This is a genomic window from Xanthomonas sp. F4, from assembly GCF_011761895.1.
Genome location: NZ_JAASQX010000008.1, coordinates 1 through 57,125, shown reverse-complemented (window position 1 = coordinate 57,125; position 57,125 = coordinate 1). Strand labels below are relative to the sequence as shown.

Sequence of the window (57,125 nt, the reverse complement as noted above, 5' to 3'; positions counted from 1 at the left end):
TGATCAGCCGCTTCTCCTCGGGGTCGACCGAGCGGATCCCGATCTGCCGCACCTGCTCCGGCCGCAGCGCCGGCGCGCTGCCGCCGAGTTCGGTCAGCGCCTGCGGCCCCAGCCCGCACAGGCAGGCCACCGGCATGCCGTGCACATTGCCCGACGGGGTGACCTCGCTGGTGTTGAAGTCCGAGTGCGCGTCCAGCCACAGCACCCGCAGCTTGCGGCCCTGCTCGCGGCAGTGCCGCGCCACCGCGGTGATCGAGCCGATGCCCAGGCAGTGATCGCCGCCGAGCACGATCGGCATGCGCCCGGCGCGCAGTTCGGCATAGCTGGCCTCCATCAGCGCGCGGTTCCAGGCCACCACCTCGTCGAGGTGGCGGTAGCCGTCGACCGGCGCCTGCCAGGGATTGCGCGGGCCGTCGATGTTGCCGACGTCGCGCACCTCCACGCCACGATTGGCCAGCGCCTCGTGCAAGCCGGCGATGCGCAGCGCCTCCGGCCCCATGCGCGCACCGCGATGGCCAGCACCGATGTCGGTAGGAACGCCGATCAGGGACACCGGCAGAAAAGACGACTTCATGCGCATACGCTCCAACCAAAAAAGTGGCCCAGTCTAGCGGGACCGGCATGTCACGACTCGCCGCGTCGCAGCAGGCGGAGGCGTGCGGTTGGACGTCGATGGCAGTGCCTGACTAAGCTGCTCCGCCGTTTTTGGAGATCGCCTTGGAAAAGCCCTTGATCGTGACCCTGGAAGCCGCGTTCGCCGGGTTCACGTTCCTTCTCTGGTTCGCGTGGGCGCACAACAGCCTCAACACCAAGCTGATCCTGCATGCGGACTACGTGGAATATCGGGGGACGTCGCTTGCAAAGAGTAGGATTACTATATGGACGTCATCTATCTAGACCAGAACCACTGGATATCCCTTGCCCGCGCCAAAGCAGGCAAAGGAGCAGAGGATATCCAAGGCCTGTATAGAAGGGGCCTTCGCGCGGTGGCGACAGGACGGGCAATATTTCCACTCTCACTGTCGCACATCCTAGAGACTTCAAAGAGAAACGATGCTGAGAGCAGGTGGAATCTGGCCTCTGCCCAGGCCGTACTGAGTAGAGGCTATGTCTACCGCAGTCGTACTGCGCGAATAGAAGCCGAGGTTAAAGATCTACTCTGCAACAGATTCGGCCTGGAGGCTTCAGTACGAGCCCCACGCTGGGCACTTGTGCCTAGCTTCTGGCAGGCATTTGCGCCACTTGACAGCCTCGTTGCGACACATGGAGGCAACGCACTGCCGGAGGCACCTCAATCCAGCCAAAGCCCAGCCGAAGCGTATCTGAACTTCATGACCGGCCAAGACGACGGCGAGAGACGGCACGCCCATGCAATGTTATCTGAACTAGCCGACAAGGCCGTTTCGGACATCGAAGAACGGCGCATTCGACTGCGGGGGATTCCAGTAGAGCTACGGGTTCGAGTGATGTCGGCCATGCTGTTCAATGAACAGCAAGAGCTATTTCAGCGCGTGCTGAGTGATCTGAATAAAAGCATCGCTGATCTGGTTGCACTTGGTGACTACGCAATCACAAGCCTGATCACTAATACTCCCACCCTAAGCATTGAGGCGGAACTCTCAGCCCGCCGTGAAGCTGAAACGGGGAAGATTAGCCCGAATGACCTGTTTGATATGCAGGCGATGTACACGTCTATACCCTATTCGACACACGTGATAGCCGAGAAGGCATCAATCTCAAGGGCACGCCAAGCAGGACTTGGCCGCAAGTACCGAGTGAACTTGTCGAGCTCGCTGGACACACTACTTGATTGCGAGAGCTTCGCGCAGTTTGATTGAGCCTCCCCCTAAGGCTCTGCATGCGGCTAGAACTCGAAGTCCTCACCCACTTGGTCCATCTCTCCCCCGTGGACATCTACAGATGCCAGTGGATCGGAAGATGGTGCCGCTTATCCGAATCGAACGGATGACCTACTGTTTACAAGACAGTTGCTCTACCGACTGAGCTAAAGCGGCAAGACGACGACACCCGCGGGCGGGCCCGGGGCAGTCTACCTGCTGGCGCGAGCCTCGACACGTCTTGCGGCGAGGCGCTGAACACCGGCAGGCGCGGCATTCTAGCGCAGCGTCGCGCAGTCCACGCTGCGCTGGCGCGCAGCGCCGAGCTGGCGGCGCAGGGCGGCGGCCTGCGCCGCGGAGCCGGCGCGCAGGTCCAGCCACCAACGCGACTGGCCGTCGCCGCCGCTGGGGATCAGGTCGGCGTTGAAGCCGGCACGGGCCAGCTCCGCGCGGCGGCGCTCGGCCCCCTCGCGGCTGCGGTACTGGCCCAGGGCGATGGCATTGCCGGCATCGCCCTGGCGCAACGGGTAATAGTCGCGGATGCCGGCGGCGACGATGCGCTCGGTGGCCTGCCTGAGGCCATCCTCGCCGCCGATGGTCGGCAGCAGCACGCGGAAGCTGGTGGCACCGCTGTCGGCGTCCTCGCGCAGGCGCGGACGCGGCGCTCCCGAAGCCAAGGTTGCGATGGCCGCCTGGGCGGCATCGCGGTCAGGGTACGGCCCCACGCTCAGGCACACCGCCGCGTCGGCGGCGGGCTTGGCCGCAGGATCGGCCTGGGCCTGGGTGGGGGCGGGCGCAGGGGCGGCAGCGGGTGGCGTTGGCGCGGCGGCCGGGGTGGCCGCCGGGGTACTGGCCGGTGCAGGGGCAGATTCGGTCGCATCGGCAGCGACGGCGGTGTCGTCCTGCGCATCGGCTGGCACGGCGACAGGCGCGGCCGCCGGCAGGGGCGGCGCCGCGGCCGGTGCCGGCGCCTCGTTGACCAGTTGCAGCGTCGCCACCCCGGCCGGCACAGCCGGCATCGGCACCGCCGGCGGGGTGGGCGGCTGCATCGCCCACCACACCGCGACGCCGAGGTTGAGGATGGTCAGGACGACGAGCAGGGCGCGAACGAGCATGGCCGGATTCTAGAGCGTGCGATGCACATTGGGAGAGACAGCGGCGTTCGTGTTGGACGTGACCGCCTGGACGCAGCGTCTGCGCTGCCCGCCGCCGCCAGCGCCGCCCCGCTCAGGCGTGATCAGCCACGGCGTGCGCCTGCGCCCACAGCGCCAGTCCGTCCAGGACCAAGGCCGGGCGCTGCTCGGCCACCGGCAGTGCGTGCAACAGCGGCGGCACGCCGCCGCCATGCAGCAGCAGCCGCGGCCGTCGTCCGAGTAAGGCGTCGCCCTGCTGCAGGCTACGTTCGATCAGCGCCACTGCGGCGCCATCGCAGCCAGAGGCCAGCGCGTCGGCGGTGTCGGCGGCGAACTCATGGTAATCGCCGCCCTCGGCCGGCAGTTGCGCTGCCTTCTGCTGCAGGGCCTGGCGCATGACGGTCGGCGACGGCGCGATGCGGCCGCCGCGGTGCAGGCCGTCGCGGTCGAGCAGGTCCACGGTCAGCGCCGTTCCCACGCCGACCACCAGCACGTCGCCACCGCCATGCGCGGCGAGCAGCGCGAGGAACCGGTCCACGCCGAACGCCTGCGGTCGCGCATAGGCGATCCGCACCCCGGCGCACGCAGCCTCGGTGCGCACCACCTGCACCTGCGCGAAGCGGCTGCGCAGCGCCTCCAGCACGGTCGCGGTCAGGGCCGGCGCGGCGACGCTGGCCACGTAGGCGGTACCGCCCTGCGGCAGCGCCGCGACCGCCGCCGCGTCCATGGCTTCGGCGCCATGCGGCCAGGCCTGCACCGCGCCCACCTGCCCGTGTTCCAGCGCGGCGAACTTGAAGCGCGAATTGCCCAGGTCGAACAGCCAGTCGCTCATGCCGCCCTCACGCTGACATCGCCCGCATGCACCGGCTGCTCGCCATCGGCGAAGGCCACCCGCAGCGCGCCGTCCTCGGCCAACCCGAGGGCCGTGCCTTCGCGCACCTGGCCGCCATCGTCGATGCGCACGGCACGTCCAGCAAGCAGATCCAGCGCGGCGTAGCGCGGCAGGAACGGCGCCAGCCCTTCGGCGTCGAACAGCGCCAGCGCCGGCAGCAGGTGCGACAGCACCACCGCGGCGACCGTGTTGCGCGACACAGGGCCACCGGCCAACCGCGTCAGGTCGGTCCACGGCTGGTCGATGTCTGCGGCACTGGCCGCCGGCATCGCCACGTTCAGGCCCAGGCCGATCACCGCCCGCGCCGGCCCGGCGAACTCGCCACCCCCTTCCACCAGCAGGCCGCCCAGCTTGCGCCCGTCGGCCAGCAGGTCGTTCGGCCACTTCAGCCCGACCGTGGCGAAGCCGGCCGCGCGCAGGGCTTCGGCCACGGCCACGCCGGCGGCCAGGCTCAGGCCGCCCAGCCGGCCCAGCCCACCCTGGAAGCTGCGCGCCACCGACAGGTACAGATGCGCCGCCAGCGGCGAGGCCCAGACACGGCCACGGCGGCCACGCCCGCCGGTCTGGCGCTCGGCCAGCAGGACCTCGCTGCCCTGCGCCGGCGCCGGCCGCTGCAGCAGCGTGGTGTTGCTGGAGACCAGGCTCCAGGCGATCTCCAGCCCGGCCAGCTCGGCGCGCGCCGGCCCGCTGAGTCCGTCGCGGATCGCCGCGGCGTCGAGCAACTCCAGCGGCCGCGCCAGGCCATAGCCCTCGCCGGCCCGGCCCTCGATCTCCACCCCGGCCGCGCGCAGCGCCTGAATGCGCTTCCACACCGCCGCCCGGGTCAACCCGCAGGCGCGCGCCAGGGCGTCGCCGGACAGGGGCCCCTTGCTGAGCCTGGCCAACAGTTCGCGCTCGTCCAACGCCGGTTCCATCGCCTCGTTTCGCCCCCGGGCGCGCCGCGGCGCACCCTCGTAAACCGAAAAGTATGCGGCAACGCCCCGCGGGCGCCCAGGGCCGAGGTCCTGCAGCCGGTGAAAACCGCGTTAGAATCGGGATTCACCGCCGCTCGCCCTGGATGCCGACGATGCGCCGTTCCCTGCCCTGCCTGCTCCTGTTGCTGCTGCCACTCGCCGCCGCCCACGCGTCCAATGTGCTGGCGGAGAAGCCGCATACCGACTGCGCCTACGGCGACACACCCGATGCCGACAGCGCGCCGACGCGTGCGCCGGCGACGCATGCGCCCTCCTCCACCAAGCCGGCCTCGACCACCACCGGTGGCGGCAGCGACAGCGACCTGGTGCCGCGCATGCGCATGCCGAAGTGGCACAGCTTCCTGCCAGGGATGTTCCGCTGATTCCACGCTGGCTGCGCGGGCTGTGGTCGACGCCCGCCGCCGCCATCGATGACCCTACTTGGCAGGCCGTGCGCCGCGACTGCGCCTGGGTCGCGGCCCTGGATGCGCCACGCGAGCAGCGCCTGCGTGCGCTGGCCAGCGAATTCCTGCACCGCAAGACCATCTCGCCGTTGGGCGGCCTGCAGCTGGATGCCCGGCAGTGCGGCCTGCTCGCCGCGCTGTGCTGCCTGCCGCTGCTGGAGTACGGCGTCGGCGGCATGAGCGGCTGGTCGCAACTGCTGGTCTACCCGGACGCGTTCCGCGTGCAACGCAGCCATGTCGATGCGGCCGGCGTCCTGCACGAGTGGGAAGACGAACTGATCGGCGAGTCCTGGGACAGCGGCCCGTTGATCCTGTCGTGGGCCGATGTGCAGGCCGACCTGGACGATCCACGCGCCGGTTACTGCGTGGCCGTGCACGAAATGGCACACAAGCTCGACGTACTCGACGGCGCCCTGGACGGCACGCCGCTGCTGCCGCGCGCGTGGCAGCGGCAATGGGCCGACGATTTCCAGCGCAGCTACGACGCCTTCTGCGCGCGCGTGGATCGCGGCCGCGCCAGCGAGATCGACGCCTACGCCGCCGAAGCGCCGGAAGAGTTCTTCGCCGTGGTCAGCGAATATCACTTCTCTGCGCCAGAGCGACTGCAACGCGCGATGCCGGAGGTAGCTGCACACTTGGCGCGGTTCTACGGTCGCTCTCCGTTTGCCGCGGACTGAGTGGCGATCGCGTCTTGATGCATTGCTTCAAGACTTCGCCGCGATGAACGCGACAAAGCATGCGTTATGAGGAGTCGAGCGCGTAACGCGTCGGGACTGAAGTCCCTCCCACGGTGCACCCGTAGGGCGCCAGGTCCAGATACAAGGAGCGGCTTCAGCCGCGACGGGGCGTTCCGGTACCTGTCGCGGCTGAAGCCGCTCCTACGGGACATTTCCCGCATCCCTTCATCGCGGAAAAGGCATCACACCAACTGCAAATCCCGCGCATGCGCCTGCGGGAATACCTTTTGCAGCTGCGTCGGCGACAGGCCCCACATGCGGCCGAGCAGGCCGGCGAACATGTCGCGGTAGTTGGTCAGCACCGGGTAATCGCGGTCCTGAAACAGCTTGTCCTTGCTCACCGCCACCTGCTCGCCGGCGATGCGCCCGCCATTGATCCCGCCGCCCAGCACCCAGTACGTGGTGCCGTGGCCGTGGTCGGTGCCCTTGTCGCCGTTCTCGCGGAAGGTGCGGCCGAATTCGGACAGCACCACCACCACGGTGTTGCGCCACTCCGGTCCCAGCGCCTCGGCATAGGCCGACAGCCCCTCGGACAGGTTGGCCAGGTTGTTGGCCAGCGCGCCGTCGGTGCTGCCCTGGTTGACGTGCGTGTCCCAGCCGCCGACATCGACGAACCCGAGCCGGTAGCGCTCGCGCATCAGCGTGGCGATGCGGCGGGTCTCGTCGGCGAAGGTGCGCGCACTGGCGGCGCCGCGGTTGGCCTGCTGCATCTCGTCGCGCAAGGCCTGCGAGACCTGCTGGCGCAGCGCCAGGCCGTCGTGCGCGGCGCTGGCCAGCTGCGTGCCGTGGTACATGCCTGCAAGGATGTCGGCCTGGCGCTGGTCGAAGGCCGGGGTCGGATTGCGCTTGAGCGAGAGATTGGGAATGTCGCCGCCTCCCTGGAAACTCAGCGGCAACGAATCGGTGAAGGCGATCGACGGCGTTCCGGTGGCCACCTGCGACAGCCGCGCCAGGAAGCCGGTGCGATAGTCGCTGCGCTGCCCGGCCGGCTGCCCGGCCTCGATGCTGTCCTGGGTCTCGAAGTGGCTGCGCGACAGGTCGTCGGTGCCGGCAAAGGGCACGAACGCCAGCTGCTTGTCGTTCCATAGCGGCATCAGCGTGTCGCGCAGCCGCGGATTCAGGCCCCACTGGGTGTCCAGCGCAATGGCGCTGTTGGGATTGGCCGGATCCGGCTTGGCGATCGCCAGGCTCGGCCGCGAGGCGTAGTAGAAATCGCTCGCGTACGGGACCAGCAGGTTGTTGCAGTCGTAGCCGCCGCGCAGGAACACCACCAACAGGCGCGGCGACGGCGCAGGCGCGGCGAACAGGCGCCCGGCGAACGGCAGGCTGGCCGCGGCGGCGGCGGACGCGAGCAGGAAGCGGCGACGGTGCATGGCGGATCTCCGTGCGGCGAAGGCCGCGGTCAGCGGTAATTGAAGTCGGGGGAGGCCAGCAGGTAGCCGTTCCACTCCTGCTGCGAGCGCGCCTGCGCCAGCGCCTGGCGCGTGGCGTCGCTCAGTTGCGGCTCGATCGCGTGGTAGTACAGCGGCGTGCTCAGTTGTGGGAAACCGCCGTGCTGCTGCCCGTCGACGGTGAACAGTTGGGTGTTGCCGTTGCCGATCGCACGCGCGATCTCGAAGCGCTGTGCCATCTGCCCCGAACTGTTCCAGGCACTGGACTGCAGCGACCAGCCATCGGGCGTGATCCGTCCGAAGCTCGGCTCGCCCATCTGATTCAACCAGCCCAGCAACGGTTGCGGATTGACGATGGTCTGCCCGTCGTAGGCCAGGCGCAGCGCCGAGACCAGGAAGCGGTACGGATCCTTGAACTTGTGCGGCGCGCCGGCCGCCATCTCCGGCGCAGTGAACATCACCTGCAGCACCGCGGCGATGTCGCCATCGCTGCGCTGGAACGTGCGCGCCATCTTCTCCACCAACGCCGGCGGCGGATCGTCGGCGACGAAGTATTCGGCCAGCTGCCGCGAGATGAAGTGCGCGCACGCCGGCTGGCGCACGATCAGTTGCACCGCGCGCTCGACCTCGTCGAAGCCGCCGCCGGCGATGCGCTGACCGAGCAAGGTCTTGTCGCCGGGCTGGTGCCGTGCCGGATTGAACTCGAACGCGCCGCGGCGCACATACTGGGCCTGCAGCGCCGGCGGCAGTTTCGGCGGCCCGTCGCGGTCGACCGGCGCGATGCCGACGCCGGTGAGGATCAGCGCCAGTTGCTGCACGTCCTTCTGCGTGTAGCCGGCGTTGACGCCGAGGGTATGCAGCTCCATCAGTTCGCGCGCGTAGTTCTCGTTGACCTTGCCCTTGGCGTTCTGCGCGTTGTCCAAGTACTCCAGCATCGCCGGGCTCTGCAGCGTCGCCATCACCAGGTCGGAGAACTTGCCCAGCGCATGCGGGCGGATCGCGTTGTCGGCGTAGTCGGCCACGGTCCAGTGCAGGCGGCCCTTGTCGGCGAACACGCTGAAATGGTTGAGCCAGAACCACACCATCTGCTCGCGCAATTGGTCCGGCGCGTAGATCGCACGCAGCAGCTGCGCCTGCCGTGCCTGGTTCAGCAGCAGATCGCCGCGCTGTTGCGCGGCCTTCTTCGCCGCGACCTTGGCATCGCCGTCCGGCATCGCCTTGATCGCCTGCTGTGCGGCAGCCTGCTGCTTGAGCAATTCCTGCACCGGCGTGTGCAGCGCCTCATAGCCATCCAGTTGCGCGCGCACCGGTGCCGGCAGCGCGGCATCGCCCGTATCGGCCTGCAGTTGCTCGCGCAGGAAACGCTTGCGGCCGTCGTGCTCGAACTGCGCCACGCTGGCGCTGTCCAGGCCAAGGGTCATCGACTGCAGCCAGCGCGCGTCGTCGCGCTTGATCACCTTGTCGCTGGCGGCGATGGCGCCGACGGTGAACAGCACCAGCAGCAACGACAGCAGCAGTCGCTGGGTGTTGCGCAACACCCGCCGGCCGCGCACGCGCAGACGCGTTGCTGCAGGACGATGCCGGGATACGGACATGCGAGGCTCCTGGACAAAAAGCGGCGTGAAGACCGGCGCAGTATCGCCAGCTGTGCGCCGGTCGCGTTAAGCCACTGTCGGAAACCTCCCGGTCATTTGCACGGGATTCACCTGCTGCTGCGGCGCAGCAGCGTCATGTGCGGTCTGTCAGTGCTCATGGCCGCTGCGCGGCGGGATGTCGGTCCCAACCCAGCGCGGGAACGCTGCTGGACTCAAAATCCCGGCGGCAGGGTGACCAGGAAACGTGCCCCGCCCAGTTCCTCGGAGCGGCTGACCTGCAATTCACCGCGGTAGCCCTTGACTAGGTCCTGCACGATCGCCAGGCCGATGCCGTGGCCGTGCACACGCTCGTCGCCGCGCACGCCGCGCTGCAGGATATGCGCGACCTCGTCCGGGGCGATGCCGGGGCCGTCATCCTCCACCGAGATAATCAGGCCGGCACGGCGGCTGCCGGCGGCCGGTTCCGGGCGCACGCTCAGCAGCACCCGCCGGCGCGCCCACTTGAACGCATTCTCCAGCAGGTTGCCGAGCAGTTCCTGCAGGTCGCCAGGCTCGCCATGGAAGCGCGCGCTCGGCTCGATGTCGAACTCGCACAGCACGCCCTTGGCCGCGTAGACCTTCTCCAGGCCGCGCACGATCTCCTCGGCATTGGGCTCGATCGGCAACGGCGCAGCGAACAGCTTGTGGCCGCTGGAGGCGGCGCGCGCCAACTGATACGACACCAGGTTGTTCATGCGCCGCAGCTGCACGTCCAGCTCTTCGCGCAGCTCCGGCCCCTGCGCGCCGCTGTCGAGTTGGGTCCGCAGTACCGCCAGCGGCGTCTTCAGGCTATGCGCCAGGTCGGCCAGGGTGTTGCGCTGGCGGTCCAGGTTCTCGCGCTCGCTCTCGATGAAGGCGTTGATGCTGTCGGTCAGCGGCTCCAGCTCGCGCGGATGGCGATCGCCCATGCGCATGGCTTCGCCGCGCTGCACCTTGGTCAGTTCGTTGATCACCCGGCGCAGCGGGCGCAGGCTCCATTGCAGGATGAAGGCCTGCAGCACCAGCAGGATCAGGCCGGCGCCGCCGAGGTTGAACCACACCCGGCCGCGGAACACGCGCAGCTGCGCGCCCAGCGCGCGGGTGTCCTCCATGATGTAGATGGTGACCGGGGTTTCCTTGTCGCGGCGCACGTAGGCCAGGCCGATGCCGTAGCGGTAGACCTCGCCCTCACTGCCGTCGATCTGGGTCATCGGCCAGGGTCCGTCGAAGGTTTCCTGGCGCGGCTCGAGCATGCCGCCGCGCGGTGGCAGCGGGCCCTCGCTGGACATCGAGATCCAGCCTTCTGTGGGCAACACGATCTGCGCGTACAGGCCGCTGCCGGGCCGGTCGAAATGCGGGTCCGGCGGCGGCTTGTCGTTGTTGATGTACAGCGACCCGTCGCGGGCGACGTCGATGTTGTTGGCGTACGCGGTGGCGTAGCTCTTCAGGCGCTCGCGCAGGTTGCTCAACGCGGTGTCGGCGAACGCCTGGTCCAGCGCGTAACCGGCCGCGGCCAGGAACGCCAGCAGGCTGAGGCTGGCGGCGAGCAGCTGGCGCGCCTGCAAGGAACGCGGGCGCCAGCGTTTGTACCACCTGGGTCGTGCCGCCACGCGGTCGCTTCCTCGGTGTGCTCGCCGGCGCCTGCGATCAGCCTTCGGTGCGCGGAATCGCGAACCGGTAGCCGCGGCCGCGCACGGTCTCGATCGGCTTCAGCTCGCCGTCCGGGTCCAGCTTCTTGCGCAGGCGGCCGATGAACACTTCCAGCACGTTGGAATCGCGGTCGAAATCCTGCTGATAGATGTGCTCGGTCAGGTCCGCCTTGGAGACCAGTTCGCCGGCATGCATCATCAAATACTCGAGTACCTTGTACTCATAGCTGGTCAGGTCGACGTTGCTGCCGCTGACGCTGACGGTCTGCGCCGCCAGGTCCAGCGCGACCGGACCGCATTCCAGGGTCGGCTTGCTCCAGCCGGCGGCGCGGCGCAGCAGCGCATTGACGCGCGCCAGCAGCTCTTCGACATGGAACGGCTTGACCAGGTAGTCGTCGGCGCCCTGCTTGAGGCCTTCGACCTTGTCCTGCCAGCTGGAGCGCGCGGTGAGGATCAACACCGGAAACTTCTTGCCTTCGTCGCGCAGCGCCTTGATCAGCTCCATGCCCGACATCTTCGGCAGGCCGAGATCGATGATGCCCACGTCGAAGGGCACTTCGCGGCCCATGTACAGGCCTTCCTCGCCGTCCTGCGCCGCATCCACCGCAAAGCCTTCGCGCTTCAGGCGAGCGGCCAGGGTCTCTCGCAGCGGAGCTTCGTCTTCGACCAGAAGGATACGCATGAACTCTCCCTAGTAACTTACAGGTGGCCGGTGGCCGGGGCGGTGTGTGGAACCTGAACCGAACTATCCGGACTCACGGGTGATCGTCGCGTGGTGGCTCGGGAGGCTCGCCCGACCGCGGCGCCCGCGGCGGTGCCGCACGGCCAGGCTGCGGATCGTCCATGTAGCGTACCCGCCCACGGCCGTCCATGTACTTGACGCGGTTGATGTCGCGTCCGTCGAACGGCACGCGCTCGGCGCCGAGGATCTGGCCGCCGGTGGACCGTTGCACCCGGCGCACCGCATCGGACAGGGAACTGCCGGCATAGTCACGGCTGCGTCCCGCGTCGCGCTCCGGCGGCGCCATCGCGCCCGGCATGGGCGGCTGCTGCGCACGGCCATGCCCAGCCGCGACCGACGCCAGCGCGAGCGCGAAGACGGCGGCGAAGCGGTAGTGGCGGGAAGCAGGAGAAGTCACGACGGGCATCCTAACGGACTGATCGGAAACGTTCAAAACTTGTGAAGCGCGACACCTCGTGGAAACGAAGACGACCTCGAGAAATCGAGGCAAATTCTTGATTTTTCGGGGTGAATCCGGTCTGAACTTTTCCGGCCGCCACGGGCGACATTCAGTCAAATGAACCTGTGAAGAGTCGATGCAAGGGCCGCGCCAGGGGTCTGGAGAGGCCCTACGGCAGGTGCTTCGCAGCGTCTCCGGGAACGCAGAGACTAGCCGGCCATACCTGAACGGAATCCCTGAACGAAAGGATAAAAGTGGGATGCGGACCCGTCGCCGACCGAGTCGCGACGCTGTCCTACGCTATCGAGAAGAGACGAGGTCGACCAGCCGATGAGCAAGGCCATGGCGCCTCCGCTGCGTTCCGATTGGCTCCCGCCGATCAGGCCGCCGCGCGTGTCGCCCCATCGGTGATCGCCAACGCCCGCTCCAGTAGCGCCCAATCCGCACCCGGCCGGTGCGCGCCCTCGCTGAGCACCTGGCGGAAGGCGCGGCCGCCGGGCTGGCCATGGAATAGGCCGAGCAGGTGCCGGGTGATGTGCTTGAGCGCCAGGCCCTCGGCCAGGCGTGCCTCGACGTAGGGACGCAGCGCACGCAGCAACTCCGCGCGCGGACGCGGCGCGGCGCCGGTCAGGGCCGCGTCCAGTCGGTGCAGGACGTAGGGGTCGTGATAGGCCGCGCGGCCCAGCATCACCCCGTCCACTGCCTGCAACTGCGCCTGCGCCGTCTCTACCGCGGCCAGGCCGCCGTTGAGCACTACCTGCAGCTGCGGCCGCTCGCGCTTGAGCCTGTGCGCCCAGTCGTAGCGCAGCGGCGGCACCTCGCGGTTCTCCTTCGGCGACAGGCCCTGCAGCCAGGCGTTGCGCGCGTGCACCACGAACAGCCCGCAGCCGGCCGCGGCAACCTGGTCGACGAAGGCCAGGAACACCGCATAGTCGTCGTCCTGGTCCACGCCCAGCCGGCACTTCACCGTCACCGGGATGTCCACCGCCGCGACCATCGCCGCCACGCACTCGGCGACCAGCGCCGGCTCGCGCATCAGGCAAGCACCGAAGCGCCCGGCCTGCACCCGGTCGGACGGGCAACCGCAATTGAGGTTGATCTCGTCGTAGCCCCAGTCCTGGCCGATCCGCGCCGCCTGCGCCAGCAGCGCCGGCTCGCTGCCGCCGAGCTGCAGCGCCAGCGGATGCTCGGACGCATCGAAATCCAGCAACCGCGCACGATCGCCCAGAACCACCGCATTGGCGTGCACCATTTCGGTGTAAAGCCGCGCCGACGGCGCCAGCAACCGGTGGAAGATCCTGCAATGCCGATCGGTCCAGTCCATCATCGGGGCGACGGACAGGCGCAGCGAGGCGGCGTAACGCGCGGGGAGATCGGCGGTGGGGAGCGGAAGCGTCATCGGCACGACGGACGGGCGCCGCCGGCTATCCGCCGCAGCGCCAAGTCATTGGCTTAGGGATCAATAGCTTACACGTTCGCGATGAACGTTGCCGGGACCTACCGACAAAAACGCACTGGCGCTTGACCCGCCGCCGCATCCGGCCTATCGTGCGCTCGCCGAAGGTATTCATCTCTTCATTCGGATGAAGGGATGGATTTAAACGGGAATCCGGTGACGGCCGGCGCCGCAAGCGCCTGCCCATTCCGGAGCTGCCCCGCAGCGGTGAATGGAAACGACCTCCGTCAATGGCACTGGGCCGGCGCATGCCGGCCTGGGAAGCGACGGACAGTAGGTGCGCAGCCGGCACGGTGCGCGTGTCCATCAGCCCGAATACCGGCCCCGGCCGGAGGACCGTGCGTCCTCCGATTCGACCTGGCGCCTCCGCGGGGAGGCGGCCGGACCGCGACCCGGCCTTGCGCCGCGCCGCGTCGTCCGCCTGCCCGCGCGGTACCGGTTCGCCCGCGGGGGCGAAGGTCGCTGGCGTGGCGGGCGGTCCGTGCGAACGGGACGCGCGGCGCGCGGTTCCTTCGTTCCTCAATGCCCTTGAACGCAATGAGGAAACGCAACATGACGATCGTGACCAACCTGGGCTTCCCGCGCATCGGTGCGCGACGCGAGCTCAAGCAGGCGCTGGAACGCTACTGGCGCCGCGACATCGATAGCGCGCAACTGCAGGACACCGCACGCGACCTGCGCCTGCGCCACTGGCAGCTGCAACGCGAGGCCGGGGTGGACGTGCCGCCCAGCAACGACTTCAGCCTGTACGACGCGATGCTCGACACCGCGTTCCTGTTCGATGCGATCCCGCAGCGCTACCGCGCGCTGGCCGATGCCGATCCGCTGGCCGGCTACTTCGCGATGGCGCGCGGCACCCAAGAAAACGGCCTGGACCTGCACGCGCTGGAAATGACCAAGTGGTTCGACACCAACTACCACTACCTGGTGCCGGAGCTGGCGCGGCGCCAGCACTTCCGCCTGCGCGGCGACAAGCCGGTGGTGGAGTTCCTGGAAGCCAAGGCGCAGGGCATCCAGACCCGGCCGGTGCTGATCGGGCCGGTGACCTTCCTGGCGCTGTCCAAGACGGTGGACGGCAGCGACCGCTGGGCACTGCTGGACAGTCTGCTGCCGGTGTACGCCGACCTGCTGCAGCGCCTGCATGCGGCCGGTGCCGGCTGGGTGCAGCTCGACGAGCCGGCGCTGGTGCTGGACCTGGACGACGCCGCGCGCGCCGCCTATCGCCGCGCCTACGACGTCCTGGCGCAGGCGCCGCGGCCGAAGCTGCTGCTGACCAGCTATTTCGGCGAGCTGGGCGACAACCTGGAGCTGGCGATGGCGCTGCCGGTGGACGGCGTGCACGTGGATCTGGTGCGCGGCGTGGCGCAACTGGACGCGGTGCTGCAAGCCTTGCCAGCCGGTCGCGTACTCTCGGCCGGCCTGGTCAACGGCCGCAACGTGTGGCGTACGCCGCTGGACAACGCGCTCACCCTGGCCCGTTACGCGGCCGGCCATGTCGGCCGCGAGCGGTTGTGGCTGGCGCCGTCGTGCTCGCTGCTGCATGTGCCGGTGGATCTGCAGCAGGAGACCAAGCTGGACCGTGAACTGGTCGGCTGGCTGGCCTTCGCCAGGCAGAAGCTGCAGGAACTGCGCACCCTGGCCGATGCGCTGGACGATCAGCCGCAGGCGCAGGCGGGACTGGATGCAGCGCGCGATGCGTTGGCCAGCCGCCGTGCCTCCGCCCGCGTGCACCGCGCCGAGGTGGCGCGACGGGTAGACGCACTGACCGACGATGCCGGCCGCCGGCAGTCGCCGTATGCGCAACGCCGCCAGGCGCAGCAGGCCGCGTTGCGGCTGCCGCTGTATCCGACCACCACGATCGGCTCGTTCCCGCAGACCGAGCAGGTGCGGCAGGCGCGCGCGCAGCACAAGGCCGGCAAGCTCGACGATGCCGCGTACGACGCGTTCCTGGCTGCCGAGACCGAACGCTGCGTGCGCGCGCAGGAGCAACTGGGCCTGGATGTGCTGGTGCACGGCGAGTTCGAGCGCAACGACATGGTCGAGTACTTCGGCGAGCAACTCGACGGCTTCGCCTTCACCCGGCACGGCTGGGTGCAGAGCTACGGCTCGCGCTGCGTGAAGCCGCCGATCATCTACGGCGACGTGCAGCGTCCGGCGCCGATGACGCTGCGCTGGACCCAGTACGCGCAGTCGCTGACCGAGCGGCCGATGAAGGGCATGCTGACCGGGCCGGTGACGGTGCTGCAGTGGTCGTTCGTGCGCGACGACCAGGAGCGCGCGCAGACCTGCCGGCAGATCGCGCTGGCGCTGCGCGATGAGGTGCGCGACCTGGAGGCGGCCGGCATCGGCGTGATCCAGATCGACGAGCCGGCGATCCGCGAAGGCCTGCCGCTGCGCCGCGCCGACTGGCAGGCGTACCTGGACTGGGCGGTGCAGTGCTTCCGCATCGCCGCGGCCGGCGTGCGCGACGCCACGCAGATCCACACCCACATGTGCTACTCGGAGTTCAACGACATCATCGAGGCGGTGGCGGCGATGGACGCGGACGTGATCTCGATCGAGACCTCGCGCTCGCGCATGGAACTGCTCGATGCCTTCGTGCGCTTCCGCTACCCGAATGCGATCGGGCCCGGCGTGTACGACATCCATTCGCCACGCGTGCCGAGCACGCAGGAAATGGTGGAGTTGCTGGAGAAGGCGCGGGCGGTGCTGGATCCGCAGCAATTGTGGGTCAACCCGGATTGCGGGCTGAAGACCCGCGGCTGGGCGGAAACGCGCAGCGCCCTGGAAGCGATGGTCGCCGCGGCGCGGCAATTGCGCAGTCAGCAGGCGCAGGCGGCGTGACCGGCGATGCCCGGCGCCACGTGCGCCGGGCATCTTCGTGCTCCAGGCATGTCCAGCATCCCAGTTCGGCGTGCTTTGCTGCATTGCGTCTTTGTCCGGCAATGTGCGCTGGCTATAACCGCAGGCGAACGCGTGGCGAGGGGGCGCTGCGTCCTCGCCGACGTGCTGCCGGCGGCGCATCGCGCCGCGAGGTCCGGTAGGTGCGTCTGCTACTCAGCACCGCCAGGGAGAGCGCGTCATGCCGAAGTTGTCGAAACTGTCCGCCGTCTGCGTCCTGTATCTCGTCGTCCCCACCGCCGCGCTGCACGCGGCCGAACTGATTCCCAAACAACTGGCCGGTCCGCCGGAGGAGTTCGCGCAGATGCGCGCGCCCGCCCCGGCGGAAGCGGCGATCCTGTCCAAGAGCGCGTTGCTGCCGGTGGAGTTCTCCGCCGCACGCAGCAGTGGGCCGGCGCAATGGCACACCACACTGCCGGTGGAGAACGGCAAGCTGCGCTTCGTGGTGCTGTCCGGCGAACACGATTGGCAGCCGCGCCTGAGCGCGCCGGCCACGGCCAGTGCGCGCGCCGGCACCGCCGCCGCGACGCCGATGCTCGCGCCCAGTGCCAAGGCCACCCAACTGGGCGCCGGCGGCGCCGCACTGCCAGCCCGCGAGTACCGCGTGGACACAGCCGCTAACGGTGAGTGGACCCTGACCCTGCAGGCCGACAGCAACAGCACGGCGCAGCGCGGTTATGTGCTGATGGAAGGCGATGCGCGCACGCAACTGGCGTCCTATCCCAGCGACCGCGCGCAACTGCAGCGCGGGCAGCGCATCGGCCTGACCGCCCTGCTCGGCGGCATCGATGCGCAGGGCAGCGTGTCGCTGGCGCGCAGCGCCGGCAGCGGCCGCATCGACACCGCCCAGTTGCGGGTGATCGCGCCGGACGGCTCCGTCAGCCAATGGCCGATGGCCGACGACGGCCGCCACGGCGACGGCGCCGCGGGCGACGGCGTGTATGCCGGCGACTTCCCGGCGACCGCCACCGGCACCTATATCGCGCAGGTGGTGGTGCACGGCCACGACGCCAGCGGCCAGCCCTTCGTGCGCACCAGCGAGCACGTGCTGCCGGTGCTGGACACCACCCTGCGCATCAACGCCGATGCGGTCGCCGCCAGCGCCCAGCCCGGCACCCGCCTCACCCTGCCGATTCCGGTACGCATCGGCGGCGGCCAGGCGCCGGCGCACTACCGCGTGCTCGGCGAACTGTGGGGCACCGGCCGCGACGGCAGCGCGGTGCCGGTGGCCTGGCTCGGCGGCATGCTCGCGCCGCAGGATGGACGCCTGCCGCTGAGCGTGGACGAACGCTGGATCGCCCGCGCCGGCGCGCGTGCACCGTTCACCCTGCGCAACCTGCGCGTGGAGGATCCGGACAACTTCGTGCCGCTGACCACGCGCGCGACACTGCCACTGACCCTGCCGGCGTTGCGCCGCAGCAGCGTGGCGCGCAGCACCGGCGCGATCGACGAGAGCATGCGCATGGGCGAGCGCCCGGCGCAGTTGAGCGCCGCCACCACCGACATGCAGGCGCAGGCCACCGGCAAGCGCCTGGTGCTGGTGCACGGCTACTGCTCGGGCGGGGTATGGCCGGTGGCGCAGTTCAGCAACGCCTCCGCGTTCCTGGACGTCAACCAGAACCGCAGCAACGACCAGTTCGCGCAGCGCCTGGCGCAGTTCGGCAGCCAGTGGAACTCGTTCGGCACGGTGGCGCACAGCCAGGGCGGAATGGCCGCGCTGCATCTGTACGTGTACTACTGGAGCGGCCTGGACAACGCCAGCGGCGGACGGGTGATGCAGTCGGTGGGCACTCCGTACCAGGGCACCAACCTGGCCGGCATCCTGGCCACGGTGGGCTCGTGGTTCGGTGTGGGCTGCGGCACCAACAACGACCTGACCTATGACGGCGCCAAGGCCTGGCTGGCCGGCATCCCCAACTCGGCGCGGGCGCTGGTGAACTACTACACCACCTCCTTCGCCAAGACCAACTGGTATACCAACGACTACTGCAATGCGGCCTCGGACCTGGTGCTGAGCGACCCGGAGGACGGCACCGTGGAGCAGGTCAACGGCCAACTGCCCGGCGGCGTCAACCGCGGCCACACCACCGGCGAATGCCACACCACCGGCATGCGCGATCCGGCGCAGTACCTGGACGCCAGCCGCAACGCGACCATGAACGCCAACGCGGCGCGTTGAGGGGCCGGGATTAGGGAGTCGGGATTGGGGATTGGTGAAAGCGCTGCCCGGGCATGTCAGCCTGGTGCAGCGCCGATCTTTCCCCAGTGCCGAAGCCGCCGCTGGTGCAATTCGCTCGGCGTGCGGCTTTTTGTAGGAGCGGCTTCAGCCGCGACGGGCGTTGTAGGTCATGCCTGTCGCGGCTGGAGCCGCTCCTACGGTGGTGCGGGGAATACGCTAACGCGCCGCATCCGCCACGGCCTCGCGGCTCTGCGCATCGGCGCCGCCGCCGAGCACCTTGTACAGGGTGACACGGTTGCCGGCCTCGCTCAGCCGCAGGGTGATCAGGTCCTGCTGCGCGGAGTACAGCGAGCGCTGCGAATCCAGCGCATCCAGGTAGCTGTCCACGCCGTTGCGATAGCGCGCGTCGGCCAGGGTGTAGCTGCGCTGGGTGACGTCGACCAGGGCGCGCTGTGCGTCCATGCGTTCGTCCAGCTGCGCGCGCGTGACCAGCGCATCGGCCACTTCGCTGAAGGCGCTCTGGATGGCCTTCTCGTAGCTGGCGACGTTGACGTCGCGGGTGATCCGGGCCACGTCCAGTTCGGCCTTGAGCGCGCCGGCGCGGAAGATCGGCACGCTGATGCTGGGCACGAACGACCAGATGCGGTTGCCGGCATCGAACAGGCTGGACAGCGCGGTGCTGCTGCGCCCGGTGGAGGCGGTCAGCGAAATGGTCGGGAAGAATGCCGCGCGTGCCGCCCCGATGTCGGCGTTGGCCGACTTCAGCGTGTGCTCGGCGTACAGCACGTCCGGGCGCTGCAACAGCACGCGCGATTCCAGTGGCGCCGGCAGCGGCGCCAGCGCCACGCCGCCCTCCAGCGCGCCGGCCTGCGGCAGGGCATCGGCCGACACCGGTGCGCCGACCACCAGGTCCAGGGCATTGCGCGAGGTGGCCAGTTGCGTGGTGTAGCTGGCCACGTCGGCACGCGCGCTTTCCACGCTGGTCTGCACCTGCGCCAGGTCCAGTCCGGAGGCGATGCCTTCGCGGTGCCGCGCCTCGGTGAGCGCCAGGGTCCGCCGCTGGCTGTCCAGGGTCTGCTGCGCCAACGCCAGGCGCTGCTGGTCGGCGGCCACGGCCAGCCAGTCGGCGGCGACCTCGGCGACCAGGCTCATGCGCGTGCTGCGCTGGGTCTGCGCGGTGGCCAGGTAGGTTTCCAGGGCTTCGTCCTTGAGGCTGCGGATGCGTCCGAACAGGTCCAGCTCCCAACTGCTGATGCCCACGTCGGCCGCATAGGTTCGCGCGACGTCGGAGCGCCCGCTGCTGCTGGTCGACGCGCTGCTGCGCGAGGCGCTTTGGCTGCCGCTCAGGCTCACCGACGGGAACAGGTCCGCGCGCTGGATGCGGTACTGCGCACGCGCCTTGTCGATGTTGAGCACCGCCACGCGCAAGTCGCGGTTGTTGTCCAGCGCCTGCGCGATCACCTGCTGCAGGCGCGGATCGAGGAACACCTGGCGCCAGTCCAGGGTCGCGACGTTGGCGCCGTCGCCAGCGGCGCCGCTGCCGCTGTCGGCGAAGGTGGCCGGCACCGGCGCGTCGGGACGCGCGTAGCTCGGCGCCAGGCTCGCGCAGCCGGCGAGCAGGCCGGCGCAGGCCAGCGCCAGCGCCAGCGCCGAGCGGGCCAGGGTCACGGGGGTCACGGGTTCGCCTCCTGCAGTTGCGCCGGTTCCGGTTCGGCACGCTTGCCGGGGAACAGACTGCGCACGATCACGTAGAACAGCGGCACGAAGAAGATGCCGAGCATGGTCGAGATCAGGGTGCCGCCGAGCACGCCGGTGCCCAGCGAATGGCGGCCGCCGGAGCCGGCGCCGCTGCTGACCACCATCGGCAGTACGCCGAGCATGAACGCCAGCGAGGTCATCAGGATCGGACGCAGGCGCATGCGCGCCGCGTGCAGGGTGGCGTCGATCAGCGGCTGGCCCTTCTCTTCCAGCTCCTTGGCGAACTCCACGATCAGGATGCCGTTCTTGGCTGCCAGGCCCATCGTCGCCAACAGGCCGACCTGGAAGTAGATGTCGTTGGACAACCCACGCAGCCACGTCGCCAGCAGCGCGCCGACGATGCCCACCGGCACCGCCAGCATCACCGAGATCGGGATCGACCAGCTCTCGTACAGCGCGGCCAGGCACAGGAACACGAATACCAGCGACACTGCGTACAGCATCCAGGTCTGCGTGCCGGCGGCCTGCTCCTGGTAGGACATGCCCGACCAGGCATAGCCGACGTCCTTGCCGAGCTTGCCCACCAGCGCGGCGATGCCATTCATCGCCTCGCCGGAACTGATGCCGCTGGCGGCACTGCCGGTGATTTCCATCGACTCCACGCCATTGAACCGGCTCAGCACCTGCGGCGCATACGCCCACTGGCTGCCGGAGAAGGCCGAGAACGGCACCATCTCCGCGCTGCTGTTGCGCACGTACCAGCGGCCGATGTCGGCGGGCAGCATGCGGGCGGACGGCTCGCCCTGCACGTACACGCGCTTGACCCGGTTGTTGTTGAGGAAGTCGTTGACGTAGCTGCCGCCCATCACCGTGGCCAGCGTGGCGTTGATGTCCGAAGCGCTCAGGCCCAGCGCGCCGGCCTTGGCGTCGTCGATCTGCACCCGGTAGGTCGGTGCGTCTTCCAATCCGTTGAAGCGCACCGCGCTCAGCTCCTTGTCGGCGTTGGCCGACTGCAGCAGCTGCTGGCGCGCGGTGACCAGCGCGTCATGGCCCTTGCCGGCCACGTCCTGCAGTTCCAGGGTGAAGCCGGACGTGGTGCCCAGGCCGTTGATCGCCGGCGGCGACAGCGCGAACACCTGCGCATCCGGCAGCGTGCCCATCATCGCGCCGGTGATGCGATTGGCGATCTCCTGCGCCGAGGCGCCGCGCTCGGCCCAATTCTTGAGCTTGATGAAGCCCATGCCCGAATTCTGGCTGCTGCCGGCGAAGCTGAAGCCGGTGATGGTCATCATGCCGGCCACCTCCGGCTGCTTGAGGATGAAGCCGGTGGCCTGGTCGATCGACTGCTGGGTGCGTTGCTGGGTGGCGCCGGCCGGCGTGGTGAACATCACCATCAGCATGCCCTGGTCCTCATCGGGCAGGAACGAGCTGGGCAGGCGCCAGAACAGCAGCGCCATCACCGCGAGCAGCACCAGATAGACCAGTCCGCCCAGTTTGCGGTGGCCGATCAGCTTGCCCACGCCGCGGCCGTAGCCGTCGGCGCCCCGGTCGAAACGGGTGTTGAACCAGCCGAAGAAACGCCCGAGCCAACCCTTGCGCGACACGTGCCCGCCGCGCGCGATCGGCTTGAGCAGGCTGGCGCACAGCGCCGGACTCAGGGTCAGCGCCACCAGCAGCGACAGCAACATCGCCGCGGCGATGGTCACCGAGAACTGCCGATAGATCTCGCCGGTGGCGCCGCCGAAGAACGCCATCGGCAGGAACACCGCGGTCAACACCAGGGCGATACCGACCAGCGCGCCGGAGATCTGCCCCATCGAGGTGTAGGTCGCCTGCCGCGGCGACATGCCGTCCTCGCTCATCAGGCGCTCGACGTTCTCCACCACCACGATGGCGTCGTCGACCAGCAGGCCGATCGCCAGCACCATCGCGAACATGGTCAGCGTATTGATCGAATAGCCGAGCAACGCCAGCACACCGAAGGTGCCCAGCAGCACCACCGGCACCGCGATCACCGGCACCAGCGTGGCCCGCCAGTTCTGCAGGAACAGGTACATCACCAGCACCACCAGCACGATCGCCTCGAGCAGGGTCTTGACCACTTCCTCGATGGAAATGCGCACGAATGGCGTGGTGTCGTAGGCGATCTCGTATTTGAGCCCGGTGGGGAAGTAGGGCTTGAGCTGTTCGAGCTTAGCTTCCACCGCCTTGGCCGCATCCAGTGCGTTGGCGCCGGTCGCCAGTTCCAGGCCCATGCCGGAGGCGGGCTTGCCGTTGTACTTGGAACTGGACGCGTAGGACCTGGAGCCCAACTCGATCCGCGCCACGTCGCGCAGGTAGACGGTGGCGCCGCCGGGCTGGGATTTCAGCACGATCGCCTCGAACTGCGCCGGCGTCTTGAGCTTGCTGCGCGAGGTGACCGTGGCGTTGAGCTGCTGGCCCTGCACCGCCGGCAACGCCCCCAGCGCCCCGGAAGAGACGTCGGCATTCTGTGCCGAGATCGCGTTGCTGACGTCCGACGGCATCAACGCGTAGGTCCGCAGCTTTTCCGGATCCAGCCATACCCGCATCGAATACTCGGAGCCGAACACGTTGACCCCGCCGACGCCGTTGAGCCGGCTGATCGGATCCTGCAGCGTGGACACCATGTAGTCGCCGATGTCGGTGCTGTCCATGCTGCCGTCTTCGGAGGTGAAGGCCAGCACCATGAACATGCTGCTGCCCATGGACTTGGTGACGGTCACGCCATTGCTCTGCACCGCCTCCGGCAGCATCGCCTCGCCTTGCGAGACCTTGTTCTGCACCTGTACCTGGGCAGTGTCCGGGTCGGTGCCGGAGTCGAAGGTCAGGGTGATCGAGGCGGTGCCGGCGGAGCTGCTGCTGGAGGACATGTACAGCAGGTGGTCCAGGCCGGTCATCTGCTGCTCAAGGATCTGCGTCACCGAGTTCTGCACGGTTTCCGCCGAAGCGCCGGTATAGGTGGCGCTGACGTTGATCGATGGCGGCGCGATGTCCGGGTACTGCTCCAGCGGCAGCGACAGGGTCGAAAGCGCGCCGGCCAGGGTGATCACGATCGCGATGACCCAGGCGAAGATGGGACGGTCGATGAAGAAGCGGGCCATGGCGGTTTCTCAGTCGGCCTTCGGAGCAGCGGCAGCGTTGCCCTGCGAGGCCGTCGTTGCAGTGGCGGCGGCATTGCCGGTCGCCGCGTTCTCGGTCACTTCCACCGCCTTGACCTCGGCGCCGACCGATACCTTCTGCAGGCCCTGCACGACGACCCGGTCGCCAGCCTTCAGTCCGTCGCGCACCACCCACTTGTCGCCGATCGCATCGCCGGTGGTCAGCACGCGCTGGGCGACCTTGTTGTCGCGGCCGACCACCATCGCCACCGCCTCGCCCTTGCTGTTGCGGCTGATCGCCTGCTGCGGCACGAGGATGGCCTGCTCGTCCACGGCCATCGACAGCATCGCCTTGACGTACATGCCCGGCAGCAGCAGGCGATCGGGATTGGGCACCACCGCGCGCAGCTTGACCGTGCCGGTGGCGGTATCGACCGCGGCATCCACCACCTCCAGCGTGCCGCCGCGCGCATAGGTGCTGCCGTCCTCCAGTTGCAGCTTCACTTCGGCCTTGCCGTCCACCGCCTTGAACTGGCCGGCGTCGAGCTGGCGGCGCAACTGCAGCAGTTGCGCGCTGGACTGGGTCACGTCCACGTACATCGGGTCGAGCTGGTTGATGGTGGCCAGCACCTCGCTCTGGCCGGCGCTGACCAGCGCGCCCGGCGTGTAGCTGGAGGTGCCGATGCGGCCGGAAATCGGCGCGGTGATGCGGGTGTAGTCGAGATTGATGCGCGCAGTCTGCAAGGCGGCCTTGGCCGCGACCACTGCCGCCTCGTTCGCGCGCAACGTGGCCACCGCATCGTCTCCGTCCTGCTTGCTGACCGCATCCAGCCCGACCAGGGTCTGGTAGCGCTGCGCCTTGGGCCTGGCCGACAACACCGCCGCCTCGGCCTGCGCAAGGTCGCCCTTGGCGGTGTCGTACGCGGCCTGGTACGTGGCCGGATCGATCTCGTACAGCACTTGCCCGGCGTGGACGTCCTGGCCCTCGGCGAACAGCCGCTTGCGCAGGATGCCGCCGACCTGCGGGCGCACGTCCGAGCTCATGTAGGCCACGGTACGGCCGGACAGGGTCTGATCCACAGCCAGGCGCTGCACCTTCACCGTCTGCACGCCGACCTGCGTCTGCGGCATCTGCGGCGGCGGCTTGGAGGAACACGCGGCCACGACCGTGGCGACGACGGCGAGCAGCAGCCAGCGCGAGGACGAAATGGAGAAACGACGGGCGACCGACGACATACGGCGAACTCACGGAAGATCCGAAGGTCGCCACGCTAGGACCCGAATGTGCAGCAAATTTGGAGATTGCCGGCGACAGCGTGGATTGGCTTGCTTTCCCCTGCCGCGGCGCGGCTAATACGCAGCATCAGCCGTTCCTGCGCCGCGCCGCGCCTCGCCGATGAAACTGGGCCTCACCGCCAAGCTGTTCCTCGCCATCCTCGCCGCCTGCGTGACGGTGCTGCTGATCAATGGCCTGGCCGTGCAGGCCTTCGTCAAACGCCAGTTCCTGGACTACCTCAACGAACAGGGCGTGGAGCGCATGCTGGAGGCCATGCCGCGGGTCAGGGCCGAGTACGCGCGGCACGGCAACTGGGAGTTCGTGCGCGACAACCCCGACGCCTGGTTCGGCATGATGCGCCCGGAGCCCCGCCCCAGCCTGCCGCTGCGGCCGCCGATTTCCGACCAGACCGGCGCGGTATTCCGCTTCGCCGTGCTCGACCAGGACTACAAGCCGGTGATCGGCAATCCCGATGTCGGGCGCGACGACATCCTGCGCCCGGTGGTGGTCGACGGCCGCACTGTCGGCTGGATGGCGATGCTGCCTTTCCAGAAGGCGCTGGCGGCGGCCGACGCGCGGTTCTACGCCGCGCAACAGCGCGCGTGGTGGGCGATCGGCGGCGCCTCGCTGCTGGTCGCCGCGCTGCTCGGCTGGCTGTTGTCGCGCACCATGCTGCGGCGCCTGCGCGGCCTGACCCGCGCCACCCACCTGCTGGCGGCCGGCGACTACGCCACCCGCATCGACGCGGCCGCGCGCGACGAACTCGGCCAACTCGCGCGCGACTTCAACCTGCTGGCGCAGGCGCTGGAGCACAACGAACGCGCGCGGCGCGCGTTCATGGCCGACATCTCGCACGAGCTGCGCACGCCGCTGGCGGTGCTGCGCGCCGAACTGGAAGCGCTGCAGGACGGCATCCGGCCGATGACGTCGGACTCGCTGGGTTCGCTGCATCAGCAGATCGGCCAACTCGGCAAGCTGATCGAGGATCTGTACGACGTGTCGCTGACCGACGTCGGTGCGCTCGCCTATCGGCGCGCGCCGGTCGACCTGGCGGTGATCCTGGCCACCGTGCTGAACGGCATGCGCGCGCGCTTCGCCACAGCGCGGCTGCAGCTGCAGGAGCAGATCCAGGCCGGCCCGCTGCCGGTGGACGGCGACGAACGCCGTCTGCAGCAACTGCTCGGCAACCTGCTGGAGAACACGCTGCGCTACACCGACGCTGGCGGCGTCGTGCAGGTGCGCTGCGCGCGCCGCGACGCGGTGCTGGAACTGGTGGTGGAGGACAGCGCGCCGGGCGTGGAGGCGGACAAGCGCGCGCGCCTGTTCGAACGCTTCTACCGCGCCGAGGCGTCACGCAACCGCGCCAGCGGCGGCAGCGGCCTGGGCCTGGCGATCTGCCGCAACATCGCCGAGGCGCATGGCGGTGCGATCGATGCCGACGCCTCCGCGCTTGGCGGATTGCGCGTGGTGTTGCGTTTGCCGGCGCTGGCGGCATGAGCGGCCTGGACCCGATCGGGCACGTGCTGATCGTCGAGGACGAACCGCGGCTGGCGGCGGTGATGGGCGAGTACCTGCACGCGGCCGGCTATTCGCACGACTGGATCGCCGATGGCGCGCAGGCGCTGGGCGCATTCCGCGCGCAAAAGCCGGACCTGGTGTTGCTGGACCTGATGCTGCCCAATCGGGATGGGCTGGAACTCTGCCGTGACCTGCGCAAGGAAAGCACGGTGCCGGTGATCATGGTCACCGCGCGGGTGGAGGAGATCGACCGCCTGCTGGGCCTGGAGATCGGCGCCGACGACTACATCTGCAAACCGTTCAGTCCGCGCGAGGTGGTGGCGCGGGTGCAGGCGGTGCTGCGCCGCCATCGCCACGATCCCAATGGCGCGCCGGCGCCGGGCCTGCAGATCGACGAGGACGCCTGCCGCGCCAGCGTGCACGGCCGCGCCCTGGACCTGACCCAGGTCGAGTTCCGCCTGCTGCGCACCCTCGCCGCCGCCCCGGGCCGCGTGTACTCGCGCGAGCAGCTGATGGACCGGCTCTACGTCGACCACCGCATCGTCACCGACCGCACCGTCGACAGCCACGTCAAGAACCTGCGCCGCAAGCTTGCCGACGCCGGTGTCGCGGATTGGGTGCGGTCGGTGTACGGGGCCGGTTATCGCTTCGAGCCGTGATTGGGGATTCGGGATTGGAGATTCGCAAAAGCGGCTTGGCTGATCACCGTTGCGATTGCAGCGCTGCCGGCTTTGGCGAATCCCCCAATCCCGAATCCCCACTCCCCGCCTCACCGAAACACGACCGTCCGATGCCCGTTGAGCAGGATGCGATGCTCGACGTGGCGGCGCACGGCGCGGGCCAGCACCTGCGACTCGGTGTCGCTGCCCAGGCGCACCAGCTCGCGCGGGGTCATGGCGTGGTCTACGCGGGCCACGTCCTGTTCGATGATCGGGCCTTCGTCCAGGTCACCGGTGACGTAGTGCGCGGTGGCACCGATGATCTTGACCCCCCGTGCGTGCGCCTGGTGGTACGGCTGCGCGCCCTTGAAGCTAGGCAGGAAGCTGTGGTGGATGTTGATCGCGCGTCCGGCCAGCGCCACGCACAGCGTCGGCGACAGGATCTGCATGTAGCGGGCCAGCACCACCAGGTCGATGCGTTCGCGTTCGACCAGCGCCAGCAACTGCGCTTCCTGTTCGGCGCGATTGGCGGCGCTCACCGGCAGGTGATGGAACGGCACGCCGTAGGAACCGGCCAACGCGGCGAAATCGGGATGGTTGGAAGCCACCGCAGCGATGTCGACCCGCAACTGCCGGCTATGCGCGCGGAACAGCAGGTCATTGAGGCAGTGGCCCTGCTTGCTGACCAGCACCAGCAGGCGGGCACGGCGGCGTGCGTCGTGCAGTTGCCAGTCCATCGCGTAGTCGGCGGCCAGGGGCTCCAATTGCAGCTTCACCGCGGCGGCGACGCCGTCGGCGGGTACGTCGAAATGCACGCGCAGGAAGAAGCGGCCGCTCTCCTCGTCGCCGAACTGCTGCGCATCGAGGATGTTGCAGCCGTGTTCGAACAGCAGGCCGCTGACGCGGAAGACGATGCCGGTACGGTCCGGGCAGGACAGGGTCAGGATGTAGTCGGGGCGCATCCGCCGATGATAGGGGAAAGGGCGGGAGGGGATTGGGGATTGGAAAATCGGGAATCGGGAATCGGAAATCGGAAATCGGGAATCGGGAATCGGGAATCGGGAATCGGGACAGCCGACCACGGAAAGGCGGAAGGTCAACTGTCATGCAGCGACGACCGAAGAAGCCTGCACAGAACGGCGCTTCCTTCTCCCACCGGGAGAAGGTGCCCCGAAGGGGCGGATGAGGGTGCGGGCGAAGCCTGCATCGCCAGATCAGTGCGGGCGCTTCGCGCCCCCGGACCCTCACCCCAACCCCTCTCCCGGGGGGAGAGGGGCTCGGCCTCCTTATCCTGAAAATCCCGTCTAGGCTGACGTCGCGCCGATGACATTGCTCACGCGCCAGCGCTCACTCCGGGCGCAGGCGCAGCGCCAGGCGGCGGTTGACCTTTTCCAGGCGCGCCAACGAATCCTCCACCGACATGCCCACCGCTTCGTGGGTGGTGATGTGCGCGCGCAGGTGCGCCGGATCGTCCAGGTCGCCGCGCACCAAGAACACGTTCTCGCCATCCTCCACGTCGCCGATCTCGCGGCTAAGTACCACGTGGTCGACCTGGTCGAAGCCGTACTCCTTGGCCAGCGGCAGCAGCCTCGCCACCATGCGCTCGCTGATCGCGTCCGGCGCGCGGCCGCAGGCGGCGTCCAGCGCGTGCACGCCCTCGCGGATCTGCGCGTACAGGAGGTGATCGGGATGGTCCGGATGATCGGGGCCGGGCACGGCCTCGCGCACCACCGCGCGCGGTGGCTGGATCGGGGCTCTGTCGCCGGGATCGGACGAATTCGGACTCATGGCATCCTCCTGTGATGCGCCAGCAAATCGCCGCACCTTAGCGGCAAGCGTGCGCCAGGCTCAAGCGGGCACGCAGTGTGCGGCATGCCCCGCCAAGGTCCGCTGAAGATCCGTTGGCCTCGCTCAGCCCTGCCCGGCGCGGCGCGCGGCGACCTTGGCCAGCGCCGCCCAGTCCAGGTCGCCGTCGCCGTGCGCGATCGCCTCGATGAAGGCATCGCGCAGCACCGCCGCCAGCGGCATCGGCACGTTTCTGGTCTCGCCGGCGTTCAGCGCCAGGCGCACGTCCTTCAAGCCCAGCGTGGCCTTGAAGCCGGCCGGGCTGTAGCGCTGCTCGGCGATCATGCCGCCGTAGGTCTGGTAGGCCGGCGCGGCGAACACGGTGCTGGTGAGCATGTCGAGGAAGTCGGCCGCCTCCACGCCATGCCCACGCACCAGCGCCGACGCCTCGGCCATGGTGCCGATGGCGCTGGCCAGGCACAGATTGGCGGCGAGCTTGACCGCGTTGGCCTGTTCCGGCGCGGCGCCGAAGTACCAGGTCTTGCGCCCGATGACATCGAGCAAGGGCTGCACCCGCGCCAGCGCCGCGGCGTCGCCGGCGGCGAGCAGGTTGAGCTGGCCGGCCGCGGCCACCTCGACCCGGCCCAGCACCGGCATCGCCAGGTAGGCGACGCCGCGCTCGGCATGCAGCGCGTGCAGTTCGCGCGCCAGTGCCACCGAGATGGTGGCCATGTTGACGTGCACGCTGCCGGCGGTGAGCGCGTCCAGCGCACCGCGATCGAGCAGGGTCTCGCGCACCGCGGTGTCGTCGGCCAGCATCGAGAACAGCACCGGCCCGCGCACCGCGTCGACCGGTTGCGTGGCGAGTTGTGCACCGGCTTCGAGCAGGGGCTGCGCCGCCGCGGCGCTGCGGTTCCAGACCGTCAGCGCATGGCCGGCGCGCAGCAGGTTGAGCGCGATCGGCTGGCCCATCGTGCCCAGGCCGAGAAATCCAATCGTCGTCATTGCATGCTCCCTGAAGAAATCGAAATGGAGGCCGCCACCAGCGCGCGCGGCGCGCCGGTCAGGCGTCGAACACGCCGCGCGCCGCATGCGGCTCGCAACGCAGGTACTGCGGCGACGGCCGCAGCCGCGCGCCCAGCGCGGCGGCCGCATGCCATGGCCAGCGCGGATCGTAGAGGATGCCGCGAGCCAGCGCGATGGCGTCGGCGCGGTCCTCGGCGAGGATGGCCTCGGCCTGCTGCGGCTCGGTGATCAGGCCCACCGCGATCACCGGCATGCGCACCGCGCGGTGCAGGGCCTCGGCCAGTGGCACCTGGTAACCGGGCGCCACCGGAATGCGCTGGCGCCGGTCCAGCCCGCCGCTGGACACGTGCAGATAGTCGCAACCCTGCGCCTGCAGCGCCTGCGCCAGCACCTCGCTCTGCGCCAGGTCCCAACCGCCGTCGACCCAGTCGGTGGCGGAAATGCGCACACCCACCGCGATGCCGGGCGCCACGGCGGCGCGCATTGCCGCATGCACGCGCAGCAACAGGCGCATGCGGTTTTCCAGGCTGCCGCCGTAGGCATCGGCGCGCTGGTTGCTCAGCGGCGACAGGAACTGGTGCAGCAGGTAGCCGTGTGCGGCGTGCAGTTCAATCAACGCGAAGCCCAGGCGTTCGGCGCGTCGGGCCGACGCCACGAACGCGTCGACGATGGCGTCGATACCGGTCTGGTCCAGCGCCTGCGGCGGTGGGCCGTCGGCGGCGAACGCCTGCGCCGACGGCGCCACGGTCTGCCAGCCGTTCGGCTGGTCAGGGGCGATCGCGCCGCCGCCGTCCCAGGGCTTGCGCGTGGACGCCTTGCGCCCGGCATGCGCGAGCTGGATGCCCAGCGGCATCGGCGACCAGCGTCGCACCGAACGCAACACCGTGGCCAGCGCCGCCTCGGTGGCGTCGTCCCACAGGCCCAGGTCGGCGTAGCTGATGCGTCCACGCGACTCCACCGCCGTCGCTTCCAGGATCAACAGACCGGCGCCGGACTGCGCCAGCTGGCCCAGGTGCTGCACGTGCCAGTCGCTGGCACGGCCGTCCTCGGCGGAGTACTGGCACATCGGCGCGATCACGATGCGGTTGGACAACGACAGCGGCCCGAATGCGAGGGGCGAGAACAACTGACTCACGATAGGGATCCATAAAGACGCCGCGCGCGGCGCAGGAGACGGCCATTGCACTCCTGCCACGCGGCGCGATCAACCACTGCCGGTGGATCAGTTCGTGCCGGGATTGGGAACGCGCGCCGCCGCCGGCAACAGAAAGGCCAGCGCCTGCGCGCACGGCTGTTCCACCTTCAGGCTGGGCAGGTCGTCGCCGCGGGGACGACCCAGGTTGACCGCGACGATCGGCAGGCAGGCCTTGGGGCAGCCTGCACGAAGCGGAAGCCGGATGGACCATCGGCGCCTAGCCCACCACCAGCATCGCGCAGCCTGCTGCAGATAAGCGGCGCTCCAGTTCACGCCATCGGGCTCAAGGCATTGAATATCGCCCGCAACGCACACTTGCGCTGCAGAGCCCATTCCGCCTTCGTGCCAGACAAGCCGAGGCCCACCCCTCATCGGAAATTTCGGCTGGATACGGCGCTTGCATTCGGCCATGACAACGAGATCGCATCAAGTCGACGACACGCTTCAGGCAACGGAAGGCCGTGTAAAATGCGTCGCCGCCACCGCACCGCATGACCAGCCTCATCCGAACACCGGAACCCTTGGTGACGTTTGCTATCGTTAGGCCGATCCAGAACAACAATTCCCTTCATACAAGAGCATGTAGCGCCATGGAAAAGGCAATGGTTGGTGCGATGAAGTGTGGTGCTTACGGAATAGCGTTGGGGATGCTGCTTTTTGCGCAGGCCGCCCATGCAGCGAGCGAATGCGAGCAAAACTACAGTTCATCTCCCGGCTCCAATGGCGGCGTTATCCACCAGAGTTTCGTTGGACTGTACGGCGCCGACAAGACTGCAGTGACATCCAATCTTGCGGCCATGGCAAAGAGACAGAAGTTTCAACTCATCCAAGGCCCCTCCATTCTCGAAGACGGCCTCATCACCATGGTCTACGCACAGGAAGCATCCGCGACCGCACGCGGCTTTCCTGTTGTCATGATGGTCGCACCCGACACTGATGCGGCGGTCATCTCCTTCGAATTGCCCAAAGGCATGACCGCGCCCGATGCGAAAGGCAGCGTCTGTTCGTTCTTTGCTGACGCAAAATTGGATGGACAGCCTGTAAATGCCAGCCGACGCAATGCCGCTCGCAATTCCGCACTCGCCAAACCACTGCTGGCCGCGCTGAATGGCGGCATGAGTGCAGACGAGGCCGCCAAGGCATCGGTGACCGCCAAGCGAGAAACAGCGGTCGTCAGCGCTGGTGACGACCGCGGTGCCGCGCCTGAAATCGCCGACCGCCGCAAGGTCGTCGCGCCCAAGGCGACATACACCCCCACAGACGCGGATACGCGCCTGCAGTCCGAAGGCAGCTCGACGATCAAGGGCTTCACGTGCGGGCGGGTAATGACGGCAGGTGGTTCCCAATTCCAGACGACGCCGAATCAGGGAATCATGCTTTTCCCGTACACGCCCTATCTGAAGGAAGCGATCGACCTGATCGATGCCAACCGCAACAAAGGCGCAAAAGTGCGGGTTGACGTAGATAAGCGCGCGTTTGCGTCAGGCCTTGCGGGCAAGACGAACGCCAATGGCGAGTTCATGTTCACCCGGATCAAGCCAGGGCGTTACATCGTCATGGCGCTCTTCCATGGCGAAGCCACCAGTTACATCACAACGCCGCAGTCGCAGTACGACCAAAGCACGAGAACGATTTACCAATGGACGGAGCACGAAAGAGTCGACACGTCGTCCAGCGACATCCTGCAGGCCGACGTCACGATCAACCGCGACGGCGAAGTGATCGACGGCGTGGTGGTGAAGCCGACGGGCAATGGCCGGCTCCTCCCTGTGTTGAACGGCGTATGCAAGTGGCATCACGCCGAATAGGCCACAGGCCTGGATCCCGATGCTTTAGCCATGCCCGGCACCTGGTGCCAGCTGTCGGCCGGTATCAGAATCCGATCGTGGGCGTTCAGTAGGCTCGCGGCTGTTCCCGGCACGCCGACATACGCCGAAAACGGCAGCGCGCGCCGATGCGTAGCGAGCATGGGTGCGCCTCGCCGGTAGAGCCGACGTGCTGCAGGACACTACTGGGCTGGATCGCCCCGTCTGGATCGCGAAAGTACAGCGACAGGATCGGCCGGAGCGGTCAGGCGGCCGGGCGCGGCAGCAGGAAGGCCAGCGCCTGCGCGCACGGCTGTTCCACCTTCAGGCGCAGCAGGTCGTCGCCACGGGTGCGGCCCAGGTTGACCGCGGCGATCGGCAGCCCGGCCTTGGCCGCGGCCTGCACGAAGCGGAAGCCGGAATAGACCATCAGCGACGAGCCCACCACCAGCACCGCGTCGGCGCGCTGCAGATGCGCGAAGGCGCTGGCCACGCGCTCGCGCGGCACGTTCTCGCCGAAGAACACCACGTCCGGCTTCAGCACGCCGCCGCAGCGCGTGCAGGCCGGCACCACGAAGCTGGCGAAGTCCTCGCCCTCCAGGTCGGCATCGCCGTCGGGTGCCGGTGCGGCCTGCAGCGTCGCCCACTGCGGGTTGTGCTGCAGCAGATGCTGCTGGAACGCCTCGCGCGGCATGGGCCGCTCGCAGCCCATGCAACGCACCACGTCCAGGCGCCCATGCAGGTCGATGGTGGCGCGGCTGCCGGCGGCCTGGTGCAGGCCGTCCACGTTCTGGGTCAGCAGCACTTCCACCTGGCCGCGCGCTTCCAGTTGCGCCAGCGCGGCATGGGTGGGATTGGGTCGCGCATGGCCGAAGCGCGGCCAGCCGAGCAGGCTGCGCGCCCAGTAGCGCTGCCGCGTCGCCAGCTCGCCCATGAAGGCCTGATAGGTCACCGGCTGCGCCCGCTTCCAGTCGCCGGCGGCATCGCGGTAGTCGGGAATGCCCGAGTCGGTGCTGCAGCCGGCGCCGGTCAGCACGAACAGGCGCCGATGGCGGTCGACGAACGCTTCCAGCGCGGAAGACGCGGCCTGCGCGGACGCGGCGTGATCCTGCAGCAACTGCGACATCGTGGCGGTCCCGGACGTGGTGGAGGTGCGCGCCGATGGCGCGACGCCTTCCTATCTTGGGCGCGCACCGCGGCAACGCAAGTCCGGGCCGCCACGGCCGCTGAAGCGTTGCCCGCGCATTGAAAGCCCGTTGGAAACTGGCTACTGTCCGGGACGCGGCAGGATGCTCAGCGGTCACGGCGTCCTCGACGCCGTACGCTGCTGTGTGAGGAATGCCGTCCCTTCGCCGATTCCGCCTCGTGAGCCGCGCTTCCGATTCCAGCCCGTCCCCGCTCGCCGCCACTGCCAACGCCCTGCTGCGGGTGGCGTTGCTGGAGGACGACGATGTGCTGCGCGACCGCGTGCTGTTGCCGGGATTGCTGCGCCACGGCTTCGAGGCCACCCCGCTGCGCACCGCGCAGGCGCTGTGGGCGGCGCTGGAGGCGCAGCGTTTCGACCTGATCGTGCTCGACATCGGCCTGCCCGACAGCGACGGCTTCACCCTGACCCAGCAACTGCAGGAACGCCGCCCCGGCATGGGCATCGTCATCCTCAGCGGTCGCGGCGAGCAGCCGGATCTGGTACGCGGGCTGGTGCAAGGCGCGGATGCGTACCTGATCAAGCCGGTGCAGATCGAGATCCTCGCCGCCACCTTGTTCAGCGTGGCCCGGCGCATGCTGCGGCCGAGCGCGCCGGCCAGCGAGGAATGGCAGCTGCAGGACGATGGCTGGTGCCTGTTCGCGCCGGACGGGCAGGCGGTGCCGTTGACCGCGTCCGAACGCAAGGTGCTGCAGAGCCTGTGGCAGGCGCGCGGGCGGCTGGTCAGCCGCGAGGCATTGATCGGCATGCTCGGCGGCAATGCCGGGCTGGAGATCGACCCGCACCGGCTCGACGCGTTGCTGCATCGCTTGCGGCAAAAGGTGCAGGAGCGCACCGGTAGCGCGTTGCCATTGCGTGCGGTGCGCGGCGAAGGCTATCTGCTCATGCCGCAGGAACGCTGAGCCCGGCCAGCGGCAGGCGCAGCACGAAACAGCTGCCGGCGCCGGGCGCGCTGCGCACCTGCAGGCTGCCATGCGCCTGTTGCGCCATCTCGAACGCCACCGCCAGGCCGAGTCCGGTGCCCTGCCCCGCCGGCTTGGTGGTGAAGAACGGCTCGAAGATCTGCCGTTGCACGGCCTCGCTCATGCCCACGCCGGTATCGGCAATGGCGATGGCGACGGCCTCGCCATCGCGGTGCAGCTGCAGCGAAAAGCAGCCGCCGCTGGGCATCGCGTCGCGCGCGTTGGCGGCGAGGTTGAGCAATGCCAGGTCGAAACGGCTGCGGTCCAGGAACACCGGTGCCGGCTCGGCGGCCAGGTCCAGCCGCACCTGCACCGTGGGGCCGAACAGTTGCCGCAGCATCGGCTGCAAACTGCGCAGCGCTTCGCCGGCGTCGAAGCGCTCGGGCACGCTGGCCTCGCGGCGACTGAAGCTGAGCAGCTTGCGGCTGACCGACACGCCGCGCTGCGCGGCCAGGGCCACGCCTTCCAGCGCCTCGGCCAGCAGCAGCGCATCGCGCGGCGGGTGATAGTCCAGCTCGTGCACGCAATGGCGCTGCTCGGTGTAGCCGAGGATCGCGCTGAGGATGTTGTTGAAGTCGTGCGACACGCCGCTGGCCAGTTGTTCGACCAGCTCGATCTTCTGCAGATGCAGCAGCCGCTGCTGGGCCTGCGTGCGTTCGCGCATCTCCACGCGCAGGCGCGCGGCGCTGCGGCGCGCACGCCACAGGCTCTCGCGCAGCGCGGCGACGGTGCGGTCCAGCACCAGGGTGATCATCAGGTAGCTCAGCGCCAGCGACGGCAGGTTCTGGAACGGGCTGCGGTTGCCGTGCGGGTCCTGGCCCCAGGGGCTTTCCATGCCCAGCCAGAAGATCAGCGGGATGCACAGGTACACCAGCCACAGCGCGCGGCGCCCGATCACCAGCGCGGCCAGGGTCAGCATCATCATCGGATACGGATCGAAGGCCTGCAGTTGGTAGCCGAAGGCCAGGTTGGCGGCGACCGCCGAGCACAGCACCACCGCGATGAACGCAGCGGCGGCCTGTTTGAGCAGGCCGCGACGGATCATCCAGACCCCGCCCCAGGCTGCGGCGGCGATCGCCGCATCGGTGCCGACATCCACCGCCAACTGCACCGCACTCATCTCGATGCGCGGCGCGGTCAGCAGGTGATACAGCTTGTTGAGCGGAATCTCGCTGCCCAGGAACACGAACAGCACCTGCAGTGCGGGCGCGTTGCGCCGGTCCAGCGGGTCGGTGATCGGCACCCGGCGCAGCCACAGCGAGAGGCGCCGCCACAGCCGCGAAGCCAGCGCGACCGGCGGAGAGTGCGCACCCCATCTCACCCAGACTCCCATGTCGGTGAGTCTACCGTGAGGAAGGCGTGAATCTGCGTGCATTGAAGGGGTGGCGCCCTTGCGGCCTTAATCGGGCCTGACTCGTTGTCGGGACGACGCTCCCGACCCAGCCCGGAGCCGACCATGCCTCTTCTGCTTACCGCTTTGCGCACCGGTGTGCGCCCGCTGTCGCCAACTTCGTCCATCCTGCCGCAGGCGTCTGACGGTCTGTTGACCGCCGCGTTGCTGCTCGCGCTGAGCCTGCCCGCGAGCGCCTTCGCCGCCACGGCGCCGGCTGCGACCACGCAGCCGCAGCCACACGCACAGGCGACGTACAGCGGTACTGCCGCCGCGGCCGCCAGCACCGAGACCGACAGCGCCGAGGCCGCGCCCCAGGATGCCACCACCCAGGACGTGCAACCGGGCAGCCAGAACACCGCCCGTTATTTCCTGGCCGAAGGCTTGAACGACGGCAGCGACTACGCCAGCGCCGCTGGCCTGCGCGCGGTGGCGATGGGCGCCCGCGCCGATGCCTCCGGCGCCTTCGCCGTCGCCATCGGCCACCACACCGTCGCCTCCGAGAGTGCCGCCATCGCCATGGGCGACGGCGCGGTCGCCAGCGGCACCTCGGCGATCGCGATCGGCGGCAGTTTCTTCGGCAGCACCTATGGCGACTCGGCCGGAGCGCAGAGCACCGGCTTCGGCTCGCTGGCCCTGGGCACCGCCGCCACCGCGACCGCCGACTCCGCCAGCGCGCTGGGCTGGAACGCCAGCGCCACCAGCGGCGGCGCCACGGCGGTGGGCTCGACCTCCGCGGCCACCGGCGAGTACGCCACCGCCAGCGGTTCCTCCACCACCGCCAGCGGCGTGCAGTCCAGCGCGTTCGGCTACGCGGCCAATGCCGGCGGTACCGGCGCCATCGCCACTGGCGGCTACAGCGTCGCTTCCGGCTTCTTCGGCGTGGCGATGGGCTATTCCGCCACCGCCAGCGGCGACGGCGGCATCGCGATCGGCGACAACGCCGCGGCGGCCGGCCAGCAGAGCGTGGCGATCGGCGCCAGCAATGCCGGCGTGCCGGCGCAGTCCAACGGGCTGGGCGCGGTCACCGTCGGCGCTGGTGCCTGGGCACTGTCCGACTACGGCACCGCGCTGGGCTTCGATAGCCATGCCGATGCCGACTACAGCATGGCGCTGGGCGCCTCGGCGGTGGCCACCAGCAGCCATGCGCTGGCGGTGGGCGCGACCTCCTTCGCCGACGGGCAGGACGCCAGTGCGTTCGGCTCCGTCGCCAGCGCCAACGCCATCGGCGCCACCGCGCTCGGCAGCGGCGCCACCGCGCTGACCGCGGGCAGCGTCGCGCTGGGCTACAACAGCGCCGCCACCGGCATCAACAGCGTGGCCATCGGCGCCGGTTCGATGGCCGACCGCGACAACGTGGTGGCGTTCGGCAACGACGGCGCGCTGCGCCAGCTCACCTACGTCGCCGCCGGCACCGCCGACACCGATGCGGTCAACGTGCTGCAGTTGCGCAGCATCGCAAGCGCGCTCGGCGCCGGCAGCGCGGTCGGCGGCGATGGCAGCTTCAACGGCGGCAGCTATCTGATCCAGGGCCGCAGCTACGGCACGGTCGGCTCGGCGCTGTCGGCGCTGGACGGTGCGCTGTCGTCGCTGGACACCCGTGTCGGCAGCGGTGCCGGCGGCGTGGCGGTGGGCGGCGGTGCCGAGGGCGGCCCCAGCGTCGGCGCCGGCACCAACGCGGTGGCAGTGGGCGCGCAGGCCACCGCCAACGGCCAGAACGGCACGGCGATCGGTTCCAATGCGCTGGCCTATGGCCCCAACGACACCGCGCTAGGCGGCAACGCGCAGGTCAATGCCGACGGCAGCACCGCGGTCGGCGCCAACGCCAGCATCAGTGCCAGCGCCACGAATGCGGTGGCGGTGGGCGAAAGCGCCACGGTCACTGCGGCCTCCGGCACCGCCATCGGCCAGGGCGCCTCGGTCTCGGCGACCAACGCCGTGGCCATCGGCCGCGGTTCCTCCGCCACCCGTGCCAACACCGTCTCGGTGGGCAGCGCCGGCAACGAACGGCAGATCAGCAACGTCGCGGCCGGCAGCGCCGCCACCGATGCGGTCAACGTCGCGCAGATGCAGGCCGGCGACAGCGCCACCCTCAGCAGCGCCAACGCCTACACCGACAGCCGCATGGCGGGGTGGGACGACAACCTGACCAAGCTGCGCAACGACACCGACCAGCGCTTCCAGCACCTGGACCGGCGCATCGACCGGATGGGCGCGGTTAGCGCCGCCTATGCCGGCATGGCGGTCAACACCTCCGGCCTGGCCGGAGCCAATCGCGTCGGCGTCGGCGTCGGTTCGCAGGGCGGCGAAAGCGCACTGGCCGTCGGCTACCAGCGCGCGATCGGCAACCGCGCCAGCGTCTCGCTCGGCGGCGCCTTCTCCGGCAGCGAGAAGAGCGTGTCCGCCGGTGCCGGCTTCAGTTGGTGACGCGCGCAGCGCATCCCGTCACGCCTCCCACTCCGCCTCCCCGCTCTTCTGCAGAGACACCGCCATGACGTCCACCGCACCGTTCTCCCGCAACCTGCTCGCCCTGTCGCTGGGCCTGGCGCTCGCCGGCACCGCGCAGGCGCAGTCCGCCCCGCGCTTCTCGACCCTGGCCCAGGCCACGCCCGGGCAATCCACGGTCTACGATGGCCTGATCGTGACCTACCGCGACGGCAGCAGCGCACGCCGCGATGCCAACGCTGCAGCCAGCACGCTCAACCAGGCCGCGCGCAGCAGCGCCGGCACCTGGGCCAGCACCTATCGGCAGAGCGTGCCAGCGCTGAGCCGGGTGCGGCGGCTGGCCACCGGCGCCGACCTGGTGCGGCCCAACCGCGCGCTGAGTCCTTCGCAGCTGGAGACGCTGATGACCAGCCTGCGCGCCGACCCCGCGGTGGCGCACGTCGAGCCGAACCTGATCCTCAAGCCGGTGCGCAGCACCGCGCAGGCCACGGCCAGTGCCGTCGCCGCGCCCAACGACCCGGGTTACGAGGTGCAATGGCACCTGCGCACGCCCGACGGCCACCTGGAAACGCTGGCGCCGGAGACCACCGGCTACGCCAACCGCGGCGGCATCGACCTGCTGCCGGCCTGGCAGTACGGCACCGGCCAGGGCGTGGTGGTGGCGGTGATCGACACCGGCATCACCGCGCATCCGGATCTGGACACGTCGCTGGCCAACGCCGGCTACGACTTCATCAGCGATGCGCTGATGTCCGGCCGCGCCAGCAACGGTCGCGCGGCCGGCGGCTGGGATACCGGCGACTGGACCACCGACGACAAATACCTGGTCGCCAACGGCGGCTGCGCGCAGCCGAACGAACAGAGCGACAGCTCCTGGCACGGCACCCACGTCGCCGGCACCATCGCCATGCGCACCAACAACGGCATCGGCATGGCCGGGATCGCGCCGGACGCGAAGATCCTGCCGATCCGCGCGCTCGGTCACTGCGGCGGCACCACCGCCGACATCGCCGATGCCATCGTGTGGGCGTCCGGCGGCCATGTCGACGGCGTGCCCGACAACACCAACCCGGCCGAAGTGATCAACATGAGCCTGGGCGGCGGCGGCAGCTGCGCGCAGGATTCGGTGACCGCCAACGCCATCTCCAGCGCCATCGCGCGCGGCAGCGTGGTGGTGGTGGCCGCTGGCAACGACAACGCCGACGCCGCGGCCTATTCGCCGGCCAGTTGCCCGGGCGTCATCAACATCGCGGCCACCGGCATCACCGGCGGCCGCGCGTACTACTCCAACTACGGCAACACCATCACCCTGTCGGCGCCCGGCGGCGGCGTCTACGCCAACGATGCGTCCAGCGGCTCGGGATCGGTACGTACCGGTCTGGTCTGGTCCACCCTCAACAAAGGCACCCATGGTCCGGACCAGCCTACCTACGCCGGCTATGCCGGCACCTCGATGGCCTCGCCGCACGTGGCCGGCGTGGTCGCGCTGGCGATCAGCGCTGCGATCAGCGCCGGCCGGCCGGTGCCGACGAGCGCGCAGATGCGCGACATCCTGACCCAGACCTCCAACGTGTTCCCGGTCAAGCCGACGCTGCGCATCGGTGCCGGCATCCTCAATGCCGGCAAGGCGGTGGCGCGCGCGGCCGGCGCCAGCGGCGGCGGCGAGGAAGCCACCGCCACTCCGATCGCACGCGGCACGCAGAGCAAGCTGTCCGCCGCGGCCGGCCAGGGCACGCTGTACCGCCTGGACGTGCCCACCAACGCGCGCAACCTGCAGATCCGCACCCTCGGCGGCAGCGGCCAATTGCGGCTGTACGTGCGCGCGGTGCGCGCGCCCAGCGCCGACGGCAGCGACGCCGACTACAGCTCGGTGCGCAACGGCACCACGCAGAATGTGCAGATGGCGGTGCCGGCCACCGGCAGCTACTTCTTCCGCCTGGTCGGCGGCAGCGGCGGCTACGCCAACGTGACCCTGTCGGTGAGCTACTCGGAGTGAGCGCACGACGCGGGCGCGGCCACGGCGGCGCCCGCGGTCACGACGGGTTGGCGACCTCGATCAGGTTGCCGTCCGGGTCGCGGAAATACAGCGACAGGATCGGGCCGGTGGCGCCGGTGCGTTGCACCGGCCCGTCCTCGATCGGCACGGCGGCGGCCTGCAGTTCCTCGGCCACCTGCGCCAGTGGCGTGGTGGTGAGGAAGCACAGGTCGCTGGAACCGGGCGTGGGCACGCGCGCCTTCGGCTCGAATTCGCGGCCGGCGGCATGCAGGTTGATCTTCTGCCGGCCGAACGCCAGCGCGGTGCGGCCTTCGCCGAAGCGCTGCACCTGCATGCCGAGCACACGCGTGTAGAACGCGCAGCTGGCCTCGATGTCGGCGACGGTGAGAACCAGATGGTCGAGGTGGTCGATCTGCATTGCGGATCCTCGTTGGCTGATGGCGGCGCGGCTCACTCGCCGCGCGGCGGATGCGGCCCGAAGCGGCCGTAAGGGCGGCTGTCGTCGGCGCCGCGGTGCAGCACCTGCGCGGCGACCAGGCCGATGCCCAGCAGGACCAGACAACAGGCGACCAGCGCATTCCAGCCGCCGTGCTGCCAGGCCGCGCCGCTGAGCGAGCCGATCACGCTGGCGCCGGCGTAGTAGGCCAGCAGGTACAGCGAGGCGGCATGGCTCTTGTGCTGGCCGCCCAGGCGTCCGACCCAGGCACTGGCCGCCGAATGCGCGACGAAAAAGCCGATGGTCAGCAGCACGATGCCGGCGATGATCGGCACCAGCGCATGCGCCAGGGTCAGCGCCACGCCCAGCGCCGCGGTGGTGATGCCGGCCAGCACCACCGGGCCGCGGCCGAAGCGATCCGACGCCGCGCCGGCGACCGACGAGGACACGATGCCGAACACGTAGGCGCTGAAGATCAGGCCGAGCTGGCTCTGGCTCAGTCCGAACTCCGGCCCGCCCAGGCGGAAGCCGGCGTAGTTGTAGACGCTGACGAACACGCCCATCGCCAGGAACGGGATCGCGAACAGCCACGGCAGATGGCGATCGCGCAGGTGCCCGCCCCAGGCGCGCAGGTGGAAGCGCAGGTTCACGCCCTGGCGGCGAACGAAGTGCCGCGACGGCGGCAGCAGCAGGACGAAACCGATCGCGACCAGCAGATCCACCACGCTCAGTGTGCCCAGCGCGATGCGCCAGTCGAAATGGTCGGTGAGCATGCTCATGCCGATACGGCCGACCATGCCGCCGAAAGCATTGCCGGCCACGTACAGCCCGGTCGCCGCGCCGAGCCGGTTCGCCGGCAGTTCCTCGGCCAGGTACACCATTGCCACCGCCGGCACGCCGCCCAGGGCGATGCCGGACAGCGCGCGCACCACCACCAGGGAACCCCAGTGCGGCAGGCACGACGCCAACAGGTTGAGCAGCGCCGCCAACGCGATCGACACGAACATCAGGCCGCGCCGGCCCAGCGTTTCCGACACCGCGCCGGCGCAGAAGATCGCGATCGCCAGGCCGCCGGTGGCCAGCGACAGCGGCAGCGAACTGGTCGCGGCGCTGAGCCCGAACTCGTGCGCGAACTCGGGCAGCAACGGCTGCACGCTGTACAGCAGCGAAAAGGTGGCGAAGCCGGCAAGGAACAGGGCCAGGCGGATGCGCAGCAGCGGCGCATCGTCCACCGCCTGCACGGGCGGGCATTGGCTGGAAGCGTTCACGACGGACATCGTAGGAGTGGATGGAGGTGCAGTATTCTCCTGCGCCGACCCCACGTCCAATATATGATGCACCCACCCTCCATACGTGATGGATATGACGTGGAACTGCGCCATCTGCGCTATTTCCTGGCCGTGGCCGAGGTCGGCCATTTCACCCGCGCCGCGGCGCAACTGGGCATCCAGCAACCGCCACTGAGCCAGCAGATCCGCGCGCTCGAGGAGGAACTGGGCACGCCGCTGTTCGTGCGCACGCCGCGCGGCGCCGAGCTCACCGAAGCGGGGCACGCCTTCCGCACCGAGGCACGGCGCGTGCTGGCCGATCTGGAGCGCGCCAGCGAGGCGGCCCGGCGCGCCGCGCGCGGCGAAAGCGGCGTGCTGCGGCTCGGCTTCACCGCGTCGGCCGCATTCAATCCGGTCGTGCCCACGCTGGTGCGCGGCTTTCGCCGCGGCTGGCCGGCGGTGGCGTTGTCGTTGGAGGAAACCAATACTGCCGGCCTGCTCGCCGCGCTGCTGCAGGGCCGTCTGGATGCGGCCTTCATCCGCTACAGCGTGGTCACGCCGCCGGAACTGCAGTTGCTGAAGTTCCCCAACGAGCCGATGAAGATCGCGGTGCCGGCCGGGCACCGGCTGGCCAAGCGCAAGCGCGCGCCGCTGTCGGCCTTGGCCGGCGAACCCTTCATCCTGTTCCCGCGCAGCTTCGGCACCAGCCTGTACGACGAGATCCTCGACGCCTGCCGCCAGGCCGGCTTCGACCTGCGCATCGACCAGGAGGCGCCGCAGATGTCCTCCATCGTCAACCTAGTCGCCGCCGAACTGGGCGTGTCGGTGGTACCGGCCTCCACCACCCAGGTGCAGTTGCCCGGCGTGCGCTACCTGGACATCGAAGGCCGCGTGCCGATGGCGCGGCTGGCACTGGCCGCGCTACCGGCCACCGTGCAGACGATGCCGATCGTGCGCCACCTGTGGCAGTTGGCGCAGGGGCATGCGGCGGGCAGGCGTGGATAGGGGAGTGCTTCGCTCCCCTAGAGGGAATGTAGAAGTGACTTTAGCCGCGAGCTCTCCCCGTAGACGAGAGCAAAGGCTTTCGCCCTTTCGGGCGAGTTACTTTTCTTTGCTCGCGCAAAGAAAAGGTAACCAAAAGAAAGCGCGCCCTGCCTCGCGCCCTCCGCGCTACGCGCTCCGGGTCCGCGGATGCACCGGGGATTCGCGGAAGGGGCATCCTGCCCCTGCCGCGAACGGCGTACATCCATGTACGCCGCCCTTCGGGTTTTTCCCCGGTCCATCCGCCGCTGCGGAAGGGAACCCGGTAAGTCAAAAGCCAAAGCAACATCAACATCAACATCAACAGCAAAAGCAAAAGCAAAAGCAGAAGCAGAAGCTATTGCGGATACAGCGCATGCATACGTCATTGCACTGGTGATGCGCCTGCCTAGGCGCACGCCGGCACAGCCGCCTATACGCCACGCACAACCGCGCCTGCAGCTTCTTCCGGAACCAGGGTGATTGCGTGTCCACCACGATCAACAGCCGACATGGGCCGCCACGTGCAGCGCATTCGCTGGCGGACACTGCAATGACGCAGGTGTGCGCAGCAGTCGCAGTCGCCTCGGCCTTTGCTGTTGATGTTGCTTCGGCTTTTGACTCACCGGGTTCCCTTCCGCAGCGGCGGCCAGCCCGGGGGAAAACCCCGAAGGGGCGGCGCACAGGGACGTGCGCCGTTCGCGGCAGGGGCAGGATGCCCCTTCCGCGAATCCCCGGGATGGACGCGGACCCGGAGCGCGTTAGCGCGGAGGGCGCGAGGCAGGGTGTGCTTTCTTTTGGTTACTTTTCTTTGCACAAGCAAAGAAAAGTAACTCGCCCGAAAGGGCGAAAGCCTTTGCCTTTGCCTTTGCTGCTTGAGATTTGCGCTTCGGACAAGCACAACCGCAAGAGTCGGCTTAGCAGCGACAGGCTCTATCGGTGAAGCCCGTCGCGGCTGAAGCCGGTCCTACGAGAGCATGAGCGCGCTCAGCCCAAGTGCGTGCGCACCACTTCGTCGATCTTGGCCGGCGGCACGAAGCCGGGCACGCGCGCCACTTCCTCGCCCTGGCGGAACAGCATCAGGGTCGGGGTCTGGCGCAGGCCCTGGGCGCGGAAGAAGTCCTCGCCCACGTCTTCCATCTTCACCTTGAGCAAGGTCACGCCCTGCGCACTCTCACCCTCGGCGAAGCGCTCCAGCGACTTGTCGAGCATGCGGCAGCCGGGGCAGTTGTCCTTGTTGAAATCGGCCAGCACGCGCGGGTGGGCGGCGAGCGCATCGGCGAACTGTTCGGCGCTGGAGACGGTGATGGTGGTGAGCATGCAACGGAACCTTGTCTGATGTCGGAAGAAGCCCGGCGTACGATGGCGACACCGGCAATGCCAGGAAAACGAAGGAACGACGACGGCGTCAGCCGCTGCCCTGCAGCGGCAACACCCTCGCAGCGAATCCGGCCGCACCGGCGGACGGGGGCTCGACAGCGGCCACCGGCACGGCATCTGCCGACGACGCCCGCGCCGCGCGCAACGCCAGCACCTGCGCGCACCAGGCGTCGATCGCCGTGTTGTCACGGTCGCCATGCGGCATCTGTTCGATCTCAAGCAACGGATAGGCGCTGTCGAAGAACCGCGCAATGCGCTTGACCGCACCGCAGTAATACTCCAGCCCCCACTGCGTCTCGCCAGTGCCGAACGCCGCGACCTCGATCGCCTTGCCGGTCGCCTCGACCAGCTCGGCGATGTAGCGCTTCATCTCCGCCGGCGTGCGCCCGGCGTTGTCGCTCCAGCTGCCGAGCAGGTGCAGGTCGAAGTCCGCCGCGCGCGCGGCATCGCCGAGCGCGCCCTGCAGCGTCTGCAGGTCGGTATGGATCCAGGTCACCGCGTGCCCAGCCGCCTCGCACTGCGCATGCACGCGGCGGGCGACGTCGCGGGTGTTGCCGCTGAGCGAAGCGTAGGCGAGCAGGATACGCATGGAGCCGGGATTGGGGAGTCGGGATTGGGGATTCGAAAGAGCGGGTCGACGTGGTTTCCACCCGTCGCGCAGAACAAATTCCTGCGCACGGGATCAGGGACTGGGAAAAGCGGGTTCCACGTTGCTGCTACGAATCCCGAATGCCGAATCCCAAATCCCGGCCCCTCAAAGATCGTCGAAACCGTTGTCCGAGTTGGTCTTCTTGTAGCTGGCGTTGCGCATCTCGAAGAAGTCGGTCTTGGTCTCGGTGAAGTTGTCGGCGTAGGCCTTGATCCACGGCATCACGTTGTCGCTGGCGCCGCTGTACAGCTTCTCGATGCCGAGCATGCCGGACATCTTGTTGGCGCGGTACTTCACGTATTGGATCATTTCGTCCACGTCGATACCCTCGATGCCGTCGAGCACTTCCGAGGACCACTCGGTCTCCAGGCGGATCGCGTGTTCGAAGGCCTGGTGCACGTAGTCGGTCAGCTCGTTGGTCTGCAGCTCGGCGTTCTCGCCGATGATGGCGCGGATCAGCTCGCTGATGAACTTGGTGTGGGCCAGTTCGTCGCGGTTGATGAAGCTGATGATCTTGCCGGTGCCGGTCATGCGGTTCTGCCGCACCAGGTTGTAGAAATACGCGAAGCCGGAATAGAAGTTGATGCCTTCCAGGATCGAGGACTGGATCAGCGAGCGCAGCAGGGTCTCGGCGGTCTTCTCGCGCATGAAGTCGTCGTAGGCCTGCATGATCGGCTGGTTGCGCGCGATGATGGTCGGGTGCGTCCGCGCGATCTCGAACACGCGGTTCTGGTCAGCCAGGCCGGCGATCGACGCCAGCACGTACGAGTAGCTCTCGTTGTGGATCACTTCCTGCTGGCCGATGATCGCGGCATTGGCGTGCGCGGCCGGGTCGGTGATGTATTCGGCGACGTTGTAGATGAAGCGCGTCTGCGGCGAATCCAGCGTGGCCAGCAGGCCGATGATCGAGTCGTAGGCGTTCTTCTCGCGCGCCGACAGCTCCCCGTACTGCTTGGCATCGCCCTTCATGTCCACTTCGTCGGGGATCCAGAAGTTGGTCGACAGCTCCTTGTACGCCCGGTAGAAGGACGGATACGGGATGTCGTTCCAGTTGAGGATGCCGCTGGTGGTGCCGTTGATGATGCCGGTGGAGCGGTTGGGGTGCAGCGGTTCGAGGATCTTGATGCGGTCGAGCGCGATGGCCATGGATTTGCTTCGTCAAGTCGGGTGAACGGCGCCGGCGGGCGGCGCGGGAATGCGAAACGCGCGGCGGCCATGGGCCGCCGCGCGCCGGTGGCGTCAGACGCCGGCGATCAGCTCGAGCACCACTCGCACTCGCTGATGTCGATGTCGTTGGAACGCACGTAGTAGGTGGTCTTCAGGCCTTCCTTCCACGCGGTCATGTGCAGGTCCAGCAGGGTGCTGGCGCGGATGCCGCTGGGCACGTAGAAGTTGAAGCTGATCGACTGGTCGACGTGGCGCTGGCGGCGCGCGTTCTGGCGCACGCTGGCGAACTGGTCGACCTTGTAGGCGCCCTTCTCGTAGTACGGGTAGGTGTCCACGGTCAGCCCCGGCGCCACCACCGGACGGCGGAAATCCTTCTTCTCTTCATAGTAGAACGCGCTGTAGATCGGGTCGATCGACGCAGTGGAGCCGGCGATCTGCGCGGTGCTCATGTTCGGCGCCACCGCCACCATCCAGGCGTTGCGCACGCCATGCACGCTCACCTGCGCGGCCAGTTCCTGCCACTCGGCGCTGTCGTAGCCGCGCTTGCTGAAGTACTCGCCGTTCTGCCAGTCGCTGCCCTTGAACACCTTGTACGCGCCCTTCTCCTTGGCCAGCGCCAGGCTCGCCTGGATGGTCAGGTAGTTGATGCGCTCGTACAGCTCATCGCTGTAGTCTTCGGCCGCACGCGAGTTCCAGTCGATGCCCTTCTGCGCCAGCAGGTGGTGCCAGCCGAAGGTGCCCAGACCGATCGCGCGGTACTTCTGGTTGGTGATGGTGGCCTGCGGCACCGGCAGCTCGTTGAGGTCGATGACGTTGTCGAGCATGCGCACCTGCACGCGGATCAGCCGCTCCAGGATGTCCGGCGACAGCAGGTCCGGCTGCGCGGTGACCGCGCGGCCCAGGTTCACCGAGGACAGGTTGCACACGACGAAGTCGCCGGCCTGCTTGGTGGTGACGATCTGGTCGCCGCTGATCATCTCCTGGATGACCCGCGTCGGGCTCATGTTCTGCAGGATCTCGGTGCACAGGTTGCTGGAATAGACCATGCCCTGGTGCTTGTTCGGGTTCATGCGATTGACTTCGTCGCGATAGAACATGAACGGGTTGCCGGTCTCCAGCTGGCTGACCATGATCCGCTTGAACATGTCGATGGCCTTGACCACCTTGCGGCCGATGCGCTCGTCGGCCACCACTTCCTCGTAACGCGCGCGGAAGCTGCCTTCGCCGCGCTTCTCGTCGAAGAAGTCCTGCAGGTACCAGCCCTTGACCTCCTTCACCTCGTGCGGGTCGAACAGGTACCACTCGCCGCGGCGCTCGACCGCTTCCATGAAGATGTCCGGCACGCACACCGCGGTGAACACGTCGTGCGCGCGCAGGCGCTGGTCGCCGTTGTTCAGGCGCAGGTCCAGGAACGCCTCGATGTCGCGGTGCCAGATGTCCAGGTACACGGCGATGGCGCCCTTGCGCTGGCCGAGCTGGTCCACCGACACGGCGGTGTTGTTGAGCTGCTTGATCCACGGCACCACGCCGCCGCTGGAGTTCTTGACCCCGCGGATCGCCGAGCCGGAGGAACGCACGTAGCCCAGGTAGGCGCCGACGCCGCCGCCGTGCTTGGACACGCGCGCCACGTCGGTGTTGGAGTCGTAGATGCCCTGCAGGCTGTCGTCGACGGTGTCGATGAAGCAGCTCGACAGCTGCCCGCCGATCTTGCCGGCGTTGGCCAGGGTCGGGGTGGCCACTGTCATGTACAGGTTGGACAGCGCCCAGTAGGCCTCGCCGACCAGCTGCATGCGGCGCTCGCGCGGCTTCTCGTCCTGCATCAGGTACAGGGCGATGGTCAGCCAGCGCTCCTGCGGCAGTTCGTAGACCTTGCGCGAGTTATCGGTGGCCAGGTAACGCGTGGCCAGCAGGTACAGGCCGTTGTACGCGAACAGCTTGTCGCGCTCCGGATCGATCATGCGGCCGGCTTCGGCCAGTTCGTCCTTGGAGTAGTTCTTGAGGATGTCGATCGAGTACACGCCGCGGTCGGCCAGGCTTTCCTGCAGACCGACATAGGAGCCGTACTTCTCGCCGGCATCGTAGAAACGGTTCTTGCTGGCGCGCTTGTACAGGCGGTCCAGGTACAGGCGCGCGGCGAAGTACTCCCACTCCGGCGTGGCGATGTCCACGCGCGACTCGGCCTCGCGGATCAGGTAGTCGACCATGTCGTCGGCCGACAGGCTTTCCCTCTTCTCGATGAAGGCGAAGGCCTTGCGCTCGTAGTCGCTCACGTCCAGCTGCGGGAACTCGGCGTGGATCCGGTCCAGGGTGCGCTGCAGGCGCGAACGGTCGAAGGCCATGCGGCGGTTGCCGCCGTCCTTGACGATCCAGGTCACGGCGCGCTGGTCGTTGCTCGGCTCGCTGCTGGCCGGCTCCGGCTGGGCGGTGGCGGCAGTGGCGGCGGCGGTCGTGGGGTCGACGGCGGCGTCGACGGACGCGGTGGCCGGCAGGCTGTGGGTCTGGCTCATGAAGGTCTCCAAGCGTGGTGCACGCGGCCGCCCGACCCTCGCAGGCAGCGGTCCGACCGGGTCCGAAGGGGCAGGCGGTGTCGCGAAGACTGCAAACGGCGCAGGCACCGGGCCTGCGGGCGGTCATCGCTGCACCGACCATCTCCCCCCGGAGATCGCGCGGTCGGCGCCGCGCGGTGTGCTTCGCGCGGCTGTCGGCAGGTCTTCGGGCTGATGGGCAACGGCCGTGGCCGGTTCCTAGCCCGTCGCTTCCCAAGGCGGGCGCCTCAGTGCGGATGACGGGTTCGTTCCCAATTACCGCTGCGGGGCAGCGCCGGAATTGGCGTTGGCACGCCGCACCGGCTTCCCTTTTGATCCCGCGGCTTGGGGCCGCCGGAACCGACCACCCCAAGATAGTGTGGTCGGTCGACGACGTCAACGCTAAATATGGGTCAAATTACGAAAACCTAAGCCTGGCAACGGTTTGCCGTCGGCAGCCGGTTTCGGCCCCGCCGCGGAGAACGTTCGCGGCCATAACGGGGCCGTGAAGCCGGGCCCCGGAAAGGGCCAAGATGCCATCGAAACGGCCCGCCGGCCGCCCGGCGCGCGCCCTCCCCGGCCATCCGCGCCGCCGGTCGGCTCAGTCGCCTTGCTTGTGCTTGTGCGGCTTGAGGGATTTCGTGTTTCCCGGAATGTCCTTGTTGTCCCGCTGACGCCGATCCGGCTTGCCGGTGCTCTTTGCGATGCGCCTGGGGCCAGGCTTGATGCCCATCATCACACTCCACGGGGGGGCGACCGAAGCAATCGAAGCCACATCTTCAACGTGCAGCGGCCTCAGGCCGCCATGCACTGCTGCAACAGCAACGGCAGCGCCACCGCCGCGCTGTCGCGCCAGTGCAGATCGGCGCGCACCGACAGCGCGCTGGGTTCGGGGTTGATCTCGACCACGCAGGCGCCGCGCTCCTTGGCCTGCAGCGGCAGGCTGGCGGCCGGATAGACCAGGCCGGAACTGCCGATCACCAGCACCAGGTCGGCGGCGTCCGCCGCGGTCTGCGCGCGCGTCCACTCCGCCGCCGGCAGCGCTTCGCCGAACCACACCACGCCCGGGCGCACCGTGCCGCCGCAGGCCGCGCACACCGGCGGCGCCAGGCGCTGGCTCGGCGTGTGCACGTCCACCGGCGGCAGCAGCCCGCGCCAGGGCTGGCCGCAGTCGCTGCAGCGCAGCGCCGACAGGCGGCCGTGCACATGCGCGGCGACCTCGCTGCCGGCGCGCTGGTGCAGGTCGTCCACGTTCTGGGTCACCAGCGTGGTGTGGCGGACCTCGGCCAGGCGCGCCAGCGCAAGATGCCCGGCATGCGGCTGCGCCAGCGCCACGATCGCCATGCGCCAGCGGTACCAGCCCCAGACCAGGGCCGGATCGGCGCGCCAGGCGTCCTCGGTGGCCAGTTGCTCGGGATCGAAGCGCGACCACAGGCTGTCGTCCTGGCCGCGAAAGGTCGGCACCCCGCTCTCGGCGGACATGCCGGCACCGGTCAGCACCAGCACACGACGCGCGCCCTGCAGGAAGGCGGCGACGGTCTCGGCGTTGTAGGCGGAACTGAGCATGGCGCGCCCGATTTGATGGAGCGCAAACTATTACATTGACGTAGGGCGGCCTCAATGTGCGCGGCAACACGCGCGGCACCCGCAACGCGAACGGGCGGCCACTGGCCGCCCGTCGCTTACCGCCATGGACCGGCGCACGCACCGGCCAAGACATCCCGCTCGCTGGCTCAGCCGAGCACGACCAGCTTGACGTCGATATTGCCGCGGGTGGCGTTGGAGTACGGGCACACCTGGTGCGCCTTCTCCACCAGCGATTCCAGCGTCGCACGCTCCACGCCCGGCGCCGCGATGCGCAGTTCCACCGCGATACCGAAGCCGCCCGGGATCTGGCCGATGCCGACATGGCCCTCGATGTTCGTCTCGGCCGGCAGCGTCACCTTCTCCTGCCCGGCGACGAACTTCAGCGCGCCGATGAAGCAGGCCGAGTAGCCGGCCGCGAACAGCTGCTCCGGGTTGGTGCCGTCGCCGCCGGCGCCGCCCAGCTCGCGCGGGGTCGACAGCTTGACGTCCAACGCCTTGTCGGGGGTGGCGGCGCGGCCGTCGCGGCCCCCGGTGGCGGTGGCAGTGGCGGTGTAGACGATGGTGGTCGGTGAAGCCATGGTGGTTCTCCTTGGAGGGTGGCGCCGCGGCGCCATGGGTGTAGAGGGGATGGGGTGATCGGAGCCGGAATCGCTCAGGGCGCGGCCAGCAACTTGCCGCGGACCTCTTCCAGGTCGTGCTTGAGCCGGGTCAGTTGCTGCAGGTCGCAGGCGACCGCGCACAGCACGCCTTCCGGCACTGCCTGCGCACGCGCACGCAGGGCCTGGCCCTCGGCGGTCAGCGCGATCAGCACGCGGCGCTCGTCCTCGGCGGCGCGGCGGCGGGTCAGCAGGCCGACCGCCTCCAGGCGCTTGAGCAGCGGGGTCAGCGTGGCCGAATCCAGGAACAGCTTCTCGCCGATGTCCGAGACGCTGCAGCCGTCCTGTTCCCACAGCACCAGCATCACCAGGTACTGCGGATAGGTCAGGCCGAGCTCGCCCAGCAGCCCGCGGTAGAGCTTGTGCATCGCCAGGTTGGCCGAATACAGCGCGAAGCACAGCTGGGTGTCCAGCTTCAGCAGCGCGGTGGCGTCGGGGGGAGAGGTGCGGTCCATGGAGGGGATATTACATAGCGCGCGATTCAATCGCAAGCGATATTTTTGCCGGCGCTAACTTCCGGCTGAAGCGGTCGGCGTCCTGCCACTGCGCCGCCGCTGGCGCAGGATTACGCTGCCGCGCAGCCCGAGGAGCTTCCGCATGCGTATCGCGTTCCTGCTGTTGGCCGCACTCGGCGCTGCGCCCGCCGCCGTCGTGCCGAACACCCTGCCCGCCGGCCCCGTGCTGGTCGGTGCCGGCGCCGACGCGCTGGCGCGTGAAACCCATCGCCAATGCCCAACGGTGCCGACCGACCGGCTCACCCCGGCCGACCTGCTCGATGCCGAGGACACGTTTCGCGACGGGCTGTCGGTGGCGCAGCGCCAGGCCATGGACCGGCAGTTGCCGCAGGACGGCGCGTTCGGCCCGGCCCGCTGCGCGCACCGCGAGGGCGGCGCCAGTTGCCTGGCGGCCTCCTATCTGGAAGAGATTGCGGCCGCGGGCCTGATGCCGCGCTTCGTCGCCGGGCTGTGTGCGCCCGGCGCAGTGCGCTGAGCGCGCGCCGGCGGTCCTGCATTCAGACCCGGTGCGCGGCCGACAGGTACTCGGCGCTCTGCATCTCGATCAGCCGCGAGGCGGTGCGCTCGAAGGCGCCGGCCAGGCGCTCGCCGGTGTACAGCGACGGCGGCGGATCCTGCGCGGTGCAGACCAGGTTGACGTGACGGTCGTACAGCTCGTCGATCAGGTTGACGAAGCGCCGCGCCGCGTCCTCGTTCATGCGGTCGAAGTGCGGGATGCCGCCGAGCAGCACGGTGGTGAACTCGTGCGCGATCTCGATGTAGTCGCTGGGACCGCGCGGGCCTTCGCACAAGGCGACGAAATCGAACCAGACGATGCTCTTGCCGCGCGCGCGCACCGGGATCTTGCGTCCCTCGATCTCGATGTTGCCGCGGCGCGCCTCGGCCTTGCCGGTCAGCTCGCTCCAGCGTTGTTCCAGCCAGGCATCGCTGTCCTCGGCCAGCGGCGCGCGGTACACCGGCGAGCGGGTCAGCGCGCGCATGCGGTAGTCCTCGGTGCCCTCGGCGTACAGCTCCACGCAGTAGGTCTGCAGCAGCGCGATCGCCGGCAGGAAGCTGTCGCGCTGCAGGCCGTTGAGGTACAGGTTCTGCGGCGCGGTATTGGAGGTGGTGACCAGGGTCACGCCCTCGGCGAACAGGCGCTCGAGCAGGCGCGACAGCAGCATCGCATCGCCGATGTCGGTGACGAAGAACTCATCCAGCACCAGCACGCGCAGCCGGCTGCGCCACTCCTGCGCGATCTTCGCCAGCGGATCGCTCTGCCCGGCATGCGCGCGCAGGCGCTCGTGCACGCCGCGCATGAAGCGGTGGAAATGGGTGCGGTACTTCCGCGTGATCGGCAGGCCGTCGTAGAACAGATCGACCAGGAAGGTCTTGCCGCGGCCGACCCCGCCCCAGAAGTACAGGCCGCGCACCGGCTCGGGCTTCTTCCAGAACGCCGACAGGCGGTCCAGCCAGCCGTCCTGGTCGCCATCCACGATCGCGACGTGGATGCGGTCCAGTTCGGCCAGCGCCGCGTGCTGGGCCGGATCGTCGCGCCAGTCGCCGCGCGCCACGCCCTCGGCGTAGCGCTGCGACGGCAATGCCGCCGCGCTCACGCCTGTGCCGCCGGCAGCCAGCCCTTGACCGCGTGCTGCAGGGCGCCGCGCAGGTCGATCAGCTTGCGATGGAAGAAGTGGCTGGTGTCGGGCATGCGCACCAGTTCTGGCTGCGCTTCCAGGGTCTCCAGCCAGTCGTACACGGCCTGCGGATCGACGATCTCGTCGGCCTCGCCCTGGATCACCAACCACTGCGGCGGCGGCACCATCTCGGAAAAATCCCAGCGCCCGGCCGGCGGCGCGATCGAGATCAGCACCTGCGGCTGCAGCGCGGCGCTGGCGCGCAGCGAGACATAGGCGCCGAAGCTGAAACCGGCCAGCCACAACGCGTCGTACGGACGCTGCGCGCGCACCCAGGCGGCCACCGCGGCCAGGTCCTGCTGCTCGCCCTCGCCGTGGTCGAAGCTGCCGGCGGAAGCGCCGACGCTGCGGAAGTTGAAGCGCACCACGTGCACGCCCAGTTCGCGCAGCGCGCGCGCGACCATCGTCACCACCTTGTTGTGCATGCTGCCGCCCTCGGTGGACAGCGGATGGCAGACGATGGCGGTGACCGGCAGCGCGGCGACGTCGGCGTCGGGCAGATCGACCGCGGCCTCGATCGGGCCGGCGGGGCCTTGCAGCGTCACTGGGCCGGAGGCGGTGGGGAAAGCGGGAGATGTCATGCGGTCATAATACCGGGGCTGGGTCGTGGCCACATGCGGATGCGGTGCACGCAGCGTTCTTTTCCCTTCCCGATCCGGATCCCGCGTGTGGTCTTCGTTCTGCTGAGTGTGGTGTGCAGCGTGCTGGTCTCGGCGCTGCTGAAGCTGGCGTCGCAACGGCGCATCGACCTGGCCCAGGCGGTGACCTGGAACTACCTGGCGGCGCTGCTGCTGTGCGCGGCCCTGCTGCAGCCGCCGCTGGCCGCGCTGGACGGCGCGCATACGCCGTGGGCGGCCCTGCTGGCCCTGGGCGTGCTGCTGCCGGGCATCTTCCTGGTGCTCGGCCGCGCGGTGGCCAGCGCCGGCATCGTGCGCACCGACGCCGCCCAGCGGCTGTCGCTGCTGCTGTCGCTGGCCGCGGCCTTCTTGTGGTTCGGCGAACACGCCAACGGCGCCAAGCTGGCCGGCCTGGCGCTGGGCCTGCTGGCCATCGCCGGCATCGTGCAGCGGCCGGACACGACGCCGCGCAGCGCCGCAGGCACCGCGCCGTGGCTGCTGCTGGTATGGGTCGGCTTCGCCGCGATCGACGTGCTGCTCAAGCGCATCGCCCAGGCCGGCACGCCGTTCGCCGCCTCGCTGCTGGTCGCCTTCGCGCTGGCCTTCGTGCTGCTGCTGGGCGTGCAGCTGTGGCGCCACCTGCGCGGCACCGCCCCGCTGGCCTGGCGCAACCTCGGCGCCGGCCTGCTGCTGGGCGCACTCAACTTCGGCAACATCCTGTTCTACGTGCGCGCGCACCAGGCCCTGCCGGATAGCCCGGCCAGCGTGTTCGCAGCGATGAACCTGGGCGTGATCGGCCTGGGCACCCTGCTCGGCGTCGCGGTGTTCGGCGAACCCACCAATCGCTGGAACCGCCTCGGCCTGCTGCTGGCGGTGCCGGCGATCGTGCTGATCGCGATGGGTGCGGGTAGCTAGTTCTCAGCGCGCGCCTGCAACTCCCGCTGCCGATTCTCGAATGGCAAGCGCATCAGTGTCATCGCGCTGGAAATGGATCGCCACGAATCTGGCCTGATCGTGCCGGCAGGCAATCAACCCTCAGCACCCGCACCCCGCTCTTACGATTCCCCAATCCCGATTCCCGAATCCCGGCTCAATCAACGCCTCCACGCCGGAAACGGATCCTCCAGCCCCTGCCACGCCACCGGCCCCTGCCGCAGCTCGGCGTCGTCGAGCAGGCAGGCATCGAGTTCGGCGCGCACCCGCGCCGCGTCCAGGCCGACGCCGATCACTGCCAGTTCCTGGCGGCGGTCGCCCCATAGCGGATGCCACATCGCCCGCAGCGCCGCGTACTCGCGCGCATCGCCGACCTCCTCGGCCTGCGGCGGCGGCGCGTTCCAGCACGCAGTCTGCTGGCGCTGCCAGCCCAGCTCGGTATACGGCAGCGGCGACGGCGGCAGCACCAGCGGCGTCTCCAGCAGGCCGCGGTCCACGCGCTCGCGCGCCGCGTACCAGAACCCGGCGGCCTGGGTCTGGGTGGCGGCGCCGACGATGGACAGTTCGCCGACCCAGTCCATGCGGCTGGCCAGCCAGAAGAAGCCCTTGCTGCGGATCACGTCGCGCAGGCCGCGCTGCGCCAGCCGTGCGAAGCGCAGCGGATGGAACGGCCGGCGCGCGCGATAGACGAAGCTTTCGATGCCGAACTGCTCGGTCTCCGGTGCGTGCTCGCCGCGCAGCGCCTGCATCCAGCCCGGCGCCAGCTGCGCGCGCACGAAGTCGAAGCGGCCGGTGTCCAGCACCAGTTCCAGTGGTACGTCGCCATGGCTGGCCTCGACGATGCGCGCATCGCGGTTGAGCGCACGCAGCACCGCGCGGGTGCGGTCGAGGGTGGCCGCATCGGCCAGGTCGGCCTTGCTGACGACAATCACGTCGGCGAACTCGATCTGCTCCACCAGCAGGTTGACCAGCCCGCGGTCGTCGTCGGCCCCGGCCTGCAGCCCGCGGTCGGCCAGCCGCTCGGCCGAACCGAAGTCGCGCAGGAAGCTGACCCCGTCGACCACGGTGAGCATGGTGTCCAGGCGCGCGACATCGGCCAGACCGCGGCCGTCGGCATCGCGCACGGCGAAGGTGGCCGCCACCGGCATCGGTTCGGAGATGCCGGTGGATTCGATCAGCAGGTAGTCGTAGCGCCCGCTCTCGGCCAGGCGCTGCACCTCCTGGCGCAGGTCGTCGCGCAGCGTGCAGCAGATGCAGCCGTTGCTGAACTCGACCAGCGTCTCCTCGGTGCGGCTGAGCGCGGCGCCGCCGTCGCGGATCAGCGCCGCGTCGATGTTGACCTCGCTCATGTCGTTGACGATCACCGCCACGCGGCGGCCGTCGCGGTTGTGCAGCACGCGGTTGAGCAGGGTGGTCTTGCCGGCGCCCAGGAAGCCGGACAGCACGGTGACGGGAAGGCGGCGATCGGAAACGGTGGAGATGGACATGGCGGGCATCGGCGCGAAGGCGTGGCGGGCTGGAAATGTTACTATATAACACTTGATGCACTGGAGTGGACGTCGATGAAACCCCTGCCGCAATCCTTCTTCGATGCCTCGGCGATGGTGTTGTCCGGGCTGTGCCTGCTGCACTGCCTGGCGTTGCCGTTGCTGGCCGCGGCGCTGCCGCTGTTCGGGGTCTGGGCCGAGGCCGAATGGGTGCATGTGCTGTTCGTGGCGATCGCCGCGCCGTTGGCGGGGCTGGCGCTGTGGCGCGGGCATCGGCGCGACGCGCTGCCCTGGCCGCTGTGGACGCTGGCGGCGCTGGGGCTGCTCGGTCTGCTGGCCGGCGCCTTCGGGATTCCCGACGAGGCCAGCGAGACCGCGATGACGGTGAGCGGCAGCCTGGCCCTGGCCGGTGCGCATCTGTGGAACTGGCGCCGGCACCGGCAGCGTTGCCGGCATTGAGCGCAGACGCGGGCGCGGGACATGCGGCATAGCGTGCGGCCGCCGAGCGGCAATCAGGGCCGAAGCGCAGTTTGCTGTCGCTGTCGCCTTGGCAGTTGCCGTCGCCTCTGCTGTTGCTGACGCTTTGGCAGTTGCCGCTGTTTTTGCCGCTGTTTTGCCGTTGCCGTTGCCGTTGCTGTTGCCGTTGCTCTGGCTTTTGACTTACCGGGTTCCCTTCCGCAGCGGCGGATGGACCGGGGAAAAACCCGAAGGGCGGCGTACATGGATGTACGCCGTTCGCGGCAG

General features: G+C 69.0%; 48 protein-coding genes, 1 tRNA gene, 1 pseudogene and 2 riboswitches (1 of these 52 running past the window's edge). Of the genes and pseudogenes, 16 read left to right on the top strand and 34 right to left on the bottom strand.

Annotated features, from left to right (window positions below):
• Positions 1 to 574 carry the 5' portion of an arginase gene (gene rocF / locus FHR66_RS19380; RefSeq protein ID WP_160966331.1) on the bottom strand. Its footprint begins 350 nt before the window's first position, so the window shows 574 of its 924 coding nt (coding positions 1-574); the start codon lies at positions 572 to 574; its stop codon lies off the left edge, out of view.
• 304 nt (positions 575 to 878) lie between these two features.
• Between rocF and FHR66_RS19375 the strand changes: the two genes are divergently transcribed.
• Complete coding sequence (locus tag FHR66_RS19375; RefSeq protein ID WP_160966329.1) at positions 879 to 1,838, top strand: hypothetical protein; 960 nt, start codon at positions 879 to 881, stop codon at positions 1,836 to 1,838.
• 101 nt (positions 1,839 to 1,939) lie between these two features.
• Here FHR66_RS19375 and FHR66_RS19370 read toward each other — a convergent pair.
• The 4 genes from FHR66_RS19370 to birA form a co-directional block, all read right to left on the bottom strand.
• Positions 1,940 to 2,015 (bottom strand) — tRNA-Thr (locus FHR66_RS19370).
• A 101-nt stretch (positions 2,016 to 2,116) separates the two neighbouring features.
• Positions 2,117 to 2,953 (bottom strand): SPOR domain-containing protein, encoded by an 837-nt coding sequence (locus tag FHR66_RS19365; RefSeq protein ID WP_167088050.1) that lies wholly within the window; start codon positions 2,951 to 2,953, stop codon positions 2,117 to 2,119.
• Between the two features lie 112 nt (positions 2,954 to 3,065).
• Positions 3,066 to 3,803: a type III pantothenate kinase gene (locus tag FHR66_RS19360; protein ID WP_160968475.1), complete on the bottom strand. Its 738-nt coding sequence runs from the start codon at positions 3,801 to 3,803 to the stop codon at positions 3,066 to 3,068.
• Entirely contained in the window at positions 3,800 to 4,777 is a 978-nt protein-coding gene (gene birA / locus FHR66_RS19355; protein ID WP_184645036.1) for a bifunctional biotin--[acetyl-CoA-carboxylase] ligase/biotin operon repressor BirA, read from the bottom strand. Before birA ends, FHR66_RS19360 begins: the two co-directional genes overlap by 4 nt.
• A gap of 143 nt (positions 4,778 to 4,920) precedes the next feature.
• On the opposite strand from birA, the gene FHR66_RS19350 reads away from it, so the two are divergent.
• A complete protein-coding gene (locus FHR66_RS19350; protein ID WP_160968473.1) occupies positions 4,921 to 5,199 on the top strand; it encodes a hypothetical protein in 279 nt (92 codons plus the stop codon).
• Positions 5,166 to 5,957, top strand: a complete 792-nt coding sequence (locus tag FHR66_RS19345) for a zinc-dependent peptidase (protein WP_160968471.1) — start codon at positions 5,166 to 5,168, stop codon at positions 5,955 to 5,957. Before FHR66_RS19350 ends, FHR66_RS19345 begins: the two co-directional genes overlap by 34 nt.
• Positions 5,958 to 6,199: 242 nt before the next feature.
• Here FHR66_RS19345 and FHR66_RS19340 read toward each other — a convergent pair whose 3' ends face one another.
• From FHR66_RS19340 to dusA, 6 genes are all read right to left on the bottom strand, one after another.
• Complete coding sequence (locus tag FHR66_RS19340; protein WP_160968469.1) at positions 6,200 to 7,390, bottom strand: DUF1501 domain-containing protein; 1,191 nt, start codon at positions 7,388 to 7,390, stop codon at positions 6,200 to 6,202.
• A gap of 29 nt (positions 7,391 to 7,419) precedes the next feature.
• Entirely contained in the window at positions 7,420 to 9,003 is a 1,584-nt protein-coding gene (locus FHR66_RS19335; RefSeq protein WP_160968467.1) for a DUF1800 domain-containing protein, read from the bottom strand.
• Positions 9,004 to 9,215: 212 nt separating this feature from the next.
• Complete coding sequence (locus tag FHR66_RS19330; RefSeq protein WP_184449833.1) at positions 9,216 to 10,586, bottom strand: ATP-binding protein; 1,371 nt, start codon at positions 10,584 to 10,586, stop codon at positions 9,216 to 9,218.
• Positions 10,587 to 10,668: 82 nt separating this feature from the next.
• Positions 10,669 to 11,352: a response regulator transcription factor gene (locus FHR66_RS19325; protein ID WP_003469280.1), complete on the bottom strand. Its 684-nt coding sequence runs from the start codon at positions 11,350 to 11,352 to the stop codon at positions 10,669 to 10,671.
• A gap of 73 nt (positions 11,353 to 11,425) precedes the next feature.
• Positions 11,426 to 11,818: a hypothetical protein gene (locus FHR66_RS19320; RefSeq protein WP_456361782.1), complete on the bottom strand. Its 393-nt coding sequence runs from the start codon at positions 11,816 to 11,818 to the stop codon at positions 11,426 to 11,428.
• A 412-nt stretch (positions 11,819 to 12,230) separates the two neighbouring features.
• Complete coding sequence (dusA, locus tag FHR66_RS19315; RefSeq protein ID WP_160968463.1) at positions 12,231 to 13,250, bottom strand: tRNA dihydrouridine(20/20a) synthase DusA; 1,020 nt, start codon at positions 13,248 to 13,250, stop codon at positions 12,231 to 12,233.
• A 144-nt stretch (positions 13,251 to 13,394) separates the two neighbouring features.
• Positions 13,395 to 13,648, top strand: a riboswitch (cobalamin riboswitch).
• Positions 13,649 to 13,859: 211 nt separating this feature from the next.
• On the opposite strand from dusA, the gene metE reads away from it, so the two are divergent.
• The gene (gene metE / locus FHR66_RS19310; protein ID WP_160968461.1) at positions 13,860 to 16,151 is read left to right on the top strand and encodes a 5-methyltetrahydropteroyltriglutamate--homocysteine S-methyltransferase; all 2,292 of its coding nucleotides are present in this window, start codon (positions 13,860 to 13,862) and stop codon (positions 16,149 to 16,151) included.
• Between the two features lie 238 nt (positions 16,152 to 16,389).
• The gene (locus tag FHR66_RS19305) at positions 16,390 to 18,387 is read left to right on the top strand and encodes a choice-of-anchor X domain-containing protein (protein WP_160968459.1); all 1,998 of its coding nucleotides are present in this window, start codon (positions 16,390 to 16,392) and stop codon (positions 18,385 to 18,387) included.
• Positions 18,388 to 18,603: 216 nt separating this feature from the next.
• On the opposite strand, the gene FHR66_RS19300 is transcribed toward FHR66_RS19305, so the two are convergent.
• From FHR66_RS19300 to FHR66_RS19290, 3 genes are read right to left on the bottom strand one after another with little or no spacing between them, the layout of a single operon-like run.
• Positions 18,604 to 20,049, bottom strand: coding sequence for an efflux transporter outer membrane subunit (locus FHR66_RS19300; protein WP_160968481.1), 1,446 nt, complete (start codon positions 20,047 to 20,049; stop codon positions 18,604 to 18,606).
• 11 nt (positions 20,050 to 20,060) lie between these two features.
• Complete coding sequence (locus tag FHR66_RS19295) at positions 20,061 to 23,207, bottom strand: efflux RND transporter permease subunit (protein ID WP_160968457.1); 3,147 nt, start codon at positions 23,205 to 23,207, stop codon at positions 20,061 to 20,063.
• A 9-nt stretch (positions 23,208 to 23,216) separates the two neighbouring features.
• Entirely contained in the window at positions 23,217 to 24,440 is a 1,224-nt protein-coding gene (locus FHR66_RS19290) for an efflux RND transporter periplasmic adaptor subunit (RefSeq protein WP_160968455.1), read from the bottom strand.
• Between the two features lie 160 nt (positions 24,441 to 24,600).
• On the opposite strand from FHR66_RS19290, the gene baeS reads away from it, so the two are divergent.
• Complete coding sequence (baeS, locus tag FHR66_RS19285) at positions 24,601 to 25,977, top strand: sensor histidine kinase efflux regulator BaeS (RefSeq protein WP_160968453.1); 1,377 nt, start codon at positions 24,601 to 24,603, stop codon at positions 25,975 to 25,977.
• Positions 25,974 to 26,657 (top strand): response regulator, encoded by a 684-nt coding sequence (locus FHR66_RS19280; RefSeq protein ID WP_160968451.1) that lies wholly within the window; start codon positions 25,974 to 25,976, stop codon positions 26,655 to 26,657. Before baeS ends, FHR66_RS19280 begins: the two co-directional genes overlap by 4 nt.
• A gap of 110 nt (positions 26,658 to 26,767) precedes the next feature.
• Here the strand turns inward: FHR66_RS19280 and purU are convergent, their stop codons facing one another.
• The 5 genes and pseudogenes from purU to FHR66_RS19255 all read right to left on the bottom strand — a co-directional run.
• Positions 26,768 to 27,619 (bottom strand): formyltetrahydrofolate deformylase, encoded by an 852-nt coding sequence (gene purU / locus FHR66_RS19275; RefSeq protein ID WP_160968449.1) that lies wholly within the window; start codon positions 27,617 to 27,619, stop codon positions 26,768 to 26,770.
• A gap of 385 nt (positions 27,620 to 28,004) precedes the next feature.
• Positions 28,005 to 28,445, bottom strand: a complete 441-nt coding sequence (locus tag FHR66_RS19270) for an XVIPCD domain-containing protein (RefSeq protein ID WP_043093636.1) — start codon at positions 28,443 to 28,445, stop codon at positions 28,005 to 28,007.
• Positions 28,446 to 28,568: 123 nt separating this feature from the next.
• Positions 28,569 to 29,447 carry an NAD(P)-dependent oxidoreductase gene (locus tag FHR66_RS19265; protein WP_160968447.1) on the bottom strand — a complete coding sequence of 293 codons (879 nt, stop codon included), beginning with the start codon at positions 29,445 to 29,447 and terminating at the stop codon, positions 28,569 to 28,571.
• 58 nt (positions 29,448 to 29,505) lie between these two features.
• On the bottom strand, positions 29,506 to 30,603 hold the full coding sequence (locus FHR66_RS19260; RefSeq protein ID WP_160968445.1) for an oxidoreductase: 1,098 nt from the start codon (positions 30,601 to 30,603) through the stop codon (positions 29,506 to 29,508).
• 87 nt (positions 30,604 to 30,690) lie between these two features.
• Positions 30,691 to 30,866: pseudogene (locus FHR66_RS19255) on the bottom strand (NAD-dependent protein deacetylase); the annotation flags it as partial.
• A gap of 288 nt (positions 30,867 to 31,154) precedes the next feature.
• On the opposite strand from FHR66_RS19255, the gene FHR66_RS19250 reads away from it, so the two are divergent.
• Positions 31,155 to 32,471, top strand: coding sequence for a hypothetical protein (locus FHR66_RS19250; RefSeq protein ID WP_167088046.1), 1,317 nt, complete (start codon positions 31,155 to 31,157; stop codon positions 32,469 to 32,471).
• 262 nt (positions 32,472 to 32,733) lie between these two features.
• Here FHR66_RS19250 and FHR66_RS19245 read toward each other — a convergent pair whose 3' ends face one another.
• Positions 32,734 to 33,594 carry an NAD-dependent protein deacetylase gene (locus FHR66_RS19245; protein WP_160968441.1) on the bottom strand — a complete coding sequence of 287 codons (861 nt, stop codon included), beginning with the start codon at positions 33,592 to 33,594 and terminating at the stop codon, positions 32,734 to 32,736.
• A 239-nt stretch (positions 33,595 to 33,833) separates the two neighbouring features.
• Between FHR66_RS19245 and FHR66_RS19240 the strand changes: the two genes are divergently transcribed.
• The gene (locus FHR66_RS19240; RefSeq protein ID WP_160968439.1) at positions 33,834 to 34,574 is read left to right on the top strand and encodes a response regulator; all 741 of its coding nucleotides are present in this window, start codon (positions 33,834 to 33,836) and stop codon (positions 34,572 to 34,574) included.
• Here FHR66_RS19240 and FHR66_RS19235 read toward each other — a convergent pair.
• On the bottom strand, positions 34,555 to 35,955 hold the full coding sequence (locus FHR66_RS19235; protein WP_160968479.1) for an ATP-binding protein: 1,401 nt from the start codon (positions 35,953 to 35,955) through the stop codon (positions 34,555 to 34,557). The two genes, FHR66_RS19240 and FHR66_RS19235, sit on opposite strands and share 20 nt — an antisense overlap.
• A gap of 135 nt (positions 35,956 to 36,090) precedes the next feature.
• Here FHR66_RS19235 and FHR66_RS19230 point away from each other — a divergent pair, with 135 nt between their 5' ends.
• Together FHR66_RS19230 and FHR66_RS19225 are read left to right on the top strand one after the other, a co-directional pair.
• A complete protein-coding gene (locus FHR66_RS19230; RefSeq protein ID WP_167088044.1) occupies positions 36,091 to 38,451 on the top strand; it encodes a YadA-like family protein in 2,361 nt (786 codons plus the stop codon).
• Between the two features lie 64 nt (positions 38,452 to 38,515).
• Positions 38,516 to 40,465 carry a S8 family serine peptidase gene (locus tag FHR66_RS19225; RefSeq protein WP_160968435.1) on the top strand — a complete coding sequence of 650 codons (1,950 nt, stop codon included), beginning with the start codon at positions 38,516 to 38,518 and terminating at the stop codon, positions 40,463 to 40,465.
• A gap of 37 nt (positions 40,466 to 40,502) precedes the next feature.
• Here the strand turns inward: FHR66_RS19225 and FHR66_RS19220 are convergent, their stop codons facing one another.
• Together FHR66_RS19220 and FHR66_RS19215 are read right to left on the bottom strand one after the other, a co-directional pair.
• Positions 40,503 to 40,883: a VOC family protein gene (locus FHR66_RS19220; RefSeq protein WP_160968433.1), complete on the bottom strand. Its 381-nt coding sequence runs from the start codon at positions 40,881 to 40,883 to the stop codon at positions 40,503 to 40,505.
• Between the two features lie 32 nt (positions 40,884 to 40,915).
• The gene (locus FHR66_RS19215; protein WP_202394853.1) at positions 40,916 to 42,178 is read right to left on the bottom strand and encodes an MFS transporter; all 1,263 of its coding nucleotides are present in this window, start codon (positions 42,176 to 42,178) and stop codon (positions 40,916 to 40,918) included.
• Positions 42,179 to 42,268: 90 nt separating this feature from the next.
• Between FHR66_RS19215 and FHR66_RS19210 the strand changes: the two genes are divergently transcribed.
• The gene (locus FHR66_RS19210) at positions 42,269 to 43,174 is read left to right on the top strand and encodes a LysR family transcriptional regulator (RefSeq protein ID WP_160968429.1); all 906 of its coding nucleotides are present in this window, start codon (positions 42,269 to 42,271) and stop codon (positions 43,172 to 43,174) included.
• A gap of 1,002 nt (positions 43,175 to 44,176) precedes the next feature.
• Here FHR66_RS19210 and FHR66_RS19205 read toward each other — a convergent pair.
• The 8 genes from FHR66_RS19205 to FHR66_RS19175 all read right to left on the bottom strand — a co-directional run bounded on the left by FHR66_RS19205 (position 44,177) and on the right by FHR66_RS19175 (position 51,608).
• The gene (locus tag FHR66_RS19205; protein ID WP_160968427.1) at positions 44,177 to 44,509 is read right to left on the bottom strand and encodes a thioredoxin family protein; all 333 of its coding nucleotides are present in this window, start codon (positions 44,507 to 44,509) and stop codon (positions 44,177 to 44,179) included.
• A gap of 88 nt (positions 44,510 to 44,597) precedes the next feature.
• Positions 44,598 to 45,158: a flavodoxin gene (locus FHR66_RS19200; RefSeq protein WP_160968425.1), complete on the bottom strand. Its 561-nt coding sequence runs from the start codon at positions 45,156 to 45,158 to the stop codon at positions 44,598 to 44,600.
• Between the two features lie 165 nt (positions 45,159 to 45,323).
• On the bottom strand, positions 45,324 to 46,364 hold the full coding sequence (locus FHR66_RS19195) for a ribonucleotide-diphosphate reductase subunit beta (RefSeq protein ID WP_010340146.1): 1,041 nt from the start codon (positions 46,362 to 46,364) through the stop codon (positions 45,324 to 45,326).
• Between the two features lie 107 nt (positions 46,365 to 46,471).
• Positions 46,472 to 48,892: a ribonucleoside-diphosphate reductase subunit alpha gene (locus FHR66_RS19190; protein ID WP_160968423.1), complete on the bottom strand. Its 2,421-nt coding sequence runs from the start codon at positions 48,890 to 48,892 to the stop codon at positions 46,472 to 46,474.
• Between the two features lie 179 nt (positions 48,893 to 49,071).
• Positions 49,072 to 49,290, bottom strand: a riboswitch (cobalamin riboswitch).
• A 221-nt stretch (positions 49,291 to 49,511) separates the two neighbouring features.
• Positions 49,512 to 49,643, bottom strand: a complete 132-nt coding sequence (locus FHR66_RS21195; RefSeq protein ID WP_255419584.1) for a hypothetical protein — start codon at positions 49,641 to 49,643, stop codon at positions 49,512 to 49,514.
• A 62-nt stretch (positions 49,644 to 49,705) separates the two neighbouring features.
• Positions 49,706 to 50,476, bottom strand: coding sequence for an SIR2 family NAD-dependent protein deacylase (locus tag FHR66_RS19185; protein ID WP_160968421.1), 771 nt, complete (start codon positions 50,474 to 50,476; stop codon positions 49,706 to 49,708).
• Positions 50,477 to 50,643: 167 nt separating this feature from the next.
• Positions 50,644 to 51,075, bottom strand: a complete 432-nt coding sequence (locus tag FHR66_RS19180; RefSeq protein WP_160968419.1) for an organic hydroperoxide resistance protein — start codon at positions 51,073 to 51,075, stop codon at positions 50,644 to 50,646.
• A gap of 74 nt (positions 51,076 to 51,149) precedes the next feature.
• Positions 51,150 to 51,608 carry a MarR family winged helix-turn-helix transcriptional regulator gene (locus FHR66_RS19175; protein ID WP_160968417.1) on the bottom strand — a complete coding sequence of 153 codons (459 nt, stop codon included), beginning with the start codon at positions 51,606 to 51,608 and terminating at the stop codon, positions 51,150 to 51,152.
• Positions 51,609 to 51,750: 142 nt separating this feature from the next.
• On the opposite strand from FHR66_RS19175, the gene FHR66_RS19170 reads away from it, so the two are divergent.
• A complete protein-coding gene (locus tag FHR66_RS19170) occupies positions 51,751 to 52,143 on the top strand; it encodes a hypothetical protein (protein ID WP_160968415.1) in 393 nt (130 codons plus the stop codon).
• 22 nt (positions 52,144 to 52,165) lie between these two features.
• Here the strand turns inward: FHR66_RS19170 and zapE are convergent, their stop codons facing one another.
• Positions 52,166 to 53,263 carry a cell division protein ZapE gene (zapE, locus tag FHR66_RS19165; RefSeq protein WP_160968414.1) on the bottom strand — a complete coding sequence of 366 codons (1,098 nt, stop codon included), beginning with the start codon at positions 53,261 to 53,263 and terminating at the stop codon, positions 52,166 to 52,168.
• Positions 53,260 to 53,925, bottom strand: coding sequence for an alpha/beta hydrolase (locus FHR66_RS19160; protein ID WP_160968413.1), 666 nt, complete (start codon positions 53,923 to 53,925; stop codon positions 53,260 to 53,262). The genes zapE and FHR66_RS19160 overlap by 4 nt, the downstream gene beginning before the upstream one ends.
• Before the next feature lie 87 nt (positions 53,926 to 54,012).
• Between FHR66_RS19160 and FHR66_RS19155 the strand changes: the two genes are divergently transcribed.
• A complete protein-coding gene (locus tag FHR66_RS19155) occupies positions 54,013 to 54,876 on the top strand; it encodes an EamA family transporter (RefSeq protein ID WP_160968412.1) in 864 nt (287 codons plus the stop codon).
• A 179-nt stretch (positions 54,877 to 55,055) separates the two neighbouring features.
• Here FHR66_RS19155 and FHR66_RS19150 read toward each other — a convergent pair whose 3' ends face one another.
• Positions 55,056 to 56,381, bottom strand: coding sequence for a GTP-binding protein (locus FHR66_RS19150; protein WP_160968411.1), 1,326 nt, complete (start codon positions 56,379 to 56,381; stop codon positions 55,056 to 55,058).
• 75 nt (positions 56,382 to 56,456) lie between these two features.
• Here FHR66_RS19150 and FHR66_RS19145 point away from each other — a divergent pair, with 75 nt between their 5' ends.
• Both FHR66_RS19145 and FHR66_RS20970 read left to right on the top strand, forming a co-directional pair.
• Positions 56,457 to 56,840 carry a MerC domain-containing protein gene (locus FHR66_RS19145; protein ID WP_160968410.1) on the top strand — a complete coding sequence of 128 codons (384 nt, stop codon included), beginning with the start codon at positions 56,457 to 56,459 and terminating at the stop codon, positions 56,838 to 56,840.
• An 88-nt stretch (positions 56,841 to 56,928) separates the two neighbouring features.
• A partial coding sequence (locus tag FHR66_RS20970; protein ID WP_208417154.1) for a hypothetical protein occupies positions 56,929 to 57,125 on the top strand: 197 nt, incomplete at its 3' end.

Coding starts and splice junctions, on each gene's coding strand:
- FHR66_RS19340 (WP_160968469.1), bottom strand. CDS start 7,390: ATGCACCGTCGCCGCTTCCTGCTCGCGTCCGCCGCCGCCGCGGCCAGC.
- FHR66_RS19250 (WP_167088046.1), top strand. CDS start 31,155: ATGACCAGCCTCATCCGAACACCGGAACCCTTGGTGACGTTTGCTATC.
- dusA (WP_160968463.1), bottom strand. CDS start 13,250: ATGACGCTTCCGCTCCCCACCGCCGATCTCCCCGCGCGTTACGCCGCC.
- metE (WP_160968461.1), top strand. CDS start 13,860: ATGACGATCGTGACCAACCTGGGCTTCCCGCGCATCGGTGCGCGACGC.
- FHR66_RS19295 (WP_160968457.1), bottom strand. CDS start 23,207: ATGGCCCGCTTCTTCATCGACCGTCCCATCTTCGCCTGGGTCATCGCG.
- FHR66_RS19215 (WP_202394853.1), bottom strand. CDS start 42,178: ATGTCCGTCGTGAACGCTTCCAGCCAATGCCCGCCCGTGCAGGCGGTG.
- FHR66_RS19160 (WP_160968413.1), bottom strand. CDS start 53,925: ATGACATCTCCCGCTTTCCCCACCGCCTCCGGCCCAGTGACGCTGCAA.
- birA (WP_184645036.1), bottom strand. CDS start 4,777: ATGGAACCGGCGTTGGACGAGCGCGAACTGTTGGCCAGGCTCAGCAAG.
- FHR66_RS19180 (WP_160968419.1), bottom strand. CDS start 51,075: ATGGCTTCACCGACCACCATCGTCTACACCGCCACTGCCACCGCCACC.
- FHR66_RS19270 (WP_043093636.1), bottom strand. CDS start 28,445: ATGAGTCCGAATTCGTCCGATCCCGGCGACAGAGCCCCGATCCAGCCA.
- FHR66_RS19360 (WP_160968475.1), bottom strand. CDS start 3,803: ATGAGCGACTGGCTGTTCGACCTGGGCAATTCGCGCTTCAAGTTCGCC.
- FHR66_RS19225 (WP_160968435.1), top strand. CDS start 38,516: ATGACGTCCACCGCACCGTTCTCCCGCAACCTGCTCGCCCTGTCGCTG.
- purU (WP_160968449.1), bottom strand. CDS start 27,619: ATGCGCCCCGACTACATCCTGACCCTGTCCTGCCCGGACCGTACCGGC.
- FHR66_RS19190 (WP_160968423.1), bottom strand. CDS start 48,892: ATGAGCCAGACCCACAGCCTGCCGGCCACCGCGTCCGTCGACGCCGCC.
- baeS (WP_160968453.1), top strand. CDS start 24,601: ATGAAACTGGGCCTCACCGCCAAGCTGTTCCTCGCCATCCTCGCCGCC.
- FHR66_RS19230 (WP_167088044.1), top strand. CDS start 36,091: ATGCCTCTTCTGCTTACCGCTTTGCGCACCGGTGTGCGCCCGCTGTCG.
- FHR66_RS19290 (WP_160968455.1), bottom strand. CDS start 24,440: ATGTCGTCGGTCGCCCGTCGTTTCTCCATTTCGTCCTCGCGCTGGCTG.
- FHR66_RS19150 (WP_160968411.1), bottom strand. CDS start 56,381: ATGTCCATCTCCACCGTTTCCGATCGCCGCCTTCCCGTCACCGTGCTG.
- FHR66_RS19320 (WP_456361782.1), bottom strand. CDS start 11,818: ATGCCCGTCGTGACTTCTCCTGCTTCCCGCCACTACCGCTTCGCCGCC.
- FHR66_RS19200 (WP_160968425.1), bottom strand. CDS start 45,158: ATGCGTATCCTGCTCGCCTACGCTTCGCTCAGCGGCAACACCCGCGAC.
- FHR66_RS19265 (WP_160968447.1), bottom strand. CDS start 29,447: ATGACGACGATTGGATTTCTCGGCCTGGGCACGATGGGCCAGCCGATC.
- FHR66_RS19220 (WP_160968433.1), bottom strand. CDS start 40,883: ATGCAGATCGACCACCTCGACCATCTGGTTCTCACCGTCGCCGACATC.
- FHR66_RS21195 (WP_255419584.1), bottom strand. CDS start 49,643: ATGGGCATCAAGCCTGGCCCCAGGCGCATCGCAAAGAGCACCGGCAAG.
- FHR66_RS19185 (WP_160968421.1), bottom strand. CDS start 50,476: ATGCTCAGTTCCGCCTACAACGCCGAGACCGTCGCCGCCTTCCTGCAG.
- FHR66_RS19145 (WP_160968410.1), top strand. CDS start 56,457: ATGAAACCCCTGCCGCAATCCTTCTTCGATGCCTCGGCGATGGTGTTG.
- FHR66_RS19365 (WP_167088050.1), bottom strand. CDS start 2,953: ATGCTCGTTCGCGCCCTGCTCGTCGTCCTGACCATCCTCAACCTCGGC.
- FHR66_RS19280 (WP_160968451.1), top strand. CDS start 25,974: ATGAGCGGCCTGGACCCGATCGGGCACGTGCTGATCGTCGAGGACGAA.
- FHR66_RS19205 (WP_160968427.1), bottom strand. CDS start 44,509: ATGCTCACCACCATCACCGTCTCCAGCGCCGAACAGTTCGCCGATGCG.
- FHR66_RS19245 (WP_160968441.1), bottom strand. CDS start 33,594: ATGTCGCAGTTGCTGCAGGATCACGCCGCGTCCGCGCAGGCCGCGTCT.
- FHR66_RS19170 (WP_160968415.1), top strand. CDS start 51,751: ATGCGTATCGCGTTCCTGCTGTTGGCCGCACTCGGCGCTGCGCCCGCC.
- FHR66_RS19350 (WP_160968473.1), top strand. CDS start 4,921: ATGCCGACGATGCGCCGTTCCCTGCCCTGCCTGCTCCTGTTGCTGCTG.
- FHR66_RS19375 (WP_160966329.1), top strand. CDS start 879: ATGGACGTCATCTATCTAGACCAGAACCACTGGATATCCCTTGCCCGC.
- FHR66_RS19325 (WP_003469280.1), bottom strand. CDS start 11,352: ATGCGTATCCTTCTGGTCGAAGACGAAGCTCCGCTGCGAGAGACCCTG.
- FHR66_RS19335 (WP_160968467.1), bottom strand. CDS start 9,003: ATGTCCGTATCCCGGCATCGTCCTGCAGCAACGCGTCTGCGCGTGCGC.
- FHR66_RS19305 (WP_160968459.1), top strand. CDS start 16,390: ATGCCGAAGTTGTCGAAACTGTCCGCCGTCTGCGTCCTGTATCTCGTC.
- FHR66_RS19195 (WP_010340146.1), bottom strand. CDS start 46,364: ATGGCCATCGCGCTCGACCGCATCAAGATCCTCGAACCGCTGCACCCC.
- FHR66_RS19175 (WP_160968417.1), bottom strand. CDS start 51,608: ATGGACCGCACCTCTCCCCCCGACGCCACCGCGCTGCTGAAGCTGGAC.